This window comes from Burkholderia sp. JPY481, from assembly GCF_038900515.1.
Lineage (GTDB): Bacteria > Pseudomonadota > Gammaproteobacteria > Burkholderiales > Burkholderiaceae > Paraburkholderia > Paraburkholderia youngii.
The window spans coordinates 55762-112836 of sequence record NZ_JAYMRT010000015.1; the positions used below are offsets into that span (position 1 = coordinate 55762).

General features: G+C 64.7%; 49 protein-coding genes and 1 pseudogene (1 of these 50 only partly in view). 24 read left to right on the forward strand and 26 right to left on the reverse strand.

Features of this window, described 5'->3' with window-relative positions; all coding sequences use genetic code 11:
- Positions 1-256 precede the first annotated feature (256 nt).
- On the forward strand, positions 257-2842 hold the full coding sequence (locus VSR82_RS29075) for an adenosylcobalamin-dependent ribonucleoside-diphosphate reductase (protein WP_429457618.1): 2586 nt from the start codon (positions 257-259) through the stop codon (positions 2840-2842).
- Positions 2843-2899: 57 nt separating this feature from the next.
- Here the strand turns inward: VSR82_RS29075 and VSR82_RS29080 are convergent, their stop codons facing one another.
- The 7 genes from VSR82_RS29080 to VSR82_RS29110 all read right to left on the reverse strand — a co-directional run bounded on the left by VSR82_RS29080 (position 2900) and on the right by VSR82_RS29110 (position 12110).
- Complete coding sequence (locus VSR82_RS29080) at positions 2900-3856, reverse strand: dimethyl sulfoxide reductase anchor subunit family protein (RefSeq protein WP_498858282.1); 957 nt, start codon at positions 3854-3856, stop codon at positions 2900-2902.
- A 19-nt stretch (positions 3857-3875) separates the two neighbouring features.
- The gene (locus tag VSR82_RS29085) at positions 3876-4646 is read right to left on the reverse strand and encodes a 4Fe-4S dicluster domain-containing protein (protein ID WP_429457614.1); all 771 of its coding nucleotides are present in this window, start codon (positions 4644-4646) and stop codon (positions 3876-3878) included.
- 21 nt (positions 4647-4667) lie between these two features.
- Positions 4668-7619 (reverse strand): molybdopterin-dependent oxidoreductase, encoded by a 2952-nt coding sequence (locus tag VSR82_RS29090; protein ID WP_429457612.1) that lies wholly within the window; start codon positions 7617-7619, stop codon positions 4668-4670.
- 218 nt (positions 7620-7837) lie between these two features.
- Entirely contained in the window at positions 7838-8836 is a 999-nt protein-coding gene (locus tag VSR82_RS29095) for an Ldh family oxidoreductase (RefSeq protein WP_429457610.1), read from the reverse strand.
- 118 nt (positions 8837-8954) lie between these two features.
- On the reverse strand, positions 8955-10313 hold the full coding sequence (gene dctA, locus VSR82_RS29100) for a C4-dicarboxylate transporter DctA (protein WP_429457608.1): 1359 nt from the start codon (positions 10311-10313) through the stop codon (positions 8955-8957).
- A gap of 171 nt (positions 10314-10484) precedes the next feature.
- The gene (locus VSR82_RS29105) at positions 10485-11660 is read right to left on the reverse strand and encodes a UxaA family hydrolase (RefSeq protein ID WP_429457606.1); all 1176 of its coding nucleotides are present in this window, start codon (positions 11658-11660) and stop codon (positions 10485-10487) included.
- A gap of 108 nt (positions 11661-11768) precedes the next feature.
- Entirely contained in the window at positions 11769-12110 is a 342-nt protein-coding gene (locus VSR82_RS29110) for a UxaA family hydrolase (RefSeq protein ID WP_217709839.1), read from the reverse strand.
- Positions 12111-12375: 265 nt separating this feature from the next.
- Here VSR82_RS29110 and VSR82_RS29115 point away from each other — a divergent pair, with 265 nt between their 5' ends.
- A complete protein-coding gene (locus VSR82_RS29115) occupies positions 12376-13134 on the forward strand; it encodes a GntR family transcriptional regulator (protein WP_429457604.1) in 759 nt (252 codons plus the stop codon).
- A gap of 115 nt (positions 13135-13249) precedes the next feature.
- The gene (locus tag VSR82_RS29120; protein WP_429457602.1) at positions 13250-14728 is read left to right on the forward strand and encodes a sensor domain-containing diguanylate cyclase; all 1479 of its coding nucleotides are present in this window, start codon (positions 13250-13252) and stop codon (positions 14726-14728) included.
- Between the two features lie 67 nt (positions 14729-14795).
- Here VSR82_RS29120 and VSR82_RS29125 read toward each other — a convergent pair whose 3' ends face one another.
- From VSR82_RS29125 to VSR82_RS29135, 3 genes are all read right to left on the reverse strand, one after another.
- Positions 14796-15098 (reverse strand): putative quinol monooxygenase, encoded by a 303-nt coding sequence (locus VSR82_RS29125; RefSeq protein ID WP_368585359.1) that lies wholly within the window; start codon positions 15096-15098, stop codon positions 14796-14798.
- A 104-nt stretch (positions 15099-15202) separates the two neighbouring features.
- A complete protein-coding gene (locus VSR82_RS29130) occupies positions 15203-16603 on the reverse strand; it encodes a heavy metal sensor histidine kinase (protein WP_429457600.1) in 1401 nt (466 codons plus the stop codon).
- Positions 16600-17271 carry a heavy metal response regulator transcription factor gene (locus tag VSR82_RS29135; protein ID WP_429457598.1) on the reverse strand — a complete coding sequence of 224 codons (672 nt, stop codon included), beginning with the start codon at positions 17269-17271 and terminating at the stop codon, positions 16600-16602. Before VSR82_RS29135 ends, VSR82_RS29130 begins: the two co-directional genes overlap by 4 nt.
- 247 nt (positions 17272-17518) lie before the next feature.
- On the opposite strand from VSR82_RS29135, the gene VSR82_RS29140 reads away from it, so the two are divergent.
- Genes VSR82_RS29140 through VSR82_RS29150 form a run of 3 tightly spaced genes read left to right on the forward strand, consistent with a single transcriptional unit; the run spans position 17519 to position 19645 of the window.
- The gene (locus tag VSR82_RS29140) at positions 17519-18148 is read left to right on the forward strand and encodes a hypothetical protein (RefSeq protein WP_429457596.1); all 630 of its coding nucleotides are present in this window, start codon (positions 17519-17521) and stop codon (positions 18146-18148) included.
- A 43-nt stretch (positions 18149-18191) separates the two neighbouring features.
- A complete protein-coding gene (locus VSR82_RS29145; RefSeq protein WP_368585356.1) occupies positions 18192-18842 on the forward strand; it encodes a cytochrome b/b6 domain-containing protein in 651 nt (216 codons plus the stop codon).
- Positions 18839-19645: a molybdopterin-dependent oxidoreductase gene (locus tag VSR82_RS29150; protein ID WP_429457594.1), complete on the forward strand. Its 807-nt coding sequence runs from the start codon at positions 18839-18841 to the stop codon at positions 19643-19645. The genes VSR82_RS29145 and VSR82_RS29150 overlap by 4 nt, the downstream gene beginning before the upstream one ends.
- On the opposite strand, the gene VSR82_RS29155 is transcribed toward VSR82_RS29150, so the two are convergent.
- Entirely contained in the window at positions 19642-20610 is a 969-nt protein-coding gene (locus tag VSR82_RS29155; RefSeq protein WP_368585354.1) for an AraC family transcriptional regulator, read from the reverse strand. The two genes, VSR82_RS29150 and VSR82_RS29155, sit on opposite strands and share 4 nt — an antisense overlap.
- A 337-nt stretch (positions 20611-20947) precedes the next feature.
- Between VSR82_RS29155 and VSR82_RS29160 the strand changes: the two genes are divergently transcribed.
- Together VSR82_RS29160 and VSR82_RS29165 are read left to right on the forward strand one after the other, a co-directional pair.
- A complete protein-coding gene (locus VSR82_RS29160; protein WP_368585353.1) occupies positions 20948-22000 on the forward strand; it encodes an NAD(P)-dependent alcohol dehydrogenase in 1053 nt (350 codons plus the stop codon).
- 751 nt (positions 22001-22751) lie between these two features.
- Positions 22752-23708, forward strand: coding sequence for a LysR family transcriptional regulator (locus tag VSR82_RS29165; RefSeq protein WP_368585352.1), 957 nt, complete (start codon positions 22752-22754; stop codon positions 23706-23708).
- 33 nt (positions 23709-23741) lie between these two features.
- On the opposite strand, the gene VSR82_RS29170 is transcribed toward VSR82_RS29165, so the two are convergent.
- The 6 genes from VSR82_RS29170 to VSR82_RS29195 all read right to left on the reverse strand — a co-directional run bounded on the left by VSR82_RS29170 (position 23742) and on the right by VSR82_RS29195 (position 30183).
- Positions 23742-24887, reverse strand: a complete 1146-nt coding sequence (locus tag VSR82_RS29170) for a nucleoside hydrolase (protein WP_498858283.1) — start codon at positions 24885-24887, stop codon at positions 23742-23744.
- Between the two features lie 170 nt (positions 24888-25057).
- On the reverse strand, positions 25058-26539 hold the full coding sequence (gene zwf / locus VSR82_RS29175) for a glucose-6-phosphate dehydrogenase (RefSeq protein ID WP_429457589.1): 1482 nt from the start codon (positions 26537-26539) through the stop codon (positions 25058-25060).
- Positions 26540-26773: 234 nt separating this feature from the next.
- On the reverse strand, positions 26774-27706 hold the full coding sequence (lhpI, locus tag VSR82_RS29180) for a bifunctional Delta(1)-pyrroline-2-carboxylate/Delta(1)-piperideine-2-carboxylate reductase (RefSeq protein WP_429457587.1): 933 nt from the start codon (positions 27704-27706) through the stop codon (positions 26774-26776).
- Between the two features lie 83 nt (positions 27707-27789).
- The gene (locus tag VSR82_RS29185; RefSeq protein WP_368585348.1) at positions 27790-28068 is read right to left on the reverse strand and encodes a hypothetical protein; all 279 of its coding nucleotides are present in this window, start codon (positions 28066-28068) and stop codon (positions 27790-27792) included.
- An 89-nt stretch (positions 28069-28157) separates the two neighbouring features.
- Entirely contained in the window at positions 28158-28790 is a 633-nt protein-coding gene (locus VSR82_RS29190) for a cysteine peptidase family C39 domain-containing protein (RefSeq protein WP_368585347.1), read from the reverse strand.
- 52 nt (positions 28791-28842) lie between these two features.
- A complete protein-coding gene (locus VSR82_RS29195; protein ID WP_429457584.1) occupies positions 28843-30183 on the reverse strand; it encodes an NAD(P)/FAD-dependent oxidoreductase in 1341 nt (446 codons plus the stop codon).
- 231 nt (positions 30184-30414) lie between these two features.
- On the opposite strand from VSR82_RS29195, the gene VSR82_RS29200 reads away from it, so the two are divergent.
- The 3 genes from VSR82_RS29200 (at position 30415) to VSR82_RS29210 (ending at position 33178) form a co-directional block, all read left to right on the forward strand.
- A complete protein-coding gene (locus tag VSR82_RS29200) occupies positions 30415-30669 on the forward strand; it encodes a helix-turn-helix domain-containing protein (RefSeq protein WP_410849916.1) in 255 nt (84 codons plus the stop codon).
- A 1-nt stretch (position 30670) separates the two neighbouring features.
- Entirely contained in the window at positions 30671-32011 is a 1341-nt protein-coding gene (locus tag VSR82_RS29205) for a type II toxin-antitoxin system HipA family toxin (RefSeq protein ID WP_368585344.1), read from the forward strand.
- 312 nt (positions 32012-32323) lie between these two features.
- Positions 32324-33178, forward strand: coding sequence for a helix-turn-helix domain-containing protein (locus VSR82_RS29210; RefSeq protein WP_152853852.1), 855 nt, complete (start codon positions 32324-32326; stop codon positions 33176-33178).
- A 28-nt stretch (positions 33179-33206) separates the two neighbouring features.
- Here VSR82_RS29210 and VSR82_RS29215 read toward each other — a convergent pair whose 3' ends face one another.
- Entirely contained in the window at positions 33207-35054 is a 1848-nt protein-coding gene (locus VSR82_RS29215; protein ID WP_498858284.1) for an ATP-binding response regulator, read from the reverse strand.
- Entirely contained in the window at positions 35024-35593 is a 570-nt protein-coding gene (locus tag VSR82_RS29220; protein WP_429457579.1) for a putative pterin-binding protein, read from the reverse strand. The genes VSR82_RS29215 and VSR82_RS29220 overlap by 31 nt, the downstream gene beginning before the upstream one ends.
- A 267-nt stretch (positions 35594-35860) precedes the next feature.
- Between VSR82_RS29220 and VSR82_RS29225 the strand changes: the two genes are divergently transcribed.
- Positions 35861-36808: a phosphoribosyltransferase family protein gene (locus tag VSR82_RS29225; RefSeq protein WP_368585341.1), complete on the forward strand. Its 948-nt coding sequence runs from the start codon at positions 35861-35863 to the stop codon at positions 36806-36808.
- 27 nt (positions 36809-36835) lie between these two features.
- On the opposite strand, the gene VSR82_RS29230 is transcribed toward VSR82_RS29225, so the two are convergent.
- A complete protein-coding gene (locus tag VSR82_RS29230; protein ID WP_429457575.1) occupies positions 36836-38503 on the reverse strand; it encodes an ATP-binding domain-containing protein in 1668 nt (555 codons plus the stop codon).
- A gap of 237 nt (positions 38504-38740) precedes the next feature.
- Here VSR82_RS29230 and VSR82_RS29235 point away from each other — a divergent pair, with 237 nt between their 5' ends.
- Together VSR82_RS29235 and VSR82_RS29240 are read left to right on the forward strand one after the other, a co-directional pair.
- Positions 38741-39367: a glutathione S-transferase family protein gene (locus VSR82_RS29235; protein WP_498858285.1), complete on the forward strand. Its 627-nt coding sequence runs from the start codon at positions 38741-38743 to the stop codon at positions 39365-39367.
- 105 nt (positions 39368-39472) lie between these two features.
- Positions 39473-40054 (forward strand): Fur family transcriptional regulator, encoded by a 582-nt coding sequence (locus VSR82_RS29240; RefSeq protein WP_410849922.1) that lies wholly within the window; start codon positions 39473-39475, stop codon positions 40052-40054.
- Positions 40055-40210: 156 nt separating this feature from the next.
- Here the strand turns inward: VSR82_RS29240 and VSR82_RS29245 are convergent, their stop codons facing one another.
- A complete protein-coding gene (locus VSR82_RS29245) occupies positions 40211-40723 on the reverse strand; it encodes a response regulator (RefSeq protein WP_176105726.1) in 513 nt (170 codons plus the stop codon).
- Between the two features lie 547 nt (positions 40724-41270).
- Between VSR82_RS29245 and VSR82_RS29250 the strand changes: the two genes are divergently transcribed.
- Positions 41271-42002: a ribonuclease activity regulator RraA gene (locus VSR82_RS29250; RefSeq protein WP_429457570.1), complete on the forward strand. Its 732-nt coding sequence runs from the start codon at positions 41271-41273 to the stop codon at positions 42000-42002.
- 48 nt (positions 42003-42050) lie between these two features.
- Here VSR82_RS29250 and VSR82_RS29255 read toward each other — a convergent pair whose 3' ends face one another.
- On the reverse strand, positions 42051-42863 hold the full coding sequence (locus VSR82_RS29255) for a TetR/AcrR family transcriptional regulator (protein ID WP_429457568.1): 813 nt from the start codon (positions 42861-42863) through the stop codon (positions 42051-42053).
- Positions 42864-42938: 75 nt separating this feature from the next.
- On the opposite strand from VSR82_RS29255, the gene VSR82_RS29260 reads away from it, so the two are divergent.
- From VSR82_RS29260 to VSR82_RS29270, 3 genes are all read left to right on the forward strand, one after another.
- On the forward strand, positions 42939-44486 hold the full coding sequence (locus VSR82_RS29260; protein WP_368585335.1) for an MDR family MFS transporter: 1548 nt from the start codon (positions 42939-42941) through the stop codon (positions 44484-44486).
- Positions 44487-44906: 420 nt separating this feature from the next.
- Positions 44907-46049 (forward strand): hypothetical protein, encoded by a 1143-nt coding sequence (locus VSR82_RS29265; RefSeq protein WP_429457566.1) that lies wholly within the window; start codon positions 44907-44909, stop codon positions 46047-46049.
- A 256-nt stretch (positions 46050-46305) separates the two neighbouring features.
- Positions 46306-47379 (forward strand): TAXI family TRAP transporter solute-binding subunit, encoded by a 1074-nt coding sequence (locus tag VSR82_RS29270; protein WP_429457564.1) that lies wholly within the window; start codon positions 46306-46308, stop codon positions 47377-47379.
- 44 nt (positions 47380-47423) lie between these two features.
- Here VSR82_RS29270 and VSR82_RS29275 read toward each other — a convergent pair whose 3' ends face one another.
- A complete protein-coding gene (locus tag VSR82_RS29275; protein WP_429457562.1) occupies positions 47424-48863 on the reverse strand; it encodes an aminotransferase-like domain-containing protein in 1440 nt (479 codons plus the stop codon).
- 110 nt (positions 48864-48973) lie between these two features.
- Here VSR82_RS29275 and VSR82_RS29280 point away from each other — a divergent pair, with 110 nt between their 5' ends.
- From VSR82_RS29280 to VSR82_RS29290, 3 genes are all read left to right on the forward strand, one after another.
- On the forward strand, positions 48974-49861 hold the full coding sequence (locus VSR82_RS29280) for a DMT family transporter (RefSeq protein WP_429457560.1): 888 nt from the start codon (positions 48974-48976) through the stop codon (positions 49859-49861).
- Positions 49862-49980: 119 nt separating this feature from the next.
- The gene (gene sapR, locus VSR82_RS29285) at positions 49981-50889 is read left to right on the forward strand and encodes a sap1 transcriptional regulator SapR (protein WP_429457558.1); all 909 of its coding nucleotides are present in this window, start codon (positions 49981-49983) and stop codon (positions 50887-50889) included.
- A gap of 76 nt (positions 50890-50965) precedes the next feature.
- Positions 50966-51547, forward strand: coding sequence for a GNAT family N-acetyltransferase (locus tag VSR82_RS29290; protein ID WP_429457556.1), 582 nt, complete (start codon positions 50966-50968; stop codon positions 51545-51547).
- A 48-nt stretch (positions 51548-51595) separates the two neighbouring features.
- On the opposite strand, the gene VSR82_RS29295 is transcribed toward VSR82_RS29290, so the two are convergent.
- Complete coding sequence (locus VSR82_RS29295; protein WP_410849932.1) at positions 51596-52150, reverse strand: putative glycolipid-binding domain-containing protein; 555 nt, start codon at positions 52148-52150, stop codon at positions 51596-51598.
- A gap of 187 nt (positions 52151-52337) precedes the next feature.
- Between VSR82_RS29295 and VSR82_RS29300 the strand changes: the two are divergent.
- The 3 genes and pseudogenes from VSR82_RS29300 (at position 52338) to VSR82_RS29310 (ending at position 54401) form a co-directional block, all read left to right on the forward strand.
- Positions 52338-53209: pseudogene (locus tag VSR82_RS29300) on the forward strand (urea transporter).
- Positions 53210-53380: 171 nt separating this feature from the next.
- A complete protein-coding gene (locus VSR82_RS29305) occupies positions 53381-54157 on the forward strand; it encodes a class II aldolase/adducin family protein (protein WP_429457554.1) in 777 nt (258 codons plus the stop codon).
- Positions 54075-54401 (forward strand): 4-oxalocrotonate tautomerase, encoded by a 327-nt coding sequence (locus VSR82_RS29310; protein ID WP_429457552.1) that lies wholly within the window; start codon positions 54075-54077, stop codon positions 54399-54401. The genes VSR82_RS29305 and VSR82_RS29310 overlap by 83 nt, the downstream gene beginning before the upstream one ends.
- A gap of 164 nt (positions 54402-54565) precedes the next feature.
- Here VSR82_RS29310 and VSR82_RS29315 read toward each other — a convergent pair whose 3' ends face one another.
- Together VSR82_RS29315 and VSR82_RS29320 are read right to left on the reverse strand one after the other, a co-directional pair.
- A complete protein-coding gene (locus VSR82_RS29315; protein ID WP_368585325.1) occupies positions 54566-55777 on the reverse strand; it encodes a porin in 1212 nt (403 codons plus the stop codon).
- Positions 55778-55855: 78 nt separating this feature from the next.
- Positions 55856-57075: the 3' portion of a TRAP transporter large permease gene (locus VSR82_RS29320; RefSeq protein WP_368585324.1), read on the reverse strand. 133 nt of this gene lie beyond the right edge of the window; the window shows 1220 of its 1353 coding nt (coding positions 134-1353); its start codon lies beyond the right edge, outside the window; it ends in the stop codon at positions 55856-55858.

Consider the following 57075-nt stretch of genomic DNA (forward strand, 5'->3'; position numbering starts at 1 on the left):
CGGAGCGCGAGTTTCAACCCGTTGCCCTCGCGGTCGATCTCGCTACGGCCCACGCGCCCTCAACGACAGTGTGCCCGGCCGGCGCGGCATCGCATGATGCGCCGCCGCGCCGGCACCGCCCCCGGTTGCCGCCCCGCGCCTCGTGCGTTAAGGTGGATTCGTTGCGCTCGCCCGACCGCCGGCTCGCTATCCGGCGTCGGCTGCGCGCCTTCCACCACCGCGCCGCGCCCGCCGCGACGCCGTTTGAGGGCCGATCATGGCAGAAGACACGCCGCAAACCCGCGCGGCCACCGCCGCTTCCACGCCTCCCGCTTCCTCCGCTGCTCCCGCTTCGCTGATCCCGCCGCAGCAATTCTCGCTCGACGTGCTGCTCGAAAAGTATGCGAAAGGCGATGAGCAATCCGCCGACGACGTGTATCGACGCGTCGCGCGCGGCGTTGCCGAGGCCGAGCCGCCCGAGTTGCGCGCGTCGGTCGAGGAACAGTTCGTCGACAACATGCGCCACGGCGCGCTCGGCGCGGGCCGCATCATGAGCGCGGCGGGCAGCGGCATCGCCGCGACGCTGATCAACTGCTTCGTGCAGCCGGTCGGCGATTCGATCCAGGGCGTCGACGAACAGGGTTTGCCGGGCATCTACGTGGCCCTGCTCCAGGCGGCCGAAACGATGCGCCGCGGCGGCGGCGTCGGCTACAACTTCTCCGCGATCCGGCCGAAGGGCGCGCGGGTTCACACGACCAGCTCGGCCGCCTCGGGTCCGTGCAGCTACATGGACGTGTTCGACGCATCGTGCCGCACCGTCGAAAGCGCGGGCTCGCGACGCGGCGCGCAGATGGCGGTGCTCGACTGCAACCATCCGGACCTGCTCGAATTCATCGAAGCCAAGCATTCGAAGGGACGTTGGAACAACTTCAACGTGTCGGTCGGCGTCACCGACGAATTCATGCGCGCGGTCGAGAACGACGAGCCATGGCAACTGGTCCATCGCGCCGAGCCGTCACCGGCGCTGCGCGCGGCCGGCGACGTGCGGCAGCGCGAAGACGGCCTGTGGGTCTATAGCGAACATCCGGCGCACGCGATCTGGGACCGCATCATGCGCTCGACGTACGACGTCGCCGAACCCGGCATCGTGTTCATCTCGCGGATGAACGAGGACAACAATCTGCGCGCGGTCGAAACGATCCGCGCGACCAATCCGTGCGGCGAGCAGCCGCTGCCCGCCTACGGCTGCTGCAACCTCGGGCCGCTCAATCTGACGCGCTTCGTCGTCGATCCGTTCGCGCAGATGCAGGGGCGCCAGCCGTCGTTCGACTGGGACGGCCTCGCGCGCCGCACCCGCACGCAGGTGCGCTTTCTCGACGACGTGCTCGACGTCACGCTGTGGCCGCTGCCTGAGCAATACGCCGAATCGCGCGCGAAGCGGCGCATCGGCGTCGGCTTCACCGGCCTCGGCGATACGCTGGTGATGATGGGCCTGCGCTACAACTCGCAGGAAGGCCGCGATTTCGCGGTGCGCATCGCGCGGTTGATGCGCGACGAAGCATATCGCGCGTCGGTCGAACTTGCGAAAGAGCGCGGCGCGTTCGAGCTGTTCGACGCCGCGCGCTATCTGGAAGCCGGCACCTTCGCGTCGCGTCTGCCCGACGACATCAAGCAGGCGATCCGCCGCGACGGCATCCGCAACAGCCATCTGCTGTCGATCGCGCCGACCGGCACCGTGAGCCTCGCGTTCGCGGACAACGCGTCGAACGGCATCGAGCCGGCGTTTTCGTGGACTTATACGCGCATGAAGGTGATGGCCGACGGCGGCCGCGAATCGTTCGACGTCGAGGACTACGCGTACCGGCTTTATCGCGAGCTGGGCGGCGATGTGACCAGGCTACCGGACTATTTCGTCAGCGCTCTGCAGATGTCCGCGCGCGACCATCTCGACATGATGGCGGCCGTGCAGCCGTACGTCGACACGTCGATCTCAAAGACCGTCAACGTGCCCGCCGACTATCCGTTCGACGCTTTCGAAAGCCTCTACTTCGATGCATGGAAAAGCGGGCTGAAGGGCCTTGCGACCTATCGCCCGAACGACACGCTCGGCGCGGTGCTGAGCGTGTCGTCCGCGCAGGCCGACGACACGCTCGCCGAGATGGATCAGGACCCGCTGCGTATCGCGATCGATCATCGGCCCAGGGGCGAATTGCCGGCGATCATCGAGAAGGTCGAGTATCTGACTCAGGCGGGCAAGAAGTCGCTATATGTCGCGGTGTCGTTCATTGAGGTGACGGGGCGGCTCGGCGGCGAGGACGTCACCATCGAGCGGCCTATCGAGTTCTTCATTCCGGTCGGTCAGCGCGACGAGTCGCAGCAATGGATCACTGCGACGATGCGTTCGCTGTCGCTGGCCGCGCGCGGCGGCTTCGTCGCGCGCAATCTGCAGGACATGCGCAAGGTGTCGTGGGATCGCGGCCAGGTGCGGCTTGGTGACGTGCAGCGGCTCGACGGTCATCGTGCGCCACGCTGGCACGATTCTGAAGTGGCCGCGCTCGCGTTCGCGATCCAGCAGATCCTGTATCGACGCGGCTTTCTCGACGCCGAGGGCAATCAGGTCGCATCGCGCATGCTCGCGCGTTTGCCGCGCGGGCAAATGAAAACCGATCTGGCGCTGTCCGCCGATTTCGGCCTCCGTGCGAATCCCGCGGATAGCGCCGACGCGTTGCTGCAGCCCAACGGCACGCAAGGACTGCACACGATGCTCGGACGCAAATGCGCTTCGTGCGGCGCGAATGCGGTGATTCGCAAGGACGGTTGCGATTTTTGTACCGCGTGCGGGGAGGTGGGGGCGTGCGGGTAGTGTGAGGTTGGGAGCGCGGTGGCCTCGCGGCCAGACGCGCTCATCGGGGGCTATGCTTCACCCCACTCTCGCGTAATAAAGATTCTGCGGATGCTTCGCCTCCGCGAAGAAAAACCAGCGCTCCGCCACGAGCCCCGCATACTGCACGAGACAAGCCGCGGCCAGCAAGCCGAACGACGCGCCAAGCGAGCGCAGCCCCGCGCCGAGCGCGATCAACACGACCGGCACGATGAACGCACCCGCGAGAAAGCCCCATTTGACGCCACGCAACGTGCGCGCCGATTTGCCGTGAAAGAACTCGCGCAGATTGAACGCGCCGGCCGTGAAGCCCCGTGACACCTGCACGAGCTTCGGATTGCGAATGCCCGTCGCGCTCTGCACCGTCGATTTCGGCCGCAAGCGTGCATTGCGCAGCAGCGACGCCGTGCGGCTCGCGCAGCCGGCGAGCGTCAGCACGCACGCGCAGATCGCCAGTCCCAACGTCAACTCGGGCGCGAACCATGCGCTCAATGCGGTCGCGAGCGTCGAGCCCGATGCGCAGCCGAGCAGCACGAAGTTCACGAGCGTCAGCGGCGTCGCCCACTCCTGGAGAAAACGCAGGCACGCATAGATCATCGCGGTGCAGACGAAAAGCGCGGCGCTAGCGAGCACGCCGAGCCAGCCGAGCGCGAGCGACCATGACGAGCCGAGCCAGTGCGCGACGCCATACAGGAACGCGCACGCGAGAAACGCCGGCAAGCACAAACACTCACGCGACAGCCACGACGTGCGCCACATCGCGATCGCGCGCCACGCGCGTTCCGGATGGCCGAGATGGAAGAACGACGCGATCAGACCAAGACCGCCCAGCAGCACCGCGAGCGCCGCGCCGCTCACATAGAACGCGGTAGCGGCGGCCGGTTGCGCAACGACGCCCAACCATGCCGCACTCTCGACGCCGACGAGCGCGATCAACAGCCCCTGCGCCGCGCCGCTCAGCGTCGTCAGGAAGACTACGGAAAAAGCCGGATTCATCGTGTGGCCTAGTTGTCGTTCAGATGCGCGTCGCGATCGACGCGAGATGCACTTCGCCACGCGCGAGTTGCGCCTCGAGTTGCGAGTCGGGCGAGCCCGACATGTGCGTCGCATCGTCTGTGGTCGTTCCCGACGATTTGCACGAGCATGCGTCGCTGCCGCAACCCGCGGCGGTGGTCGGCACGCGCGGCAAATAGTGATTGGCGGGACGCGTGCCCCACTCCGGCATCAACTGATAGCCGCCACGCTCGCGGATCGCCTGCGACACCACCGACTCCGGATCGTGTATGTCGCCGAACAGCCGCGCCGATGTCGGGCACGCGAGCACGCAGGCCGGCTTGCGATCGCGCTCGGACAGATGCTCGTCATGAATGCGATCGACGCACAGCGTGCACTTGGTCATCTCCTTGCGCGCTTCGTCGAGTTCGCGCGCGCCATACGGGCACGCCCACGCGCAATACTTGCAGCCGATACAGCGATCGAAATCGACCAGCACGAGACCGTCTTCCTTGCGCTTGTAGCTCGCGCCGGTCGGACATACCGGCACGCAGGGCGGGTCCTCGCAATGCAGGCACGACTTCGGAAAATGGATCATCTCCGTGTCGGGGAAGCTGCCCGCTTCGAAACTCTGCACGCGGTTGAAGAACGTGCCGGACGGGTCCGCGTCGTACGGATTGAAATCGGCGAGGCTGCCCGATTCTCCCGACGTGTTCCACTCCTTGCAGCTCGTCACGCACGCCTGGCATCCGACGCATACGTTCAGATCGATCACCAGCGCCATCTGGGTCATTGCAGGCTCCTTGCCATGGCTTCAACGATCGTCGCCGTCAGGTTCGGCGCGTCGCAACGTCCCGCGCAGGCGCGCCGCGAATTCGCCGCGTCCCGCGAAATAGGTCTGGACGATGCGCGACACCACACTCTTCTGTGCAACCGCACCGGGCAATCCGGGCATCGCATCGAACTGCGGCAGCGTGTGCCGCGCGTCGGCTTCGGCCGGATAGATGCGTACGCGCACGTCGTACCAGGCGGCCTGGCCCGTCACAGGATCGGAGTTCGACATGCGCGCGGGCGCGTCGTCGCGGCCCGGCAATTCGTCGGTGATCAGGTGATTGAGCAGGAAGCCGCGCTGCGATTCGTTCGCGTCCGGGCCGAGATTCCATGCGCCCGCCGCTTTGCCGATCGCGTTCCACGTCCATACGGTGCCCGGTTCGACGGTCTCGCTGTAGCGCGCCATGCAGCGCACGCGGCCCCATTGCGATTCGACGTAAATCCAGCCGCCATCCGCGATACCGTTTCCGGCCGCCGTGCGCGGATTCACATACAGATAGTTCTCACCATGGATCTGCCGCAGCCACGCGTTCTGCGAATCCCACGAGTGGTACATCGCCATTGGCCGTTGTGTAACAGCGGCGAGCGGGAATTGCGCGAGATCCGTCGCCGCGCTTTCGAGCGGCGCGTACCAGAACGGCAGCGGATCGAAGTACCGTTCGACGCGCGCTCGCAGATGCTCGGGCGGCTGTCGCCCGCTGGTGCGTCCTTGCGCGGCGAGCCTGAACTTCTGCATCACGTCCGAGTAAAGCTGGATCAGGATCGGCTCGCTGAACTTGCGGAAGCCGTTTTTGACCGCCCAGTCGAGATACGGTCCGTTGCAGTTGCGCATGTACTGCAAGGTCTCGGGCAAGCGGTAATGGAACACGCAGTTGTTGTTCGCGTACTGCTCCCACTGCTTCGGATTCGGTTCGCCGACCAGTGCCTTGTCGCCATCCTTGCCGCGCCAGCCGATCAGAAAGCCGACGCCGGAACCGGGCGACGTCGTGTGATTGACGATGAAGTCCGGGTAGTCGCGAAAGCGCCGGCCGCCATCGGTATTGGTGAACGCGGGAAACTTCAGGCGCGACGCCAGTTCGATCAGCACTTCCTGGAACGGCTTGCATTCGCCGGTCGGCGGCACGACCGGCACACGCACGGAATCAACGGGGCCGTCGAACTCGGAGATCGGCCGGTCGAGCATCGACATCGCGTCGTGACGTTCGAGGTAAGTCGTGTCCGGCAGGATCAGATCGGCGAATGCGGTCATCTCCGACTGGAACGCGTCGCATACGACGAGAAACGGGATCTTGTACTCGCCGTTCGCGTCTTTGTCGGCGAGCATCTCGCGCACCTTCATCGTGTTCATCGACGAATTCCACGCCATGTTGGCCATGAAAATCATCAGCGTGTCGATCGGATAAGGATCGCCGCGCCACGCGTTGGTGATCACGCTGTGCATGACGCCATGCACCGCGAGCGGATATTCCCACGAGAACGCCTTGTCGATACGCACGGGGCCGCCGTGTTCGTCGACGAACAGATCCTCCGGCGCGGCAGGCCAGCCGAGCGGGCCCGTCGCGAGCGGTGTATTGGGTTTCACCGCGTCAGGGCTGTTCGGCGGTTTCGCCGATGGCGGTACCGCACGCGGAAACGGCGACTTGTGGCGAAAGCCGCCGGGGCGGTCGATCGTGCCGAGCAGCGACATCAGCACGGCAAGCGCGCGGATCGACTGAAAGCCGTTAGAATGCGCGGCCAGCCCGCGCATCGCGTGAAAGGCGACCGGGTTGCCCGCTACCGTGTCGTGCGTTTCGCCCCACGCGTCGGTCCAGCGGATCGGCAGCGTGATGCGGTGCCGGCGGCCGGTTTCGATCATTTCGTCGGCGAGGCGGCGGATTGTATCGGCGGGGATGCCGGTGATCTCCGCCGCCCATTCGGGCGTGCAAGCGGCGACTCGCTCGCGCAGCAAGGCGAACGACGGCGTGACCGGCTTGCCGTTGGCGAGCGTGTAACGGCCGTCGAGCGCGGGCGTCACGCCGCTCGTGTGATGCGGCACCGCGCGCTGGCTGGCCGGGTCCCACCACAGATGATTCTGCGGAAACAGCGGATTGCCTTCGGCCCGTTCGGGATCGCGCACGAACAAACCGAAGTTTTCGCTCGCTTCGTCGATATCGACCAACTCCGCCGCGTTCGTGTAACGCTGCACGAACTCGTGATCCCACGTGTCGGCGGCGATCAGTTCGTGCAGGAACGCCATGAACAGCGCACCGTCGGTGCCGGGTTTGATCGGCACCCATTCGTCCGCGATCGCCGCGTAGCCGGTGCGGATCGGATTGATCGCGATGAAGCGGCCGCCCGCGCGCTTGAACTTCGAGATCGCGATCTTAAGCGGATTCGAATGATGATCTTCCGCGGTGCCGATCATGAAGAACAGCTTCGCGCTGTCGAGATCCGGTCCGCCGAATTCCCAGAACGAACCGCCGATCGTATAGATCATGCCGGCCGCCATGTTCGACGAGCAGAAGCCGCCGTGCGCCGCATAGTTGGGCGTACCGAACTGCCTCGCGAACAGGCCGGTCAGCGCCTGCATCTGGTCGCGGCCCGTGAATAGAGCGAACTTCTTCGGATCGGTCGAGCGGATCGCGGCGAGACGTTTTTCGAGCACCTCGAACGCGGTGTCCCACGAGACCGGTTCGAACTGCGCGCTGCCGCGCTGCGCGCCGGCCTTGCGCATCAACGGCTGCGTGAGGCGCGCGGGCGAGTACTGCTTCATGATGCCGGACGCACCCTTCGCGCAAATGACGCCCTGATTCAGCGGATGCTCCGGATTGCCGTCGATATAGCGCACCTCGCCGTCGCGCAGATGCACGCGGATGCCGCAGCGGCACGCGCACATGTAGCAGGTGGTGGTCTTGATATCGAGCCGTTCGTTCTGCGTGCGGGCGTGGTGCTCCATGGCCATCTCCATCGCTGCTTCTGGTGGGCCGAAGCGCGGGTCATTCGCGCTGCCCATACGATATCGATCATCGTATTCGCGCCTGCCTCACAAGGGAAATCGCGATTTGCGACTAAAACTATCCGACGCACCGATAGTTTCGGTCTCGCTTTCAGCTATGCGCTTCTTTCTTCCGCGTGTCCAGTTGCATCAGGCCGGTTGGGTACGCCAAGACTTGTTCAAGCGCGGCCCTCCAGTTGCGCGATCAGCGCATCCGGAATGTCGACGCCGTCTTCGTATGCCGCTTGCGCAAGCTGCTCTCTTCGATAACCGGGCAAGCGCACCTCGTCGTCCATCAGCATCATCTCGATCAGCGCCTCGACACGCGACAGATATGCGTCGTCGCCGGCCAATGCGCCCGGGTCGATCGCCCAGAACAGATGGCCGATGCGCGAGCGCTCGCCCTCCTCGGTCAGGAACGAGCCCGCTTCGTAGCCGAAGTTCGCGCCGGTCAGCGCGGCGGCCAGCAACTCGACCACCAGCGCCAGCATCGCGCCTTTCGCGCCGCCGAACGGCAGCATCATGCCGTCGAGCGCGGCGCGCGCATCGGTGGTCGGCAGACCGTCTCGCGTGGTCGCCCAGCCTTCGGGGATCGGCTTGCCGTCGCGCGCGGCCAGCGCGATCTTGCCGCGCGCGATCTGCGACAGCGCGAGGTCGATGACGAGCGGCGCGCCGTTGCGGCGCGGAAACACGGCCGCGATCGGGTTGGTGCCGAAGAGCGCGCGGCGGCCGCCCCAGGCGGGCATCGCGGCTGGCGAATTGCTGAACGCGAGCGCGACCATGCCGGCTTCGCCGAGCGCGGCCAGATGCGCCGCGCCAACGCCGAAATGATGGCTGCGGCAGATGCCCGCGACTGCGCTGCCGTACTGCCGGGCGCGTTCGGCGAGCGTCGCGACCGCCAGATCGCAGGCCGGATATGCGAGGCCGTCAGCGCCGTCGATCAACACGGCCGCGCCGCGATCCGCGACGATGACGGCTTGCGCGGCCGGATCGACGCGGCCGTTGCGCAACTGCGCGCAGTACATCGGCAGACGCGATACACCGTGCGAAGACAGGCCGCGCACGTCGGCATAGACGAGCGCGCGCGCCGTCGATTCGGCGGTCGCTGGCAACGCGTCCGCGCGGCGCAACGCGCGAATCGCAAGCGCAGTGAGCGCGTCGGGAAACAGTCGGGCCATCGGGTATTCCTTTCCTTGGTTCTATTGTGGGCAGCGCATCACTTTGTCATTGCCGAGGTGAAGCATCAAGTCCGGCACTGCTATCGATGCCGCTGCGACGCGATGCTCACTTCGCGGCCTATTCGTACAACCCCGTTGCACGAGGCCGACTGGCTTCTTCCTCGCGCGCCTGCTGCGCTTGCGCGGCCTGCGGCTTGCGCACCGGCTGCGCCAATGCCTGCGCCTGCACCTCGCGCGGTGCGGCCAGGAATTCGCGTGCGGCGCTTGCATCGAATGCGCGCTCCCAGCGCGCGACCACCAGCGTCGCGACGACGTTGCCGATCATATTGGTCAGCGCGCGGATCTCGTTGAGCACGCGGTCGACGCCGAGAATCAGCGTGATGCCCGCGACCGGAATGATGTTGTGCGTCGACAGCGTCGCGGTCAACGCGACCAGCGCCGCGCCCGCCACGCCCGCTCCGCCCTTCGACGTCAGCATCAGAACCGCCAGCAAGCCGAGCTGCTGCATCAGCGTCAGATGCGTGTTGGTGGCCTGCGCGATGAACAGCGACGTCATCGTCAGATAGATCGCGGCGCCGTCCAGATTGAACGAGTAGCCGGTCGGCAACACGAGCCCGACGATCGCGCGCGGACAACCCAGGCGCTCGAGCTTTTCCATCAGACGCGGCAGCACGGACTCCGTGGTCGACGTGCCGAGCACGATCAACAGTTCCTCGCGGAAGTACTTCAGCAGCGGCCACAGGCCCACGCCGGCCCAGCGCGCGGCCGCGCCGAGCACGATCGCAATGAACAGGATGCTCGTGATGTAGAAGCACAGAATCAGCAGTCCGAGTTGCTGCAGCGTGCCGATGCCGTATTTGCCGACCGTGAACGCGATCGCGCCGAACGCGCCGAGCGGCGCGAGCCGCATGATCATTTCGACGATGCGCATCAAGGTGTCGCCGAATTGCTCGATGCCGCGCATCAGCAGCCGGCTGCGCTGCGACATGATCGACAGCGCGATGCCGAACAGCACCGAAAACAGCAGCACCTGCAGCAGATCGCCGCGCGCGAACGCGCCGACCACCGAGTTCGGCACGATCATGTCGATCAAGCTCGACGAGACCGAGTGCGCATCGGCGACGTAATGCGTGAGCGCATGAGGATCGAGCGATGCGGGATCGATATTGAGTCCCGCACCCGGACGCAACAGGTTCGCGACCACGAGGCCGAGCACCAGCGCGATGCTGGTGACGACCTCGAAGTACAGCAGCGTCTTGAAGCCGACGCGGCCCACCTGCTTCAGGCTTTCCATGCGCGCGATGCCCACGGAAACCGTGCAGAAGATCACCAGCGTAATCAGCATCTTGATGAGGCGAATGAAGGTGTCGCCGAGCGGTTTCATCTGCACGCCGAACATGGGCGCGAATTGACCGACGAGAATGCCAGCCGCAAGTCCGATCAGGACCTGCACGTAGAGATGTTTGAGCACGCGCAAGATGGTGTCTCCTCCACTCGCTGCTGCCAGATGTCGAGCCGGCGCCACTGCCGCATGAGCTGCCGGTCACGGGGGCATGCCTGGCCGCTTCTCCGTGCCGGCATGCGCCGAGAAGGTGGGGACCGCGGCGCGCGAGCCGTGCGGCTCGCTGCGGCGGCCGGGCCGCCCGCGTCAGGCGCTTTCGAACAGACGCGTCAACACGAACTCGCGATGACCGAGCGCTTCGGCCGCGGTGAAACGGCCGTTGATCGTGGCCATCATGCACTGGAGCAGTTTGTCGCCGCTCTCGTCGAGGTTCTGCTCGCGCTGCAGAATGCCGGTCACATCCACGTCGATATGCTCGCCCATCGTGCGGACCGTGCGCGGATTCGCGCAGATCTTGATGACCGGCACGATCGGATTGCCGATCACGTTGCCCTGCCCCGTCGGGAAGAAATGCACGACGAAGCCCGATGCCGCGCACAAGGTCACCATCTCGGCCGCGGCCGACGACGAGTCCATGAACCACAGTCCGGAATGCGTCGGCTCCTCGGCTTTGTCGAGCACGCCGTCGACCATGCACTTCTTGCCGATCTTCTGGATGTTGCCGAGCGCCTTTTCCTCGATCGTCGTCAGGCCGCCCGCGATATTGCCCTTGGTCGGCTGCGACTCGGATAGGTCGTCGGTTTTCCAGCGGTTGATCATGTCCTGGTAGCGGTCGAACATGAACTGGAAGCGGTCACGCACACCGTCGTTTGCGCAGCGCGCGGCGACGATCTGCTCGCCGCCCGTGAGCTCCGAGGTCTCGCCGAACACCAGCGTGGTGCCGAGGCCGTAGAGTTTGTCGAACGCATTGCCGACGGTCGGGTTCGAGCCGCAGCCCGACGTGGTGTCCGACTCGCCGCACTTGGTCGACACCCATAGCTCCGAGATCGGGCACGCCTCGCGATCGAGCGACGTCGCATACTGCACCATTTCCTTCGCGGCCTTCGACGCGCGCATGATCGTGTCGTGATCGCCATGCAGTTCGATGCCGAAGCCCATCACCGGCTTGCCGGTTTTCGCAATACCGTCGACGACACGCTTGGTCCAGCCCTCCTCGATACCGATCACGACCACCGCCGCGACGTTCGGATTGCTGCCCGCGCCGATCAGCGTGCGGAAATGCAGTTCGAGGTCGGCGCCGAATTGCAGCCGCCCATACGGATGCGGCAGCGCCATGGTCCCCTTGATATTGTGTTCGACCGCCTGTGCCGCGGCATTGGACAGATCGTCGACCGGCAGGATGATCACGTGGTTGCGTACACCCACGCGGCCGTTGTCGCGACGATAGCCGCGGAAAGTGGTATCCAGGTCAATCACGCTCATGGTGTCTCTCTCGTGTTCGGGTTGATGCCAGTGAGGGCGGCTCGATGCCGCGAAGCGGGATGCCGCCCAGCGGTATGCGTTAAAGCAGGCAGCAATTGCGCGCGTTGCTCACCAGCGCTTCGTCTTGATGTTGTGCACGTGCGCGTGCTCGCCGGCCTTGATCGGCGCGACCACCTTGCCGATATCGACGCCGTACTTGAACACCGTGTCGCCGACGGCCATGTCCTTCAGCGCGACCTTGTGACCGATCGGAATGTCCTGCTTCGCCGGCACGGTGACGATTGCGTCGTCATCCATGATCCATGCGTTGAGCTGCATGCCCGCCTTGATGCCCTCGACCACCGCCACGCCGACCGTGTCTTTCGCCTCGTGCAGCACGATGTGAATCGTTCTACGTGGCGCCGACGCGCCCGCTGCGGTGTCGTTGATGTCTGCCGTGGGATTGCTCATGAGCGTCTCCATTCGTAGTTTGAATGCGGTGAGGGTGCCGCCGGGCAGCGCAGCCACGTGCGCCGCGGTGAATCGATACTAGGCGCCCACCTACTCAATGTCAACTAGGTCATATAGATGTGTTAGAAGACTGGGAGGTGACCGGTCGCTGTCGCGAATCGCCGACAACATACGATTCATCCAGATGTTTCAGATGACCTGGTCGTTTAGAATCAGGGCAGGTCCAACGCAGGCGAGCTACGACTCGCGTATTCCGGAGGTTTTCATGAGCACGCTCGCGATCAATGCGCCCGCCGTGGGCGCCACACGGTACAAGGAGGTCAAGAGCGCGATTCTCGCGGCGCTCGCGGCCGGCGAATGGAAAGGCGGCGAATGCATTCCTTCGGAAAAGCGCCTCGCCGAACGCTTCGGCGTGTCGATCGGCACACTGCGCAAAGCCATCGACGAACTGTGCGCCGAGAACATTCTGATCCGTCATCAGGGGCTCGGCACCTTCGTGGCGATGCATCAGCGCGACCGGCACTTTTTCCGCTTCTTTCGCATCGTGCGGCGCGACGGCGACAAGGCCTACCCGGTCGTCACGCTGATCGGGTTCAAGAAGGCGCGAGCATCGCGCGAGGCGGCCGTCGCGCTTGGTATCGAGACCGGTGCGCGCGTGCTGCAGTTCGTCAACGGGCTCGCGCTGCATGGCAAGACCGTGCTGATCGAACATATCACCGTGCCCGAAGCGCTCTTTCCCGGCTTGACCGAAAGCAAGCTGCGCAACCGGCCGAACACGCTGTACAACTTCTATCAGGACGGTTTCGGCATCAACGTGGTCGAGACCGATGAGCGTGTGAGCGTTGCGCTCGCCAATGAGCTCGAAAGCGCGCAGCTTGGCGTCGATGTCGGCGCGCCGTTGCTCGAGATTCGACGCATCGCGTACTCGTATCATCGCAGCGCGGTGGAACTGCGCATTTCGCGGCTCAATACCGAGGAATACGAGTACATCGGCACGCGCGCGGCACGCGACGATCAGAAATAGCGGACCACGGTCACTCGCCAGGCACGTCTGCGCAAAAACGACAGGCCAATCGTCTTTCATTTTCGACCGGCGCCAGCCTGTCTAAAATAGCCGCACTTCCGATCCCGAGAACCTCATGCTGGATACCCTCACGAGCGGCTCCGCGCCCATCAACGACGACTCCGGGATGTTCGAACTCGCGCCGGTGTCGCTGTGGCTCGAAGATTTCAGCGGCGTGCGCGCGTTGTTCGATGAATGGCGAGCCGCGGGCGTGACCGATCTGCGCGCCCATTTCGCCGAAGCCCCGCAGCGCGTCGCCGAATGCGCTCACCGCATCCGCGTGATCAAGGTCAATCGCCAGACGCTCGCGCAATTCGAGGCCGCCGATTTCGACACGCTGACGAGCAACCTCGCGTCGGTGTTCCGCGATGACATGCTGAAAACGCACCTCGAAGAGCTGTGCCAGCTCTGGGCCGGACAATCGAACTTCACGAGCCACACGGTCAACTACACGCTCGGCGGACGGCGCCTCGACGTGCTGCTCAAGGGCGCGGTGCTGCCCGGTCACGAGGACCGTTGGGACCGCGTGCTGGTGTCGACCGAAGACATCACCGAGCTCGAAGGCGCGCGGCGCCGTGTCGCGGAGGCGGAAGAATACGCGCGCGGGCTCTTCGAACATTCGCCGGTGTCGCTGTGGGTCGAGGATTTCAGCGCGGTCAAACGCCTGCTCGACGGCGCGCGCGCGGCCGGCATCAACGATTTCCGCGTGTTTACCGACGTCCATCCCGAGTTCGTCGAACGCTGCATGGCGGAAATCCATGTGCTCGACGTCAACCACCACACGCTCGGGATGTTCGGCGCGAAGGACAAGAAGACGCTGCTCGCGCGCCTCGCCGACGTGTTCCGCGACGACATGCGCCCGCATTTCCGCGAACAGTTGATCGACCTGTGGGACAACAAGCTGTTCCAGCAGCGCGAGGTGCTCAACTATTCACTCGACGGCAACGAGGTTCACGTCCACCTGCAATTCTCGGTGCTGCCCGGCCACGAGCGGGACTGGGACCTCGTGCTCGTCGCGCTGACCGACATCACCGCGCGCAAGAAAGCCGAGGCCTACCTCGAATTTCTCGGCAAGCACGACGTGCTGACCAAGCTGCGCAACCGCTCGTTCTATGTGGACGAACTCAACCGGCTGGAACGCAAGGGACCGTGGCCCGTCACGATCATCATGGCCGACCTGAACGGCCTGAAGCGCGTGAACGATCAGCTCGGCCACGCGGCCGGCGACGCGCTGCTGCGGCGTGCCGGCGAAGTGCTCGCGAAGGCGATGGAGTCGCCGTTCCACGCGGCGCGGATCGGCGGCGACGAATTTGCGATCCTGATGCCCGATACCGACGAGCGCGGCGGCGCGGCGATGATCGACGCGATCCGCCAGCTGGTCGAGATGAACAACCAGTTCTATCCGGGCTCGCCGCTGAGCTTCTCGATGGGCGCGGCGACCTGCCAGCGCGGCGACCGGCTGGAAGCGGGCGTGCAGCGCGCCGACCTGCTGATGTACGAGGAAAAGCGCGCGCACTACGACGCGCAGCCGGGCGTGGAGGCGGCGGCGAAGTAACGGCCGAGGGCGTCAGGCGTTCGCCACGCCGGCGCAACGCTCGACGCTCAACCTCGCTCAACCTCGCTCAGCCCGGCAGCTTGGCCGCCAGCACATCCAGCTTGACGATGCCCGGCGGCGACGCGAATAGCTCGCCCGCCTTCTCCATCAACGCGGCCGCGACCTTGCCGTTCAGATGTGCGTTGCGACCGGCTTCGTCGTCGAACGCATCGAAAATGGCGTAGGTCGACGGACCGAGCTTCAGACCGAACCACGCGGCGGTGGCCGGTTCCTGCTCGACGAGCGGCAGGCCGCCGAGCAGAAACGCCTCGACTTCCTTTTCCTTGCCGGGCCTGGCTTCCAGACGGACATACAAAGCGAGCTTGACCATGATGCGACTCCTGGTGAGTTCGGCAGCGAACGGTCCTTTCAAAGCGCTTTGAAAAGTATAGGCGGCGTCGGCTGAAGCGACGCCGGACCTCATGCGCGAGCAAGTCACGCGCCCGGAAAGCGCAGCTCGAAACGCACGACGCCCGGCTGCGGACACACCACACGCGCGCTGCCGCCATGCAGATGCATGATCGCCTTCACGATCGCGAGCCCGAGTCCGTTCGATTCCGTGAACGCGCTGCGCGCCGCGTCGCCGCGATAGAAGCGATCGAACAGCCGGTCGAGTTGCGCGGCCGGAATCGGCTGGCCCTCGTTTTCGACCGTCACCAGCGCGCCCGCCTGGTCCTGCGCGCCGCGCAGGCGCACGATCGTGTCGCCCGCGCCATAACGCACCGCATTGACGACCAGATTGTTGATCGCGCGGCGGCACAGCATCGGATTGGCCGATGCGATGCCTGCCGCGTCGACTTCGAAACGCATGCCGCGTTCGTCGGCCAGGCCTTCGAAATAGTCGGCGATTCTGACGAGCTCGCCATGCAGATCGACCGGCTGCCGCTCGATCGACAGCGCCGCATGATCCGCATGCGCGAGAAACAGAATGTTCTCCGCGATATGGCTCAGGCGATTCAGCTCCTCCAGATTCGATTCGAGCAGTTGCTGATACTCGTCGGGTTCGCGCGGCTGCGCGAGCGCCACCTGGGTCTGGCCGACCAGCGCGCCGACCGGCGTGCGGATTTCGTGCGCGAGATCGGCGGAAAACTGCTGCAGACGTTGATAGCCGTCGGCGAGACGATCGAGCATCGCGTTGAACGCATGCGTGAGTTGACGCAGTTCCAGCGGCGCCGCTCGATCGTCGAGCCGCACCGCCAGATTCGTCGGGGTGATTTGCGCGGCGCGGGTGGCGATCTCGCGCACCGGGCGCAGCGCGCGGCGCAGCACGCAGTAAGCGAGCAGCGTCGCCGCCAGCATGCCGGTCAGCGTCGCCAGCACGATGCGGTTGCGGTACTCGGCCAGCATGCGCATTTCATGTGTCATCGGATGGCCGGCGATCACCTCGACTTCGGTGCCATCCTCGCGCGCTGTCGCGGTTGCAATCGCCCAATGCACCGGCACGCCGTCGGGAAGGTGCGTCCGACGCACGTCGGTGGCGCGCGGCGGATCGCCTGCCGGGGCGGCCGGCAGATCAGGCACCGCGAGTCCGCCCGGATTCACGTCGACGAACGGCGCTTCGCCGGGCCGGCGGAAGATCAGCACGTCCTCCTCCGCGCCGAGCATCGTCTCGAACAGCAGCGGACGCTTTTTCAATTCGCTGACCGAGTAAAGGTCGTGCACGATGCGGCTGAAATGCTCGACGCGGCCGCTCAGCACGACATCGGCGCGGCGTTGCAGCGCGACTTCAGCGGAATGATAGAAATACGCGCCGAGCGAACCGATCACCGCGCAGGCGATCAGCGCGAACAGGAACGTGGTGCGCGCGATCAGCGAGCGTTCGGTCCAGAGTCTCATGCGCCGTCGCCGAACGTGTAGCCGATGCTGCGCACCGTGTGAATCAGCTTCCTCTCGAACGGGTGATCGACCTTCGCGCGCAAGCGCTTGATCGCCACGTCGACCACATTGGTGTCGCTATCGAAGTTCATGTCCCACACTTCCGATGCAATCTGCGAACGCGACAGCGCTTCGCCCTCGCGGCGCACCAGCAGATGCAGCAGCATGAACTCCTTGTTGGTCAGCGGAATGTCGACGCCTTCGCGCGTGACCCGGCGGCGCAACACGTCGAGCTTCAAGTCGGCGACTTCGAACACGTCGCTTTCGCGGATCACGCCACGGCGCAATAACGTGCGAATGCGCAGCACCAGCTCGGTAAACGAGAACGGCTTGACCAGATAGTCGTCGGCGCCGAGTTCGAGACCGCGAATGCGGTCGCTGACCTGATCGCGCGCGGTCAGGAAAATCACCCGCAAATCGCGTCGCGCGCGCAACGCCCGCATGATTTCCCAACCGTCGATGCCGGGCAGCATCACGTCGAGCACGACGAGTTCGTAGTCGTGCCCGAGCGCCAGGTGCAGGCCGTCCGTGCCGGTGCGCGCGAGGTCGACCGCGTAGCCGTTCTCGCGCAGGCCCTTCTTCAGATAGTCGCCGGTTTTCGGATCGTCTTCGATGACCAGAATGCTCATGATGCTCGCCGCTCCTGCGCACGATTCGGCCCGCAAGGCCGCGCTCGCGCGCGCAATAAACGCCTGACGGGAGCGCTCGAGAAAACCTGCGGCGCTCCCCCGGCGGCCATTCTACGTGGCCGCCTTCGGCCATTGATGACGTTTTTGTCATCCTCCCGTCACCTTGATGAGCCGATGCGGCGGCTAGTCTGATCGCACCATCCACCACGCTGCATCCCCTTCCTGGAGTTGCCTGATGAAGACCCGCATGAACACTGTCCGCGCACGCACGCTGCGCGCCCTCGCCGTCCCCGCCCTCGCCGCCGCGCTGTTCGCAACGTCGTTCGCGGCTTCGGCCCAGACTGCCGCGCCGACCGGCGTGCGCGGCACGGTCACGTCGCTGTCGGGCGATCTGCTCAAAGTCCATACGCGCGACGGCCAGGACGTCGACGTGAAGCTTGCCGCCGACACGCCGATTCGCGGCGTCACGCTCGCCAACGTCGCCGACATCAAACCGGACAGCTATGTCGGCACCGCCGCGATTCCGCAGGCCGACGGCACGCTGAAAGCGCTCGAAGTGCATGTGTTCCCGCCGAGCATGCGCGGCTCGGGCGAAGGTCATCGACCGTGGGATCTCGGCGCGAACAGCACGATGACGAACGGCACGGTCGGCTCGCTGGTGGTCAGCAACGGCCGCACGATTACCGTCAAGTACAAGGACGGCGAGAAGAAGATCGTGATTCCGCAGGACGTGCCCATCGTCAGTCTGGAGCCTGGCAGCCGCGCGCTGCTGACGCCCGGCGCGAAGGTCGTGCTGTTTGCGCACAAGGAGGCGGACGGCTCGATGGCGGCGAACTTCATTTCGGCCGGCGAGCATGGCGTGACGCCGCCGATGTAACGCGGCACTTCGTTCGTCTTCCTCCCTCTCGTCTTTGAAGCCAATGCCCGACTCGCAAGCATCTCTGATCGTTCATCCTCTCTTCGTTCGCGTGACGCACTGGATCAACGCGTTCGCGATGGTCTGCATGGTGATGAGCGGCTGGGCGATCTATAACGCGTCGCCGATCTTTCCGTTCCGGTTTCCCGTATGGGCGACGGTCGGCGGATGGCTCGGCGGCTCGATCGCATGGCACTTCGCGGCGATGTGGCTGCTCTGCGTGAACGGGCTGCTGTATCTCGCGTACGGCGTCGCGAGCGGTCATTTGCGTCGCAAGCTGCTGCCGGTGCGTGCCCGCGACGTCGCGCGCGATGCGGCGCTTGCGTTGCGCTTCAGACTGCCGCACGAGACCGGCAGGTACAACGCCGTGCAGCGCGCGTTGTATCTGCTGGTGCTGCTGCTCGGCGTGCTGCTCGTCGCATCCGGACTGTCGATCTGGAAGCCGGTGCAATTCTCGTGGCTGACCGCGCTGTTCGGCGGCTTCGATTTTGCGCGGCGCGTGCATTTCGTCGCGATGGCCGGCGTGGTCGGCTTCGTCGTCGTGCATCTGCTGCTGGTGCTGCTGGTGCCGCGCACGTTGCCGCCGATGTTCACCGGACGCGCCCAGCACGGCACGCCTCGCATCGATCAAGCCCCCCAGAGGACTCGCGCATGAGCGCCCCGCAACGAACCGACACGGCGAACGATACGCACGCCAATACAGACGGCGCGCGCCGCTCACGCATCGTGCTTGCCGAGCACCGGCCGCAAATCGAGCAATTGCAGCGCCGTCTATTTCTGCGCTCGTCGCTATCGATCGGCGCGCTCGCGATGCTGTCCGGCTGCAACCTGCAGGACAACGATTCCGTCGACAAGGTGCTGTGGGCGATGTCGCGCTGGAACGATCGCGTGCAGGCGTGGCTGTTCGATCGCAACAAACTCGCGCCGACCTATGCGGCGCGCGATATCACCGATCCGTTTCCGTTCAACGCTTTCTATCCCGAGTTCGATGCGCCCAATATCGACGGCTCGAGCTTTCGGCTCGAAGTGTCCGGGCTCGTCGCGGACAAGCGAAGCTGGAGTCTCGAGCAGCTGCGCAAGTTGCCGCAGGTTTCGCAGATCACGCGCCACGTGTGCATCGAGGGATGGAGCGCGATCGGACAATGGAGCGGCGTACCGTTTCGCACGTTTCTCCAACTGATCGGCGCCGATTTGAGCGCGCGCTACGTGGGCTTCAAATGCGCGGACCGCTATTACTCGAGCCTCGACATGGCGACCGCGCTGCATCCGCAAACACAATTGACGCTCGATTTCCGCAACGCGCCGCTGCCGGCCAAATACGGTTATCCGCTGAAGCTGCGTGTGCCGACCAAGCTCGGCTTCAAGAACCCGAAGCATATCGCCGCGATCTTCGTGACCAACACGAATCCCGGCGGCTACTGGGAAGATCAGGGCTACAACTGGTTCAGCGGGCTTTAGACCGCGGTCACGTAACGCGGCACCGGCTTGTGCGCGCGCGGCAGCGGCGCATCGTGAGCGGCGCGCATGCGCTTGACTTCGTCGCCGGGACTCAGGCCGAATAGCCGCTTGAACTCGCGGCTGAACTGTGACGCGCTTTCATAGCCGACCCGCGCGGCGGCTGCGCCCGCATTCAGGCCATCCTGCACCATCAACAGACGCGCATGATGCAGACGCGTGGTCTTCACGTACTGCATCGGCGACGTCGCGGTGACCGCCTTGAACTGCGCATGAAACACCGCGAGGCTCATGCCGGCCTCGGCCGCGAGCGTATCGACATCGAGCGAGCCGTGGTAGTCCGCATGGATGCGCCGCAGCGCCTTGGCGATGCGGCCAAAGTGATTCTGATGCGTGAGCGCCGCGCGAATCGCGCCGCCCTGCTCGCCGGTCAACACGCGATAACAGATTTCCCGCACGATGCCAGGGGCGAGGATGCGCGCATCGAGCGGCGATGCGAGTGCTTCCATCAGACGCTTCACTGCGCCGCTCAGCGCGGAATCGAGCGGCGTCGAGTAGATGCCGGCCGGTTCGTGCTGCGCGACACCCTGAGTCTCGTTGAGCGCCATCAGCAACTCGGCGACCATCGTCAGATCGACGCGCACGGAAATGCCGAGAAAAGGCTCCTGTTCGCTTGCTTCGGTCTCGCATTCGAACGGCAACGGCACCGACAGCACCAGGTACTGCTGCGCGTCGTACTGGAACACCTGATCGCCGATAAAGCCGCGCTTGCGTCCCTGGCAGACGATTACGATACTCGGCTCGTACATCACCGGCCTGCGCGCCATCGGCTGATTCGCGCGCAGCAGGTCGACGCCTTCGAGGCTCGAACGCGTGATGCCGGCATTCGGCGCGAGCAGATTGAACAGTTCGAGCACGCGGCGCTGCGCCGCATCGTTCGTAACGGAATCGACAGCTTGAGTGGACATGACGATATGGTGACAGCCAGGAGAATAATGCCTGGAATTTAGCACCAAACAGTGTATCGCGCTGTTCCTCCAGAGTTTTAGGCAAACCTTCAAGACAATCAGGTATTCCACGACGGGTGTCGGACTCCTAAGATGGGAACCCTGCCGGATCGCCCTTTTTGCCGCGCGCAGCGTGCGCGGTCATTGGCCACCATCAATTTGCTCGACGCGGATGTTGGCCACCGATGCACGCTCCCCGATTCCGGTTCATGCTGCGGTCCGCCGCATCCGCAACCCCCTGTTGCGCATCGCCGGCGCGTCGTATGTTGCGCCATCACCCTCTTTGCTGGAGCTACCCATGAGCACGACGTATGCCTATGCAGCGACCGACGCCACCACGCCGCTCGCCCCGTTTGAATTACAGCGCCGCGCACCGCGCGCCCATGACGTGCAGATGGAAGTGCTGTACTGCGGCGTGTGCCATTCCGACCTGCATCAGGCGCGCAACGAATGGAAGAACACGATCTACCCGGTCGTGCCGGGCCACGAAATCGTCGGCCGCGTGACCGCGGTCGGTCCGAATGTGACGAAGTACAAGGTCGGAGAACTGGTCGCGGTCGGCTGTCTGGTCGATTCGTGCCGCACCTGTTCGAGCTGCGCGGAAGGTCTCGAGCAGTATTGCGAGAACGGCTGGGTGGGCACGTACAACGGTGTCGATCGCGTCGACGGACAGATCACGTACGGTGGCTATTCGACGCAACTGGTCGTCGACGAGGCTTTTACGCTGCGCGTGCCGCAGAATCTCGACCCCGCGGGTGTCGCGCCGCTGCTGTGCGCGGGCATCACCACGTATTCGCCGCTGCGCACGTGGGGCGTGGGCCCGGGCAAGAAGGTCGGAATTGTCGGCCTCGGCGGACTCGGCCATATGGGTGTGAAGCTGGCTCGTGCGATGGGCGCGCATGTCGTGCTGTTTACGACGTCGCCGTCGAAGATCGAGGATGCGAAGCGGCTTGGCGCGCATGAAGTCGTTGTTTCGAAGAATCCGCAGGAGATGGAAGCGCACGTGAATAGCTTCGATTTCATTCTCAATACGGTGGCGGCGCAGCACGATCTGAATCCGTTTTTGAATCTGCTGAAGCGCGATGCGACGATGACCCTGGTCGGTGCGCCGGAGCACGATCATCCGTCGCCGCAGGTGTTCAATCTGATTCTCAAGCGGCGGCGCCTTGCCGGTTCGCTGATTGGCGGTATTGCCGAGACGCAGGAGATGCTCGATTTCTGCGGGGAGCATGGCATTACTTCGGATATTGAAATGATTCCGATGCAGAAGATCAATGAGGCTTATGAGCGGATGCTCAAGAGCGATGTGAAGTATCGGTTTGTGATTGATATGGATTCGTTGCGGAAGTAATAGCTGCTTGTTTGCCGCGCAGCGGGTGGCTTTTTTTGCGCCCGCGGCGCGGGGCTCTGTTTTGTTTTGTTTTGTTGTTGTGTTTTCTTTGCCTTCGCGCTTTTTCTTTGTTCTTAGGGTGTTGGCCTTTCCTTGATTTCTTGTCGGTCTATTAGCGTTGCCCCTGTGCGGGGCGGCACCTACTTTCTTTGCTGCTGCAAAGAAAGTAGGCAAAGAAGACAGCTCAAACCGCCAGCTCATAAGCGGGGCCCTCGGTCCGCGTGAGGTAGTGGTGCATCTGGAATCTGTCATCTCGCGCATTCCGCGTTAGTGACAAGGCAGTCATACCTCCGGCGGCGCTGCGCGCGCCGAAGCACTGTTCTCAAACCATTGGTCGGTTTGGCGTGTCGCCGAGACGCAGCCGATGGCCCCACTAACACAAAAAACACACTGGTTTCCCCTGCATACCGGTCCGCGACGCACGTAGTGCGGAGTGGGATGGATGACGGCTTTGTCACTGCCGTCGAATGTGCGGGGGCACGGATTCCAGATGCACCACTGCCGCTCGTGGGGCACGGTGCCCGCTTAAGAATTAGCGGTTTGAGCTGTCTTCTTTGCCTACTTTCTTTGCAGCAGCAAAGAAAGTAGGTGCCGCCCCGCACAGGGGCAACGCCAATAGACCGACAAGAAATCAAGGAAAGGCCAACACCGCAGGAACAACGACAAAAGAACCGCCGCAGGCAAAAAAAGAAACCTCATTTGGAGCATCCCAGTGATCGACAGAATAACTGCAATGCGCACATTCATCCGAATCGTGGACACCAACAGCTTCACCCGCGCAGCGGAGTCATTGAACATTCCGCGTGCAACGGCGACGACGATCGTCCAGAACCTGGAAGCCCTGCTCGGAACAGCGCTATTAGTCCGCACGACGCGCCGCCTGAGCATCACGCCAGAAGGCGCCGCCTACTACGAACGCTGCGCGCAAATACTGGCCGACATCGACGAAATGGAAGCCAGCATCCGCAATTCGACCGACAACCTGACCGGCCGCCTGCGCATAGAAATGCCGAGCGCAGTAGCAAGCGCAATCGTGCTCCCATCGCTAGACGAGTTCCACGCCCTCTACCCGAACCTCGATCTCGCGATCGGCGTCAGCAACCGCACCGTCGATATGGTTTCCGAAGCAATCGACTGCAGCATCCAGCTCGGTGAATTGCCCGATTCCAATCTCGTCGCGCGGCAACTCGGCACCCTCGATCAGGTCACCTGCGCGAGTCCAGCCTATCTGGCTCGCCACGGCACGCCCGTCGATCTCGACGAGCTGCGCGCGCATGTCGCGGTCAACTGCGTGTCGCCGCATAGCGGCCGCGAATGCGACTTCGATTTCGAAGTGGACGGCGAAGCGCGCAAGGTCAAGCTCAATGGCTTCGTGCAGGTCAGCGACGAACAGGCGTACCTCACCTGCGGACTGCAAGGCCTCGGCATGATCCAGCCCGCGCGCATCGCCGCGCAGCCTTACCTCGATTCGGGCTTGCTGCATGAAGTGCTGCCGCAATGGAAACCCGTGCCGATGCCGGTCTCGGTCGCGTACGTGAAAAACCGCCGCGTGTCGCCGCGCGTGCGCGCATTCGTCGATTGGCTCGCCGAGCTGTTCGAGAAGGCCGGCCACGTCGAGCAGGATCTGTCGCGCGTGCGTCAGTTGCTGCGCGGCCTGCATCCCGCGTAAAGCGGGTGCGGGCGCGCGGCGCTCGCGCGTTGATTAGTTCATTGGCCGCACCGGCACCGGCCGCGTCAGCAGATCGACATAGAAATTGAAAAACGCCGGATTATCGAATCGCTTGACGACCGTCATCTTCTGTAAACCCGGCGGCGGCGAACTCGTGTAGCCCGTTGCCTTGCCATCGTTGGCGCCGATGCCCGTATCCACATCCACCCACTCCTCGACGGTCTGCGTCGCGAACGACGGATGCATCAGATACGCGAGCGTCAGCGTGTCCCAGATGTTCGTCGTGTAGTTCGGATTGGTCTCGAAGCCGTTCTTGCCGTCGTAGCCGTAACCGTTCAGCGTCTTGAACAGTTGCGTGATGATGGTCTGCTTCGCCGGATCGTGCGCAATGCGATCGTAAAGCGTCTTGTCCATTTGCACGGTATTCGTTACGTCGAGCGGAATCACCGTCTGTTTGATCGGCAGACGCAGCACCGTTTTCGCCGCTTCGGGATCGAACCACCAGTTGAATTCGGCGGTGGGCGTGGTATTGCCCGGCACGTCGATCGCGCCGCCCATGTAAATGATCTGCTTGATCAGCGGCACGATCTCGGGGTGCTCGCGGGTGGCCAACGCGATGTTGGTCAGCGGGCCGATTGCGAGAATCGTTACCTCGCCCGCAAAGCGTTTCACCGATTCGACGATGAAGTCGATCGCGCTCTGGCTTCGCACCTTCGTGTGCGTCGCGAAGCCGTCTGGCGGCGCGACCAGTTCACTAGCCGATTTCGGCTCCGGCTTGCTCCATGCGCCGATGTAACCGTCGCCGCCCGGGAATTCTTTCAGTTCACGCTGGATCGTCGTGAAGTCGTGCGACAACGCGTAATTGGCGCCCGCATACACGCCGATCTGCTGTTCGACGCCGAGCCGCTCGACCGATTTCAACGCATCGGCAACGCCCTGCTTCAGCCACTGATTGCCGGACACCACGGTAATGCCGAGCACTTTCAGCGAACCCTGCGCCTGCAGTTGCGCTGCCATCACGCCGAGCTGGCCATCGTCGCCGAGCGTGTTGTAGTCGCTGTCGATGATCACCTTCGGCGGATCGCTGCGGGCATTGACACCGTTGCTTGCGTAAGCCGTGAGATTGAGTGTGGTTGCCACGCTTGCCGCCCAGATCAATGCCACGAGAATTCGCCTCATCGATGCCTCGTTTGGAGTGCCGCTGAGTGACGCGGACAAGGAAATCATCATAGGCGCAAGCCCTATGAATGACGAACAATCAACGCGCCAGCGACAGTGCAAGCAAAAGCGGCTCGCGACGCCACTGCAACGTCGCGAGCCGCCTCGTATAGCGTGCTGTCAAAAGCCTGTTACTGCGATTCCTCCGCCCACACGGCGTTCTCCCGCGTCATCAGCGAGGTCGATGCCGCCGGTCCGAACGTGCCCGCCGAATACGAGCGCGGCCGCTCGCCCGACTTCGCCCAGCCGTCGAGAATCGGCTCGGCCCACGCCCATGCCGCTTCGAGTTCGTCGCGGCGCATGAAGTGCGTCAGCCGTCCGCGGATCACGTCGATCAGCAGCCGCTCATAGGCTTCCGCGCGACGCTCGGTGAACGCCTGCTGCAGGTCCAGGTTCAGGTTCACCGGCACCATGTGCATGCCGCTGCCGGGTTCTTTCGCGAGCACCTGCAGCTGGATCGACTCTTCGGGCTGCAACTGGATCACCAGACGATTGCCGTAGGTGCGTCCATTGCTCGGAATGATCGAGAACGGCAGCTCGGAGAATTCGATGACGATCTCCGACAGCTTCTTCTGCATCCGCTTGCCGGTGCGCAGGAAGAACGGCACGTTGGCCCAGCGCCAGTTGTTGATCCGCGCGCGCAATGCGACGAAGGTTTCGGCGCGGCTGCCCGGCGGCACGTTTTCTTCCTCGAGGTAGCCCTTGACCGCCTCCCCATCGACCGCGCCCGCCGTGTACTGGCCGCGCACCGTGTCGCGCGCGATGTCCTCGGGCGTCATCGGCCGCAGCGAGCGCAGCACCTTCAGCTTTTCGTCGCGCACCGCGTCGGGATCGAGCGACACCGGCGGCTCCATCGCGACGATGCACAGCAGTTGCAGCAGGTGGTTCTGCACCATGTCGCGCAGCGCGCCGGTCTTGTCGTAGAACCCCGCGCGAGTGCCCACGCCGACCGTTTCGGCCACCGTGATCTGCACGCTCTTGATGTACGGCGCCTGCCACAGCGGCCCGAAAATCGGATTGCCGAAGCGCAGCACCATCAGGTTCTGCACGGTTTCCTTGCCGAGGTAGTGGTCGATCCGGTAGATCTGCGATTCTTCGAAATGCCTGCCGACCGCGTTGTTGATTTCCTGCGCGGACGCGAGATCGTGGCCGAGCGGCTTTTCGAGCACCACGCGCGAATGGCTGTCGACGAGCCCGGCCGCCGACAGGTTGTCGCAGATATTGGTGAACAGATCCGGCGACGTCGCCAGATAGAACACACGGTTCACGCCGTCGCGCGACGCTTCCTTCAGGCGCAGGTAGTCCTCGCGCGAATCGACGTCCATCCGCACGTATTCGAAAATCGCGAGAAATTTGTCCCACGCGGATGCATCGAACGCCTTCTTGTCGATGAAGGGCTTGGCCTTCTGCTCCATGAATTCGCTGATGTATTCCTCGCGCGACCAGGGCTTGCGCCCGATCGTCAGAATGCGGGTGTCCGGCGGCAGATTGCAGTGCAGATGCGCCATATACAGCGCGGGCAGCAGCTTGCGGAACGACAGGTCGCCGGTGCCGCCGAAGATGATCATGTCGAGCGGCAGGTCGGGTGTGGCAGGAGCTTGTTGGGTCGTCATGGCACGGTCGCAGCGTCTAGGGGGAAGGCGTCGATCAGGAATCGGCGGCGGGCGGACGGGCTAAAGCTCACGTCCGGTATGGCGCTTTTTCCGGCAAACATCTATGGTGCAACGTTTTGAGATAGTTTGCACGGCAACATCTGCCGCAGGTTAGCGCAAGTTGCCAAGCTTGCGCGCCACATGGTTGTTTTTTCGGGATATTTTGCGTGATTTTGGCGGGTGGACCGCTAACGATCAGCCGCGCGCCAGCGCCTCTCGCGCGACCCGGCACGCGGCCAGATCCCACGCCGCGCAGCCGACGCTCTTGAACACCACGGGTCCCGCCGGCACCGGCTGCGTCTCACCGAGCACCGCGGCGATCGCGCCCACCCGCGCCCAGTCAACGCCGGCCTGAATGAAATCGCCGGCCTCGTGCTTGGCGCCGGCCTCGTCGTCGACGTACAGCGCGCTGCCCGCGATCGTCGTCGCGCCGATCTCGACCATCTGCGGCGTGAAAGCGCCGACGCCGATCACGAGCCGCTCCGCGCGCGCCGTCTCGTCGTAGACCGGCTGTTTGCTGGTGGTCAACGCAATCACGACCTCGACCGAAGCCGGAATCGTCGCGCCGCCTTCCGCGAGCGGCCGCAACTCACGCACCTTGCCGCGCTGCGCCGCGCAGAACGCCTCGGCGCGCGCGGGCGCGCTGCCCTTGACCCACACGAGCGCGTCCGGAAACAGTTCGCCGATCGCTTGCAGATGATTGAGCGCCTGCGTGCCGGTGCCTATCAGCAGGAATTCGCGCGGCGTGCTCGCGGCGAACGTCGCGATGCCGAGCATCGACATCGCCGCGGTCCGGCGGCCCGTCACGGTCGGACCGTCGAGGACGAACAGCGTCTCGCCGGTATCGGCATCGAAGGCCATGACCTGGCCGTGGATCGTCGGCAGATCGCGCGCGCCGTTGGTCGCGCACACGTTGACGAGCTTGTGGATCGCCAGATCGGGCGCGGTGGCGGGCATCGACAGCATGATGCCGCCGGCATTCAGCGGCACGACGAGCCGCTCGGGGCTCACGATGCGTCGTTGCGCGTAGTCGATGCTTGCGCGCCGTAATGCGTCGACAAGCGCTGCAAAAGGCATCAGCCGCGCGGTGGCGGCGGCGTCGAAGATCTGCGTGGTCGGGCGGGTCATGGGCGGGACGGTCCAATGCTGGATCAAGTGGGCATGGCGTCACCGTAACCGAGCGCAGAAAAATTGACTAGTCGTGTGGGCGTCTACTTGCCGCCGTTACCGTCGCGGTTCTGGTCGCGGTTCTGATCTCCGTTCTTGCCGTTGCCGTTGCCGAACATCGCCCGACACGCGGGGCTCAGTTCGTCGAGGTGCCGCTTCATGCAGGCGATGATCTTCGCCCGGTGCGGAATCTCCGAAGCGCAAAAATGGAACGCATCGTGACGGCACGCATGGGCCTGTTCTTCGCGGGTCGCGGCATGCGCGGCGCCGGCAGCGTCGAGCACGACGAGGCCGGCAGCAAGCAGACGGAAAGCTCGATTCATGGAAGATCCGATCGGTCGCACGTCGAAGATGCTGCATTAGCAGGAAACAGACCCGAATCGCGAACGCCGCGTCATGCCCGGCGCGCCAGCTAGCTCGTGCTGCGGCCGAGCGTCATCCCACGCCCTGCATAGAAACGCGACATCGTCGTGAACGGCAGGTACACGTCGGACTGGTGCGGCGCGACGCCCGACGGGTTATGGAACCACACGCCGTCGCGATCCCGCCCGTGCAGCAGGATCAGATGACCGCCCCGCTGCCGGTTCGGCCGCTCCGGATAGCGGATCTCGGGGCTCACCGACACGATCGCGAGCGTATCGGCGTCGAGCCGCGCCGCGATCTCCTCGAGCGACGCCTGCGGCAGCACGTCGATGTCGAGGCCGAAGGCCGGGCCCGCCCAGTCGGCGAACGGCCGGTAGATCAGACCGTCGACGCCGCCATCGTCGCGCAGCCGATACACGCCGTGCCGCAGCGCGTCGTCGAGCAATGCGGCGCGCGGCGCGTGATCGATGCCCCAGTAGTCGAGCGCCGATTCGAGGCACGTCAGCCCGCACAGGCGTTGCGCCCAGAAACGATAGCGCTCGGGGTCGGCGAAACCGCTGCGCTGCCAGTGCGGGTCTTCGCACGGATCGCGCTGCCGTTCGACGATGTCGCGCACCCACTCGGGGCTGCCCCATTGCGTGTAGTACGGAACATCGGCGTGGCGGAGAACGGGTTCGGTCATCGGTGGTATCGGTCGGGTTGAGTTGGGTTGGGTTGGGTCGCGTTGCGCGCGGTTACAGCATGCTGCGCGGCCGCTTCATCGTGCCGTCGAAGAAACGCTGCAAACGGAACGCCGACAGATCGAGCGACGCGTTGCCGCCATCGTTGAGTTCAGCGAGCAGCTTGCCGACGATCGGCCCCATCGCGAACCCATGTCCGCAGAAGCCGGTCGCGATCGTCAGGCCTGGGACCTGCGGCGGCGCATCGATGACCGGAATGCCATCGGGCAACACGTCGATCAGCCCGGCCCACGCCTCCACCACCTGGGCGTCGCGCAACGCCGGAAACAGCGCGCGCAGCTTTTCCAGCGCGCGCGGCGCGTGGCTCGGATTCGGCTGCGGATGCGGGTCGCGCGGATAAATCCCACGTTCGGCGTCGGGCACGCCGCCGGGCAGACGCTCGCGCAGATCGCGCAGACAGGCGCCGTTCAGATGGAAGCTGAACTTCTCGCGCTGGGTCCACAGCTCGGGCAGAAACCATTTGAGCGCGCGGAAATGGCCGAGCGTCATGTCGACGTCGACCTGCATGTCGTCGGCGAGGTTGATCGCGCCGTTCGCGCGCTGACGGATGCCGAGGCCGTGGCCCCAGAACGTCGACGCCGTGATCGGCGGCAGCGGATTGGTGCGCATGCAGGTACCGCGCACCGCCTGCTGCGGCAGTTCGAGACCGAGCGTCCTGAGGAGCCGCCAGCTGCTCGCGCCGGCCGCGCAGATGAGACGCGAGGTACGAATCGTGCCGCGCTCGGTGACCACACCGGCGATCGCGCCGCCCGCGCGTTCGACGCCCACCACGCCGCAGCCCTCGAAAAACAGCGCGCCGGCTTCGGCCGCGCGGGCGGCGAACGCCGCGGCGGCACGGCGCGGTTCGGCCTGGCCGTCGCTCGGCGTGTACAGGCCGCCGAGCGCGGGGCCCTGCATGCCGCTGACGACGGCGTCGATCTGCCCGCGGTCGAGCGTGCGGGTGTCGAGGCCATACTGACGCGCGACTTCGAGCCATTGCTGGAACGAAGTCCAGTCTTCGTCATTGGTCGCGACGTACAGGCAACCGCCCTGGCGCCATTCGAGATCGAAATTCAGCTCACGCTCGAGTTCTTTCCACAATGGAATGCTCGCCATCATCAGCGGCACCTCGGCGGCCTCGCGACCCTGCTGACGCACGAAGCCCCACGCGCGCGACGACTGCTGCCCGGCGATCCGCGACTTGTCGAGCACCACCGCCGACAGGCCGCGCCGCGCCAGGTAATAAGCGGCCGCGCAGCCCATGATGCCGGCACCGGCGATCACGACGTCGGCGCGGCTGGGAAACGGTTGGTCGGCGGGCGTGAAGGTCGAGTGCAGCGGGTAAGTCGTGGTCATTGGTTGGGCGGGTTGGAGACGTGGGCGTCATCTTCGCAGTGGCGGCCATTGTCCGCAATGCCGCGTGAGTTCGGCACCGCTGCAGGTCGCAGCCGGGACGGCACGCCGGCTCCTGGCGGAATCCCGAGTTATCCGTTAAACGGATATTCGTCGATTATCTGTCACGCAAATATTTGACAAATATTCGTGTAACGCATAAATTGCGTTTATTCGTCTCTCAGATAATCCGCCATGCTCCATCTGATCACCACGTCGGACCAGCTCGCGCAGCTGCTGGCGGCCAGCCGCCGCCAGGCCGGCTTCACGCAGACCGAGGCGGCCGCGCGCGTCGGCGTGAGCCAAAGCCGCATTTCCGCGCTCGAAACCGATGCGAGCGGGCTCACGCTCACCCAGCTGCTCGCGCTGTGCGGCGTCTACGGCCTGCAACTGCAGTTGCGCGACAAAAATCAGCCGGGCGCCGAGCCGGCGCCGAACGTCGAGTGGTGAGATGGCCCGGCAAACCGCCTCGAAGGCATTGTCGGTGTGGGCCAACGGCGAGCGCGTCGGCGTCTGGCGCCTGCCCGCGCGCGGCCCGATGGAGTTCGCCTACGACGCCGCCTGGATCGCGTCGCCCGCGGGTCGTCCGCTGTCGCTGTCGCTGCCGTTCACACCCGGCAACATGACGCACAAAGGGCCGCGGGTGCTCAACTACTTCGACAACCTGCTGCCCGACAGCGACGCTATCCGCAAACGCATCGCGCAGCGCTACCGGACCGAAACGCTCGACGCGTTCGACCTGCTGCGGGCCATCGGCCGCGACTGCGTCGGCGCGGTCCAGCTGCTCGGCGAAGACGACGCGCCGGCCGGGGTTCAGCGCATCGAAGGCACGCCGCTTTCCGACGACGACATCGAGGCGCTGCTCGCGCAAACGGTGGGCAAACCGACGCTCGGCGCGCCCGACGAACCCGACGACTTCCGCATCTCGCTCGCCGGCGCGCAGGAGAAAACCGCGCTGCTGTGGCACGACGGCCAGTGGCAGCGGCCGCACGGCGCGACCCCGACCACGCATATCTTCAAGCTGCCGTTGGGGCTGGTCGGCAACCGGCTCGCCGATCTGAGCACGTCGGTCGAAAACGAGTGGCTGTGCATGCGGATTCTGCGCGCGTTCGGCCTGCCGGTCGCGAACACCGAGGTGCTCAGCTTTGGCCGGCAGCGCGTGCTCGCCGTCGAACGCTTCGACCGGCAGATGCATTCGAGCGGCACCTGGCTATTGCGTTTGCCGCAGGAAGACTTCTGCCAGGTGTACGGCGTGCCGTCGCATCGCAAGTACGAGAACGAGGGCGGCCCCGGCGTGCTCGACCTCGCGCGGATTCTGCAGCAGTCGGTCGACGCGCGGCAGGACCTCGAGACCCTGCTCGCGAGCCAGATCCTGTTCTGGATGCTGGCCGCGCCGGACGGCCACGCGAAGAACTTCAGCATCCGTCTGCTCGCGGGCGGCCAGTACCGTCTGACGCCGCTTTACGACGTAATGTCGATCTGGCCGGTCGAAGGCAATGGCCCGAACCAGTGGTCGTGGTACAAGGCACGGCTCGCGATGGGTCTGTGGTCGCGCAGCAAGCACGATGCGTTTCGCGATGTGCAGCGGCGTCATTTCAACGCGATGGCGTTGAAGTGTTCGTACGGCGCCAACGCCGAACCGCTGATCCAGCGTCTGATCGAACAGACGCCCGGCGTGATCGAGCGGGTGTCGGCGGAATTGCCCGAGCGCTTTCCGGGCAAGGTCGCCGAGCGGATTTTTAAAGGACTTCAAAACTCGGCGGCCCGGCTCGACACGATGCCGGCAAGCTGAACGCTTCGCGGCCGGAAGCCGGAACCGTTGGCTTGCGCACAACTCATTCGTGGATTCCCTACGGTTTCGTCATCGTTTCACCGGTAGAATGCTTTTTAATGCTCAATGCATCAAAAGTCACCCGCGCGACGGCTGCGTCGCTTGCATTAGCGGCCTCGGCGACGGTCTGACAAAATCATAAACAGTGAATTTTTTTACGGTACATTTGCTGTCCCCGCGTGGCCGATTCATGCGCATTGCATGCGCAAGGTCGGTTTGCGCCTGTCGACCGCGTACCACTTGTACCTTTTAACTCGCGGATTTTCACGCCGTATGGCCAACGAAACACACTCACCGGACTCCATCGCGGTTGCCGAGCGCGTGCGCGAGTTGATGAGCCGGCATGGAATCGGCAAGCGCCAGCAAACCACGGAGCTATGCCGCATCCTCGATCTGAGTTTTTCTCAGGGGCACCGCAAACTGCGCGGCAATAGCCCATGGACGCTGTCGCAGATCAAGAAAGTCGCCGAGGTATTCGACGAACCGGCGGCGCAGCTGTTCGGCGCGCAGTCGCTCGATCCGGGCGTGGTCGGCGCGATCGCCCAGGAGGCGGTGTTCTGCATCGGCGCGACCGAAATCGCCTGTACCGCGTGGGTCGGCGCCGCGCTGGAACCGGGCAGCCGTCCGGAGTTCGTCGCCTATTCGCGGCTCGGTCAATGGCGTGTCTCGCGTCATGATGGCGCGCTGTATCAGAGCGCCTATGAAGTCCACAAGATCGAGATCTACCCGCGCCGCGCCGAAACCGACAAGCCTGCGATCGCGGTCGTCGACGACGATTGCGCGAGCGCCGATAACCTGCGCGACTATCTGGAGCGCAGCGGCTTCACGGCGGTCGCGATCTATGGGCTCGCCGCCTTCAGCGAGCAGTTGCAAACGCAGGTGTTCGACGGCGTGATCATCGACTGGCTGTTCGGCTCGCAGACCTCGGCGGCCGCGATTCGCGCGGTGCGCGCGTCGGAGAACCCGGACGCGCCGATCTTCGTGCTGACCGGCGAGCTGCTGACCGGCAAGGCCAGCGAATCGGAGATCAGCGAGGTGATCCGCGATTACGACGTCGCGTGCTATGAGAAGCCCGCGCGCATGGCGATCCTCGTCGCCGATCTGTCGAAACGGCTGAACCGCCCCTGAACCGCGCGCGGCCCCCCCCCTCGCGCCCTCACGCCTGATGCCGCGCCGCCAGCGCGTGCTGCAGCGCGTGGTTCAGATCCTCGTAATGGACCGGCTTTAAGAGCGCCTCGAACACCCACGGCACGCCCGTTACGCCACCTTCCTCATCCCGCACGACCTCCGGTGCGTACGCGCTGACCACGATCACCGGCACGCCCGCCGACGGTCCGCCGCGCGCCGCGAAGTCCTCGAGAAACGTGTAGCCGTCGCGCTCCGGCATATGCAGATCGAGCAGCACCACTTCGCAGCGGTGTGTATCGAGCCACGCGAGCGCGTCGTTGGCATTGCCGAGTGCGAGCGAGTCGTAGCCCATATGCGCGACCATCTCGCTGAGTGACTCGCGGATCAGGCGGTTATCGTCGATGATCAGCACGCACGGTTGCGCGCCGTCCGGCTCGGCTTGCGCCGCGACGTCGGCCGGCTCGATGGTGGCGACCGGCACGACCGGAATCGTCACGGTGAAGCGGGTGCCCTCGCCGACCGTGCTCGCGACATCCACGGTGCCGCCGAACAGCTTGACGAGCCCTTGCACGATCGTGAGCCCCATGCCGGCGCCTTCGAAACGGCGCGTGCGCTTCGCGTCGAGCTGAGTGAACTCCTCGAAGATCAATGGGATTTGCTCGGACGGCACGCCCGGTCCCGTATCGCTGACGACGAAAACCAGCAGCGCCGGCTGCTGGCGCAGCTCGATGCGCACCGTGCCGGTCTCGGTGTAGCGGATCGCGTTGGTGACGAGGTTGTTGACGATCTGCCGGATGCGGTGCGGGTCCGACTCGACCAGCCCGCGCGCGCCGCTCGCCTCGCTTTCGAGCTTCAGGCCGCGCGCCTTGGCGGACATCGTGTGTTCATCGACGATCGACGCCAGCAGCTCGCGCGGCTCGAAATGCTGGTGCCGCAGTTCGAGCTTGCCGGCGCCGAGGCGCGCGTAGTCGGTCAGGTCCTTCATCTGCGCTTCGAGATGGCGCGCCGCGGTTTCGAGCCGCTGGATCACCTTGCGGTCGGCCTCCGAGTGATAGTGGAAGCCGAGCAGTTCCACCGACGACACGATCGCATGCAACGGCGTGCGCAGCTCATGGCTGATCATGCCGAGAAACGCATCCTTCGCGAGGCTCGCCTCGCGCGCCGCGCGGCTCGCCTGATGCTCGGCTTCCAGCGCCGCGCGCTGCTGGCGCATGAGCCGCGTGCGGCGCCGGCCGTTGAGCACGAGCAGCAGCGTCGCCGCCGCCGACAGCAACAGCAGCACCAGACCGCCCGCGAACAGGATGCGGCGCTTGTCGATGAAATCGCGATTCATCGCCTCGCGGTCGGCGACATCGGCGAAACGGCGCGACAGCGCGAGATCGTTGACCTCGCTCCAGTGCTGGCGCAGCTGCGCGCCGATCCGCGCGGCATGGGTGCGGTCGCGCGGCAGTACGTCGATCTCGGGCTGGATGTCGTCGAGCATATCCTCGAGCGTCTTGATTTCGTCGATCTGCCGTTGCAACAGAGCGAGCTGCGTGGAGAGCCGCTGCGTCGAACCGGCCATCACGCGCAGCTTCGATTGCAGCAGCTGAAAGCGCAGCAGCAGCCGCTGATAGTCGTCGTCGGCGCCGGACTGATACAGCAGCAGCTGATTCTCGAAGCGGGCGTAGGCGATCTGCAGCTGTGCGGCGTCCCAGTAGAAACCGTCGTAGGTGCCGGTCAACTGCTCGGTCGCGCGCGGGTTCAACAGGTTCGCATACAGCAGATAGCCGATCGCGCCGACGGGCGCGGCGAGCGCCATCAGCCAGATCAGCACGTACATTGCGCGCCGCCATGGACGGCGCGCTATTTGACGATGAGGGCCTTGATCTGCCATACGAATTTCGAGTCGCCGACCGCGCCAGTCAGTTCATCCGGAAAAGCATCGCGCGGATAGATCAGAAACAGCGGCCCGAAGTCGCTGAGTTTCAGGCGCTGGCCGTTCATGCTGTACGCGACGATCACGCCGTAGCGGTCGCAGTCCGCGACCGGCACGGTGTAGGTGTAATCGTCGTAGGTGTGAAGCTCGATTTCGGTGCCGCGCGCGCCGACGGCCTTCAGGATGTCGGCGAGCCTGGGACCGGCGAACGTCGAGCGCGGTGTCCAGGTGGTCGAAGTCGTGATCGTATGCACGGGCAGCGCGAGCAGTTGAGCCTCGTCGAAGTGATAGCTGCGATGCGCGGCGTCGTTGGTGTTGGCGATCTTGCCCTCGACGTCGAGCGCCAGCGCCGGCGACTGCCGCACGCCCGGCTGCGCATGCGCGCCATAGACAGTAAGCCCGACGATCAGTCCCGCGAGCCCCGTCAGCCAGCGCACCCACCAGCGCACACCAGTTCCGCCGGCTGCATCGCGCAGCGTTGCAATCAGGTTGGCCATTTGCTTTTTTTATCCGTTCTAGTTGATTCGCCGGACCATGGGCGGCGCCACGGTCAGCCGATCTTATGCCACGCGAAGTGTTGCGCGATACCCAGCAGCCAAACGCGTGCCACCCCGACACGCGACCTTTGACCCGCATGCATAATATCGCCAAAATGCGCTGACTCAAAAACGGGGACCCGCGATGTCGCGCCAGTGCGTCAGCGAGCAACGCACGCCTCCCCGCGGACCAATGCCTTCCATCGCGCCAACGGCGCCTCGATAGTCATGAACAAGCCGGTCTTGCCTCTGACGTACGAACAGCTCGATCACTGGATCGAATCGCTGCAACCCGCGTTGCTCGCCGAGCGTTTCACGATGGCGCTCGGCATTCTGCGCGGCGGCGCGCCGCTCGCGCTGATGGTGTCGCACGCGGTCGGCGCGTCGGTCGCGTTCCTGCGCTACGACCGCCAGACGCGCGCGGTCGCATGGGATTCGACGCTGCCGATCCCGCCCGCCGGCTCGAAAGTGCTGCTGTGCGAGGACATCGCCGGACGCGGTTTTACGCTCGCCGATTGCATCGCGTTCCTGCAGTCGCACGGGCTCGAAGTCAAAACGCTGACCGCCGCGGTCGATGAACTGAGCCGCGTGCAGCCCGACTACGCGATCGACGCGCGCGGCTACTTCGCCCTCTTTCCATGGGAGCGCCAGGCGTACACCGAGCGCTATCGCGACGACTGGGCGCGCGTCGAAGCCGGCGCGGCGCCGGCGATGGCCAACGACCACGAATACGCGGCGTACGCGATCGACCTCGACGGCATCCTGCTGCCCGACGTACCGCTCGCGCGCTACGACGAAGACCTCGCCGGCGCGCTCGCCGAGCGCGACGCGCTGCTGCCGTTCGAGGTGCTGCCAGGCATCGACCTGCAGCACGTGCGCACGATCATCACGGGTCGACCGGAGATGGATCGCGCGCGCACCGAAGCGTGGCTCGCGCGACACGGCTTCGCTCACATGCAACTGGTGATGCGCGCGACCGGCCTGCACGACGACAGCCCGTCCGGGGCGGCCGCGCACAAGGCGAGCGCGGCGCTGCGCGCGGGTGTCACGCACTTCGTCGAAAGCGATCCGGTGCAGGCGCTGCTGATCGCGCAGCAAGCGCCTTTGTTGCGCGTGATCTGGTGGGATGCGCTGACGCGCACGGGGATGCTGGTGAGCGCAAGGGCGTGGAGCTGAGTTGAGTTGATCTGAGCTCAGCGTTCTCTACTTGTCCTTCCCCTCGCGCAACTGCAAATGCCTTGCGGCCCGCTGCGACGCGACGACGATCAGCTTCATCGTCGCGCGCGTCGCGCCGACGAACAGCTTGCGCGCGACGCGTTCGTCGAACGCGTCGAAGTCGATCTCGGTGAAGATCACGCACGGCGCCGCCTGCCCCTTGAAGCGGTAGATCGACTCGAACAGCACGTCGCCGTCGCGATACTCCGGGTTGCCGAACAGATCATATTTGCCGGTGAAGCTGCGCAGCCGATGCGGTCCGAGATGATCGAGCGCGCTCATCGCCGAACCGTCCCTGCCGCGGAACGACAGCACCACGATGTCCTGCTTGCGAAAGCCGAGCCCGAGCGCGTGGGTGATCGCGCGCTTGGTCGCGTCGATGCTGCTTTCGGCGGCCTGCGCTTCGTCGTAGACCGACACCGAAACGTCGGAGCCGTCGAACGGACTGCCCGACGCGAGCGCCGCGGCAAGCGGCACCGACGAGCCGATCACGTCGCGCAGATAGTCGAGGATGTCACGCGGACTGCGGTAATTGGTGGTCTCCTTCAGCGTGGCCCAGCCGGGTAACGACACCGGCTCGCGCATGTACAGATTCTGCAGCGGGTCTTCGAGCCACCACCATGCGCCGCCCGGCCGCAGCAGCCGCTCGAGCGAGGTAATCCACGACTGCTGGAAATCCTGCCCTTCATCGACGATCAGCACGTCGAACTGCCAGCGCGGTTCGATCGGCGTGCGGGCGAATCCGGCCTCCAGCTGATCGAACACCTGCGCGGATTCGAAATCGGGCGCGCGGCCCGCGTCGCGCATGATCCAGTCGCACAGCTGGTGATAGTTCGCGACCTTCGCCTCCGGCGGCGCAACCCGCGCGATGTGATCGGCGAGCGGCCGGTTGAAGCACACGTACAACGGCCGCTCGCCGCGCGCGACCGCGTCCTTCATCACCTGCACCGCGAGTTGCGTCTTGCCGGAGCCTGCCGTGCCGACCACGCGCAAACGGAACGGCGCGAATTCGAGCCGCCGGGCCCACGTGGCGAGTCCGCCCGACAGGCGCGTGACGAGCGTGCCCGCCTGGCCGACGAGCGCGCTCGTGTCGGGTGCCAGCGCGAGTTCGTCGGCAAGAAAGTGATGGATTTTCGATGCACTGGGAAGCCGCGGCTCATCGGCCGGCAGCGCTTCGCGGATGATCGCCGCGAGCCGTTCGCGCCGCGTCGCGTCGACGATGCGCGCGGGATTCACGCCGGCGATCGCCGCATCCTTGACGATGTGATCGGGACAGTACAGCAGTTCCTCGATGAAATACGTGCCCGCGCCGAACGCCGCGGTAAAACGCCGGTGCAGACTCTCGATCGTATGCGCGAGCGCAATCGCGACGTTGCGCTCGGTCTGCAGATACACCTTGACGAGCCCCTTCGGCGTTTCACGCAGAAAGCCGGTCTTCTGCTCGATGATCATCAGACGCCCGGCGGGACTCACGATCACGAAGTCGGCCTCGCCGAATACCGAGAAGTTCTGGTTCAGGCGAGTCCAATGCACACCGTGATAGACGGTGTAATCGTCGGGCAGTGCGTGTTCGAGCAGCGCGAGCGTTTCGCGTTCGCGCGCCGCCGCGCCGGTCGCTTCGAGGCTCTTCCAGTCGTCGGGAACAATGCGGGCCATGCGGTGCCTTATTGGGTTGGATGCGTGAGTCCACGCATGTCGGCTCAGTGCGCAATTCGGGGTGCGGTCATTGTACGCAACGCGGTGACGGGCGTCGCAGCCGCGACACTGCGTGCCGCCTCGCGCGGAGGGCGCCTTTCGGATGCCGCGCAAAGCTTCGCGCATCGTGTATCGTAACTGGCTGAACGCCGCGCGCGAGGCGCGGCTTGCCAACCGTAACAGAAAAGGATTTACCGGATGATTACGATCTGGGGACGTACCAATTCAGTCAACGTCCAGAAAGTTTTGTGGTGCTGCGACGAACTCGTACTGCCATTCGACCGCATCGACGCGGGCCTGCAATTCGGCCGCAACAACGAACCCGACTATCTAGCGATGAATCCGACCGGCAAGATCCCGACGCTGGTCGACGACGACTTCGTGCTGTGGGAATCCAACTCGATCCTGCGCTATCTGGCGATGCAATACGGCGAATCGAGCCTGCTGTATCCGGCCGAGCCGAAACTGCGCGCGAGCATCGACCGCTGGCTGGACTGGTCGCTGTCGACGCTGCAGCCGGTGGAACGTCCGGTGTTCTGGTCGCTCGTGCGCACGCCGGAGGCCGAGCGCGACACCGCCAAACTCGCGGCCGACGTGCCGGCGGTCACCGTGCTGTGGCGCCTGCTCGACACGCATCTGCAGGGCCGCTTCTTTCTCGAAGGCGACAAGTTCACGCTCGCCGATATCGTGATCGGCGCGTACGCGAAGCGCTGGTTCGGCCTCGACGGTTTGCAGCGGCCGCCGCTGCCGAGTCTGGAGCGCTGGTATTCGCGTCTAACCACGCGCACCGGGTTCAAGAAGTACGTGGATTTTCCGTTGACCTGAACGGCCGGTTCATCGGCGACTCCGTGATCGCCGCCCGCGCGCCTGTGCCGCGCCGATCCCGCGACCGGCGCGGCGGCCCACCGCGCATGCCTCTATAATCGACGCATGAAAACCGCCAAGCCCGCCGCAACCGGCCATCCGGTCACTCCCGCGCCTGCCGCCACCGCCGCCGATGCGCACGATCATCATGTGCATCACGACGTGCATCAGCCGTCGCAGGAAGCGGCTCTCGCACTGGCCGAGGAATATTGCCGCGAGCGCGGCGAAAAACTCACGCCGATCCGGCGCAAGGTGCTCGAACTCCTGCTGAACTCGGGACGCGCGACCAAGGCCTATTCGCTGCTCGACGAAATGCGCCAGATTCACCCGGGCTCGGCGCCGCCAACCGTCTATCGCGCGTTGGATTTTTTGCTGTCGGCGGGACTCGTGCATCGAATCGAGTCGATCAATGCGTTCACCGTCTGCCATGATCTGACGCAATGCCAGCACGGCATTCTCGTCGTATGCCAGCAATGCGGCAGCGTCACCGAGCTGCATCAACCGAAGCTGCGCCAGGCGCTCATCGCGCAGATCGAAGACGCGGGCTATCGGCTCGCGAGCGACGAAATAGAGTTGAAGGGTCTCTGTGCGGCCTGTCAGGCGGCCGCAATGGCTGGCGAAGCCGCGCCGGTGGCCGCGGCCAAATAGCGGCGCGCTACGCGTCGGGTGCGCAACGCGGTGTGATGCGCCGCGAAGCGTCGATGGCCGTGCGCTGCTCCGCGAAACGACGTCTTCCCGCCGCGCGCCGGCCTGCTACTACTCACTTCCACGAAAGCCCGCTGCGAGCCCGTTGCGAAGCGGCGATCACCCCGCCGCGCGGGCGTCGATCGCGTCGCGCAGCAACGTCACGAGCGCTTCGGGTAACGCGGGTTTGGTCATGAAATGCTGGAAGCCTTCGCCGATGCTGCGCAGGCGGTAGGCGTCGTCGGTGTGGCCGGTCAGCGCCACCGCCACCGCGGGCGAATGGCCGCCGCAAATCTCGTGGTCGCGAAGCCGCTGGATCAGATAGAAGCCATCCATGGTCGGCAAGTCGAGGTCGCAGACGACCGCGTCGGGAAGCAACTCCATCGCCGCCACGACACCCTCTTCCGCATCGGCGACCGCGCATACCTTCGCGCCTTCCGCCTCGAGTAGCAAGGTCAACGATTCCCGGCTGTCGGGGTCGTCCTCTACAAGCACGATCGTGGCCTGATCGAGCCTCATTGCTGCATTCATCGTATGTTGTTGCTCTGGAAAACCGGTTAGGCCATCGGAAGTGGCCAATGTTTCACTCTGCTGATTGCCGCCGATTTGCGCGGCCGAGGTGTTGCTGTCCATGGTTCCGACTCGATTTCGCACGCCGAGTTGCAGACAGGTCCGCGATTGTAAAACATTGCTGAGCACCTTCCCGAGTACAACGCGTGCGCACGGTAACGCGCCAAAATTGCACGTCGATGAAAAAACGGCGCTCGACGCATGCCGCGATTTAGCTGCTGAGTGTCCGCAGTTTTTCCGCGGCTCGCCGATTGCCGGCACCCGATGTTCCGGCGCGGTTCGCACGAACCCCGTTCGTACGGCCTTCTCCGCCCGGTATCGATTCTGTCCTTCGTATTGTTTGCGCGACGCGGCGCTGTCGTTCGTGTTGCGCCGCTCGCACCCGACGACTCTGCAAGCATGTCGCGTGCCTCGCTGCAGCGGTTCGCGTCACGTGAAGAGGGGCCGGTCGCGCGTGCCGATGACACAAAGATGTATTGGCGCTTACCCGCTAACCGTTGGCGCCGCGGCGCTATCATCGTGGGCGCGCATGCGCGGCATGCTGCGGTTCGCGGCTGCCCGCACGCATCTATTGATGTCTCTTCATCTCAACCCGAGGTCACCCGACACCATGTCCGCCACATCGCCCGCGCTTTGCACCGCGACGCTCGAGATCCTTCGTCACGTCAGCACCGCCACGCTGACCACGCAGTTGTTCAAGCGCGGTCTGCGCAATACCTTCATGCAGGGCGTCGCACCGCTCGCTCCGCGCCGCGGCGCGAATCTGGTTGGGCCGGCGTTCACGCTGCGCAATATCCCATCGCGCGAAGACATCGACGTGCTGGAGCTATTCGCGGACCCTGACTACGCGCAACGCAAATGCGTCGAGACCATTCCGCCGGGCCATGTGCTCGTGCAGGATTGCCGCGGCGAGCGCGGCAGCGCGTCGTTCGGATCGATTCTGTCGCTGCGTTTGCAGGTGCGCGGCGTGGCCGGCATGGTGTCCGACGGCCCGGTGCGCGACAGCGCGACGATCGCCGCGCTCGACATGCCGGTGTTTTGCGCCGGCGCGAGCGCGCCGCCCAATCTGATCCGCCATCACGCGGTCGACATCAACGTGCCGATCGGCTGTGGCGGCGTCGCGGTGTTTCCAGGTGACGTGATCGTCGGCGATGGGGACGGGGTCGTCGTGATTCCGCTGAAGACGGCCGACGAGGTCGCGCAGGCCGCGGCCGAGCAGGAACGGCTCGAAGCGTTTCTAACCGAAAGGATTCGCGCCGGCGCCGTGCTGCCCGGCACCTATCCGCCGAACGACGAGACGAAGGCGGCGTTCGACGAGTGGAAGAAAAACCGCAAAATCTAGCGCCTTTTCAACCGACACGGCGACCGATGTGTCACACCGGCCGCCGGTTCAAGCGCCCTTGCCGGGTCCGATGCCCTGTACCAGCAACGCCACCGCGTGCCGTGCGATCTCCGCGCCGCCGATATTGCGGCGCAATGGATCATTACGCCACAGCTTCGAAGTGGCGAGCGGCAGAATCGTCATGCCGAGCAGCGTGACGAACACGAGCGCGGGTTCGAGCGACGCATTCAGGCGGCCCTCCTTCTGCCAGCGCGCGATCGCCAGCAGCGACTCCTTCTGATGCGCGAAACCGAAACGCTCATGCATGCGCTGGCGCAGCAGTCCGCCGTCGCTGATCACTTCGCGAATCCATAGCGATGCGAACCAGGGGTTATCGCTGGCGATCTGCACGAGCCGCTCGGTGAGCTGCGTGATCGCCGCGACAGGATCGTCGGGATGTTCCTGGAACGGCAGACCGAGGCTCGCGCGCAACGGCGCGAAACACTCGTCGATCAGTACGTCGAGCAGCTGATCGCGTGTCTTGAAGTAGTAGTGCACCATCGCGGGCGTGAAGCCGGCCTCGCGGGCGATCTCACCGAGCGATGTCTCGACGATGCCCTGCCTTGCGAACAGCGTCAGCGCAGCGTCGAGCAAGCGCGCGCGCTGCTCGGGGCCGCGCGCGGCGCCCGTCGGCCGGCCGGGGCGGCGGGCGGGCGTCCCGCTTGGCGCGACACTTGCGGGATTCGCGGCTTGCGTATCCGCTTGTGTCCCCTCGAGTTTGGACTTCGACGCGCCCCGCTCTTTCGCGGCAATCCGCGCGGATGGCCCCGCATCTGTCACGGCGTGGTCCGCCGCGGCGTCATCAGATGAGATCCTTGTCATTGCATTGAATTTGACGTGAGAGGCGATGTCGCATATATTAATCTTTCGGTTAATTAATTTCAACGCGTTGCCACCATGGAACAACCTGCTACGACCCTGTCCGCCGACTCCGCGCCCGAGGAATCCCGCCCAGCCGCAGCCTCGGCCGCAGGCGCAGCCGATCATCCGCCGATCCGGCTGCTGTTTCCGGCGCTGCTGCTGGTCATGCTGCTCGCCGCGCTCGACCAGACGATCGTGTCGACCGCGCTGCCCACCATCGTCGGCGATCTGGGCGGGCTCAATAACCTGTCCTGGGTCGTGACCGCCTACCTGCTCAGCTCGACGATCGTCGTGCCGCTGTACGGCAAGTTCGGCGACCTGTTCGGCCGCAAGATCGTTCTACAGACGGCGATCGTCATCTTTCTCGTTGGCTCGGCGCTGTGCGGCATCGCGCAAAACATGAGCCAACTGATCGTGCTGCGCGCGCTGCAAGGCCTTGGCGGCGGCGGCCTGCTCGTCGTGACGATGGCGGCGATCGCGGACGTGATTCCGCCCGCTGAGCGTGGCCGCTATCAGGGCGTGTTCGGCGGCATCTTCGGTCTCGCGACCGTCATCGGTCCGCTGCTCGGCGGTTTTCTGGTCGAGCATCTGACCTGGCGCTGGATCTTCTACATCAACCTGCCGCTCGGCATCCTGTCGCTGATCGTGATCGGCGCGGTGTTCAAGCCGCACGTGCGCCACGTCAAGCACACGATCGACTACATGGGCGCCGCGTTTCTCGCCGGCGCGCTGACCTGCATCATCCTGTTCACGAGCCAGGGCGGCACGATTCTGCCGTGGACCTCGCCGCAACTATGGTTCACGCTCGGCATGGGCCTCGTAGCGATCTGGGGCTTCATTCACGAAGAGCGCAGCGCGGTCGAACCGATCATGCCGCTCGGACTGTTCAAGCAACGCACGTTTCTGATCAGCAGCCTCGTGAGCTTCATCATCGGCGTATCGCTGTTCGGCTCCGTGACGTTCATTCCGCTCTATCTGCAGGTGGTGAAGGGCTCCACGCCGTCGCAAGCCGGCATGCAGATGCTGCCGATGATGGGCGGCCTGTTCATCCTGTCGATGGTGACGGGCCGCCTGATCAGCAAGATCGGCAAGTATCGGCTGTTCCCGATCATGGGCACGTTCCTCGTCTCGGTGGCGATGCTGCTGCTCGCGCGTCTGCAGATCGATACGCCGATTCATGTGATGTATCTGTACATGGGTCTGCTCGGCTGCGGCCTCGGCATGGTGATGCAGGTGCTGGTCCTCGCGGTCCAGAACACCGTCGAGTTCAAGCATATGGGGGTGGCGACGTCCGGCGTCACGCTGTTTCGCTCGATCGGCGGCTCGATCGGCGTGGCCGGTTTCGGCGCGGTGTTTTCGAACGGACTCGCCGCACGCCTCGAAAAGTTGATCCCGCCCGATACCGAACTTCCGCAGGCCCTGGGTCCCGCCGCGATTCATCAGCTACCCGAAGCATTGCGCAACGACTATCTGCATGCGTTCGCTGGCGCGTTGCATACCGTGTATCTGTCGGCCGCCTGCGTCGTGGTGCTCGCGTTCGCGCTGGCGTGGCTGCTGAAGGATCATCCGTTGCGCAAGCACTGAGCGTTCTTCTACGCCTGATCCGGATGCTGATGCAAACGCTTACCGGCAAGTATCCAATAGCCGGGTGATCACGAGGCCGCACGCGCAACGCGTCGGCCTCGTTGTTTTTTTGTCGCGCTCACTACGTGTGGCGCGCAGCGTGCATTTGTCGTGAAACAACAGACACATATATGCGTTTCGAGCGTATCGCCGAAGTTTCTTCATACCTCCGAATGAGCGGTAGCGCACACAATCCAGGGGCCTACCGCGTTGACGTCCCCCGTGAAACATCACATATTGGAAACCGTGGAAACGCAGGCGCGGCCTACGTCTCCGCGACCTCCGGCGCATGTGGATCGTGATTCCGCGGACAAGGCTCCTGCCTCAACACGATCCGGAGCATGCCTTTACGGCATCGTTTTCCAAAGGTGGGTCCACGGCATGTCCACCCAGACAGCAACCGGCCAAAGTTTCCCCACGCCCTGCAAACGCTGCGGTGGCGCACTGTACCGACAAGTCGACGCCTGCCCCTACTGTGGCGCTGCGCATCCGTTCGAGCAGGACGATCCGCACATCCGCACCGGTATTCCAGGTAGCCGCGCGAGCGCCACGCACAAGCCGCTGCCTCGCTTCGACGACGAGCTCGGCACACGGGATGAGCCCGTCATCGCCTCTGCCGCGATGGCGTCCGAATCTCTGTTGCAGAGCGAGCCGATCATGCACACGGCGCTCGTGTCGACCGACACCGCTATCCCGCCTTACGAAGATCCGATGTACGCGCCAAGCAACACCGCGCAGACGATCTGGCGCGTGCTATATGTGATCGGCGCGGTCATCGCGATCGGCCTGGCGTATATCGCTTATACGTTATTCAGCGACGGTGGCGAGTCGGAAGATAAAGGCGTCGAGCAGATTACTCAGGATGCCCGCACAACGACGACCGGCATGATCGCGCCGCTTGCGTCCGCACCGGTGATTGCTCAAGCACAGACCGCGCACGCGCCGGCCGCGACCAGGCCGGCGCCACCGCCCGTGACCGAACTGGCGGCGAAGCCCGCGCCCGTCGTGCCCGCGGTTCCCGTCATTCCAGCGACACCGGCTGCGCCACCTGTCACGCCGCCGCTGGCCGCGACGCCCGTGCGGCCCGCGACGCAATTGCACGACGCCGCTCAGGCGCTGCAGGTCGCGAGGACCGCGTTCCGCGCCAACGACCTGTCCGCCGCGCAGGCCGCTCTCGCTGCCGCGCAAACGTTTCAACCGGGAAACAGCGACGTGCAGGTTCTGGCCGATCAGATGCGGCCGCTGGTCCAGCGTCGCGATACTGCGCTGCAGGCCGCGCAGGTCTGCGTCGCGCAGCAGTCGTGGCCGTGCGCGCGTCAGCACGCGAACGAGGCGCTCGCGATCGACAGCAGCAACGACGCGGCGAAAGTGATCCTCGAGCGCGTGATCCGCGAGACCGGCTGGGCGCCGCTGACTCCGCCGCATGCGGCGACGGACGCCGCGCCGGGCGCGCCGCTCGCGCAGGCGCAACTGCAGGTACCGCTGCCCGCCGGCATGCTGCAGGCGACGTCGCGGAGCAACTAGCGCTCACGCGCGACGCGACCCTCCGCTCAGGGTCGCGGAGACGCAAGCGACTGCGCCGTCGCGCGAAAGCATTGCTTCGCATACCAGATCAGATGGTCGCCGTCTGTGCCGATTCGCACATAATCGTGCGCTCTCTGAGCGGCAACAGACGGAGCGGCCCTGGCAGCAGTTTGAACATGACATGGCAACCGGATCACTGGTGCTTCCACGCGCCACGCGTGAAGCGGGATCAACCTGACCGATAGGTAGAAAGACCATGCTGAAGAGACTTCTCGCAGGCTGGCTGGGGCTGGTGGTACTGGTCGTATGTTCGCTGGCCGGCGCCGAACCCGCGCACTACAAAATCGTCACCGGACCGGAGCGCGGCACCTATATCCAGATCGGCAACGACCTGTCGAAATGGGTGGCCCAGCCGGTCGGTATCGACCTCGAAGTGGTGGCGTCGAAAGGCTCGGCCGAAAACGTGCAGCGCATGCGTTTCGAGCCCGGCGTGAAGCTCGCGCTCGTGCAGTCCGACGTGTACCAGGCGTTCATCGATATGGCCAACACGGGCAACCCCGATGCGGGCACGACGATCCGGCCGCTGCGACTGATCATGCCGCTCTACGACGAGGAAATTAATGTCGTCGTGCGGGCGGATTCGCCGCTGAAGACGCTCGCCGACATCAAGGACAAGACCATCAGCGTCGGTCTGCTAGGCAGCGGCACTGCGCAGTCGGCGACGACGCTCTACCGCCTGATGTTCGGCCAGCCGATTCCCGAGCAGAACGTCGTGCATCTGAGCAACGAGGACGCGCTCGCCGCGCTGATCGTGAAGAAGATCGACGTCGCGATCATCGTGGTCGGGCAGCCGGCAAATCTGTTCACCAGCATGAAGCCCGACCTGCTGTCGCAACTGCGTCTGTTGCCCGCCGATCCCAACGCGCCGGAGACGAACCGCGCAAAACAAACCTACTTTCCGACGACGATCCGTCAGAGCAGCTACCCAGGCTGGTTGAAGGAAGACGTGCCGGGCCTCACGGTCAAAGCGTTTCTGGTCACCTACGACTATGGCTTGCGCGACACCGTCAGCAATCTGAATCATTTCGCCGACTCGTTGTGCGCGAACTTCGACAATCTGCAGGAGCACGGCCATCCGAAATGGAAACAGGTGAAGCTCGAATTGCCGACGCTCGTACGCGGATGGAAGTATTACGGTCCGGTCGAGAAGCACCTGCGCGCGTGTCTCGCGAACCGCAGCGCGGCGATGAGCGCGGCGGCCGCGCAACCCGCGCCGAAACCGCACACGCCCTGCTCGGAACAGGAGCGGATGCTTCTGCTGTGCAAATAACGCTGTAGCAAGGACTGCGAGCGCCCGATTCGATCCGGTTCGTCTCAGACGCGCTCGCGCCCCGCGTCGGCCGACAGCGCGCACGCATCCATCGCCCGTTGCAATGCCTCGTACACCTTCGGTCGATTGCATTGCGACACGTTGAAACGCAGAAAACCCGCCGCCGCTTGCGACGCGCTGAACACATTGCCCGGCGCGAGCACGACGCCCGCCGTCAACGCATGACGGGCGATGTCGGCGGCATCGAGCGCCCCGGGCAAGCGCGCCCACACGAACAGGCCCGCACGCGGCCGTGTCCAGATATCGAGGCCCGCATAGCCGAGACGCCTGACGGTCTCTCCCATCGCATCGGCCAGCTTCGCGCGCATCGCCTCGAGATGACGCCGATAGGTACCGTCGACGAGCATCCGATGCACGACGCTCGCCGCGAGCTGACCATTGCCGAACGAGGTCGCGAGCTTCAGATCGATCAGCGGTTCGACCCATTCGGCCCGCGCGGCGATATAGCCGCAGCGCACCGCCGCCGATAGCGTCTTCGAAAAGCTGCCGATCGACACGACGCGGGAGAGCCCGTCGAACGCGGCGAGGCGCGGCGCAGGTTCGTCTTCGAAGTCCGCGAAGATGTCGTCCTCGACGATCAGCAGATCGTGCTCGCCCGCGAGCTTCAGCAGCCGATGCGCGACGGCCGGCGCGAGCGTCGCGCCGGTCGGATTGTGGATCGCCGAGTTCGTCACGTAAAGCCGCGGACGCTGCTCGATCAGAACGCGCTCGAACGCCGCGAGATCCGGCCCCTGCGGCGTGTACGGCACGCTCGCGATCCGCACGCGATGCGCGCGCAGCAACGCCTGAAAATTGAAGTAGCACGGATCGTCGATCAACACCGTGTCGCCGGGTTCGAGCAGGAAGCGGCACACGAGATCGAGCGCATGAGTGCCGCCGTCGGTCAGCAGGATCTGCTCGGGCGGCGCATCGACGCCGTGCGCAGACAGCCGCCACGCAAGCTGCTGACGCAGCGCGGGCAAGCCGGCCGGGCTCGCGTAGTCGGCGAGCAGTGACTGCGGATCACGGGCGAGCGCACGCAGCGCGCGCCGCACGCCATCTTCCGGCAGCCACGAAGCCGGCATCCAGCCGCAGCCTGGCTTCAGCGCTTTCGAGCCGGTTTCCAGCGACTGCCGCGTGAGCCACAGCGGGTCGACCTCGCGATCGAGTCGCGGTCCCAGATCGGCGAGCGCGAGCGGCGGCGCATGGCCCGACACGAAGAAGCCGGAGCCGCGCCGCGCGACGATCACGCCTTCCGCGACGAGACGGTCGTAGGCTTCCACCACGGTCGACTTCGACACGCCGAGCGTGTCGGTCATCGCGCGAATCGACGGCACGCGCGCGCCCGGCATCAGCGAGCGGCTCGCGATGCGCTCGCGCAGATTGTCCATCACGAGGCCGACGCGCGTGCCCGGCACCGTCTCGTTGTTGTCGCTTTGCGCCATCTGTACTGCTCCATGTTCAGTACAGTTCGTGCAAACTGTACTGATCTGTAGCTTAACGTTTACGGCCGCGGCGCGCATCATGTGACTTTTTCAGCGCAGGGATGTTCGCAATGGACAAGACCACCAACGGCTGGCTCAGCGGTTTCGCGGGCGTGCTGATTTTCAGCGGCTCGCTGCCGGCCACGCGGCTGGCCGTGCAGGGACTCGATCCGGTCTTTCTGACCGTGGCGCGCGCGACGATCGCGGGCGTTCTCGGTCTTCTACTGTTGCTAGTGTTCCGCGAGACGCGGCCGCAGCGCCGCGATCTGCTGCCGCTCGTGGTGGTCGCGCTCGGCGTCGTGGTCGGCTTTCCGTTGCTGACCGCGCTGGCGCTGCGGCATGTGAGCGCCGCGCATGCGGTCGTGTTCATCGGTTTGCTGCCGCTCGCCACCGCGATCTTCGGCGTGCTGCGCGGCGGCGAGCGGCCACAGCCCGCGTTCTGGCTGTTCTCGGCGCTTGGCAGCGCGGCGGTGGCCGCGTTCGCGCTGCGGCACGGCATCGACGCGTCGCCGCTCGGCGACGCGCTGATGCTCGCGGCGATCATCGTGTGCGGGCTCGGTTACGCGGAAGGCGCGCGGCTGTCGCGTCACCTCGGCGGCTGGCAGGTGATTTCGTGGGCGCTCGTGCTGTCGCTGCCATTGATGCTGCCGCTCGCCTGGTGGACGCGGCCCGTGTCGTTCGACGGTGTCGGCGCCGCCGCGCTGTGGGGACTCGCGTACGTGTCGCTATTCAGCATGCTGATCGGCTTCGTGTTCTGGTATCGAGGACTCGCGCTCGGCGGGATCGCGGCGGTCGGACAACTGCAGTTGCTGCAACCGTTTTTCGGGCTGCTGCTCGCCGGCGTGCTGCTGCACGAACAGGTCCCGCCGTCGATGATCATCGTCACCGTGATCGTGGTCGCCTGCGTGGCCGGCGCTCGGCATTTTTCGCGCGCGGCGCCGGCGCGGCGGGCGGTCTGACGCGGCTCGACCAGCGCGCGGCAAACCGTCTTTTTTCAGGATCGAATGACGCGAGTCGTGGGTCGATATGTCATCATTTCGCAGATTGGCACAACCAGCGCCTTGCGCCGCGACTGACGATGACGACCGCTTTTGCCCAAACCGTCGAAGCCCGTTTTTCCGAACTCACGCCGACGTCTAAACGCGTCGCCAGCTATATGCTCGCGAATCTCGACCGGCTCGGCCTCGAGACCGCCGACCAGATCGCGCAGCAGGCCGGCACCAGCGGCATTTCGGTCGGCCGCTTCCTGCGCAGTGTCGGCTATCGCAATCTCGACGATCTGAAACGCGAGCTGCGCGGCACGCAGCAGCGCCCCTGGCTGATCACGGACCGGCTCGACGCGTTCCGCCGTGGCCCGAGCGACAGCGCGCAAACCCGTGAGCCGCATGAACCGGGCGTCGCTAACGGCGCCTCGCCGAGCGACGCGGCGCTCGCCCAATCGCTCGAACTCGAAATCGGTGCGATCCAGCATGTATACGAGCTCGCGCGCTCGCCGGCCTTTGCGCGCGTCGCCGAGCGCATCGCGAACGCCGATGCGGTCTACATCCTCGGCATCCAGTCGACGCGCGGTATCAGCAACGCGTTCTACAGCTACCTCGAATACATCCGCCCGCGCGTGTTCTATTCGGATGGCATGTCGGGTTCCTACGTCGATTCGCTGAACTCGGAATTCAACACACCGTATCTGATCGTCACCGACACGCGCGCCTATTCGACCATCGCACGACGCTATTGCCAGGCGGCCTCGCGACGCGGGCTGCCGTTCGCGCTCGTCACCGATATCTACTGTCCGTGGGCGCGCGATTTCGACGGCGACCTGCTGCAGGTGAAGACCGACGTCGGTCAGTTCTGGGATTCGCTCGCGCCGCTGACGTGTCTGTTCAATCTGCTGATCTCGGCGGTCGTCGAACGGCGCGGACCGGCTATCGACGAACGCGTGGCGCGCAATCGCGAGTTGCAAAGCGAGTTCGATCAATTCGATTTTTGACCCGCTTCAAATCCGCACCGGCGACAGGCATAGTCAAAGCTTCCGTCAAACTGAGCCGGCCACGACCGGACCACGCATGAGTTCAACCCGCCCTGCGCTCGACGTCCCGCTGATCCGCGACGCTACCGAAGCCGACCTTCCCGCGATTCAGGCGATCTATGCGCGTCACGTGCTGACCGGTGTCGCGTCGTTCGAAGAAACCCCGCCGTCCGTCGACGACCTGCGCGCGCGGCTCGCAAGCGTGCGCAGCCACGGACTGCCGTATATCGTCGCGGAGATCGACGGCGACGTCGCCGGCTATTGCTATGCGACGCCGTATCGCCCGCGCGCCGCCTATCGCAACACGATCGAAGACTCGATCTACGTGAACGACGCATATCGCGGACGCGGCATCGGACGCTTGCTGCTACAGGCGCTGATCGATCGTTGCGAGACCGGACCGTGGCGTCAGATGATCGCGGTGATCGCCGATGGCGGCAGCGGCGGCTCGTTGTCGTTACATACGCAGCTTGGCTTCGAGCTGACCGGCACGTTGAAGGCGGTGGGCTACAAGCACGGCCGCTGGCTCGACACGACGCTGATGCAACGCACGCTCGGCCGCGGAGCGTCGACCGGGCCCGACGACGTTTCAAACGCCGCAGGCGGCACGCACGGGTAGGCCGCCGCGCGCACGACGCGGCGTGAGCGCGACAGCGAAAGGCTAAACCTAACGCGCGCGCGGCAAACGCGCGAACAAGGTCGGATAGTCGATCACGAGGCCATCGCTATCCACGCGCATATTGGCGGTGAACTCGCGAAAAATGCCTTCATAGCGGTACTCGCCATTCAACTCGATGCACGTGTATGCCTGCTCGGCGCGCGTAACCTGCAAGTCGGGCGTCGAGATGTACGCGACTTCGATCGGTTGACGTTCGCCCTCGGCCAGTTGCAGCCGGCGGATCGGCAACGTATTCGTGTACGGCGTCGCGGCGATATCGATATCGATACAGCCCTCGATCGCACTCAGCGCGAGGCCGTGCCCGTCGTGCCAATGGCCTTCGCCATCGCCATGCAATTCCAGCTCGCCGCCGCCAACGATCTTCAGGTGCGCGTAGCGCGTGCGCCAGCGCGCGTCGCAGCGCACCGAGTAATGCAGCCCATAGGTTTTGCCGTAGCGCTGCCCGATCACGACGCTTTCCACGGCGAAGCCGTCGTCGCGCGCATCGAATACCAGATGTTCGATGCCGTCGCCCTCTTCCGAGGCCCATCGTAATTCACGCATCGGTGTCTCCTCGCGAAACGGCGCAGTGGGCGCGCCGGCCTTTCATCGTAGCGCGAAAGTCCGCGCGCGAGTCAATCCCGACCCAGGCGCTTACGGCCGGCAAATAGCCAGTATCAACGCGCGAGATGCCTGAGTGTTGGCCGCTCGACTATGCTCGCGGTTTGTCGTGACTCCGAACCCGCCGCCGATGCACGCCGCCGCGACCGATGCGCCCTCTTCCTCGCTCAGCGCCCCGCTGCGCACGCTGCTGCGCAGCTTCGGCCAGATCGTGCTGCAATCGAACGCCGCGACCGGCGCGTGCATGCTCGGCGCGTGGCTGGTGAGCGAGCCGCGTCTCGTGTGCGCCGCGCTGCTCGGCGCGATCGCGGCCAACGTCAGCGCGGTGCTCGCCGGTTCGGCCGACGCCGACCTGCGCGCTGGCCTGCTCCGCTTCAACGGCGCGCTGGCGGGCCTCGCCGCGTTCAGCTTCATCGGCGATCCGGCGCGCGCGTCGGCCGTCGCGATTCTTGCGGCGACGGCCACCGCGTGGCTGCTGCGACCGTGGTGGCATTGTTTGCGCGTGCGTCGGCTCGGCTATCTGTCGAGTCCGTGCCTGATCGTCACGTGGCTATGGTTGCCGCTGATCGCGAGCCGTTCCTTGTCAGCGGGTCCCCATGCCGCTCATCCGCTCGACGTGATGCGGTTCGTCAGCGGCGTGCTCGCGGGCGTTGCGCAGACCGGCTTCGCGGCGGACGCGCCAGCGGGTGTGGTGGTGCTGCTCGGGATTGCCGCCGCCTCGCGAAGACACGCGCTGTATGCGCTGGGCGGCGCGACCTTGGCCAGTGCTGCGCATCTGTTGCTCGGCCGAGCGTTGCCTCATTCGACGCCGGCCTGTCAGGATTCAACGGCGCGCTGACCGCGCTCGCGCTAGCCGACTCAGGCTACGCGGCGATGCTCGGCGGCATCGCGATGTCGGTGCCGTTGCAAGCGGCCGCCCTGCATTGCGGTCGGCTTACGATGAGCGCGCCGTTCGTGCTCGCAACGTGGAGCATCCAGTCGCTGGGGCGCCGCGCCGCGTAACGCAAGGCTGGGTCGTGCGCTGTCGCCAACGGCGCGGGATTGTGCGGTAGCATCCCAAGCCGGTTCGCGCGTCGCACGGCCTCGCATTCAGCAACCTTCTTGCCTTGGCGATCCATCGCATGGCGCCGAAGTCGGTGCTGAAACACTCACTCCAGCCGACAGGAGACAGATATGTCGTTCGCCCACTCACCCGCCGGCCGCATCGCCGAGACCGGTCCGCAGTCGGAAGCGGAACAGCAAACCCGCATCGATCTGGCCGCCGCTTATCGACTCGCCGCGCTCAACGGCTGGGACGATCTGATCTACACACACATTTCCGCGAGCGTGCCCGGCGAACCGGGCCACTTCCTGATCAATCCGTTCGGCCTCGCGTTCGATGAGGTATGCGCGTCGAATCTCGTGAAAATCGACATCGCGGGCAATATCGTCGGCGCCAGCGAACATCCGGTAAATGCCACCGGCTTCGCGCTGCACGCGGCCGTGCATGCCGCGCGCGACGACGCGTTCTGTGTGATGCATCTGCATAACACCGCGGGCGTGGCCGTGTCCGCGCAGCCGGAAGGATTGCTGCCGGCGTCGCAGCACGCGCTGCGCTTCTACGGCCAGCTTGCATATCACGACTACGAAGGCCTCGCGTTCACGCCGGCCGAAGGCGAGCGCCTCGTCGCGCATCTCGCCGATCACCCCGCGATGCTGTTGCGCAATCACGGCACGCTGACGCTCGGACGCACGGTTGCCGAAGCTTATGTGCTGATGGCGACGCTGCTGAAAGCCTGTGAAATCCAGATCCAGGCGCAAACCTGCGGCGCGCCGCTGGTCGTGCCGAGCGACGCGGTCGCCGCGCGCACGGCGGAGCAGCTCTGCGATGGCAGCGCGATCGAAGGCGCGCTCGAATGGCCCGCGCTGCTGCGCAAACTCGATCGACTCGATCGAGGTTATCGCGCCTGAACGCCCGAGCCGGTCCGCTTCATTTCAGTCCCAACCCTCAACCCTACGGAGCAACGTCATGCCCACGTTTCATATCGAACTCTTCGAAGGCCGTACGCTGGAACAGAAACGCCAGTTCGTCGAAGCGATCACGAAAGCCACCTGCGAGTCGCTCGGCGTCGAGCCGAACTCGGTCGATATCATCCTGACCGACGTTAAACGCGAAAACTGGGCAACGGGTGGGCGTTTATGGTCGGAGGCCTGATCGACCCGAAAAGCGCCGGCGAGACCAGCGCTTCGATGCATAAAAAAGAGGCATCGAAAAAAAAGCTGCGCACGTGAGGTGCGCAGCTTTCGAGGCTTACAACGCGAAAAAAATCGCGTCGATGTGGCGGCAAAACAACGTGCCGCCACGTGTTCAGTAACTGTTTAGAACTTGTGGATGATACCAACGCCGACAGCGGTCTGGCTGCGCGACGACGACGGCGAACCGTTTTGGCCGTCACCGATGCTTGCCACTGCGTTGATGATCGACTTGCCGTTGCCCGACAGCGTCTGACCGCTAGCGCGCTGATACGCTTCGAGTGCGTACAGGCCGGTGCGCTTGGACAGCGAGTAGTACTGCGACAGGTTGAACTGGTTGTAGGTAGCCGTGCTCTGAATGCCGTTCGACGACGTTGCACGGGTGTAGCTATAGCCAGCGGCCACATCCAGCACCGAGATCGGCTTCCAGTGCAGCACTGCGCCACCGGTATTCCAGATCTGCGTGTCGTGGAACAGCGAAGCCTGGCCCGCAGTGTATTGAACGTTCGAGTATGCGAACGAAACGTCCCACTGCGAGTTGAACGCATAACCACCCGTCACAGCAACACGCTGCTGCTTCGCGGCGGTCTGGAAGCCGTTGTTGATTGCCGAAACGGACGGCTGAGCGCCGTTGTTCGACGCCGTCGAATTCCACGCCGGGGTGCCAACGGTTGCCGCGTTGTCGATGCGCTGGATACCAGCCGCGATACCGATCGGGCCGTTCAGGTACTGTGCCGCCACGCTCCACGTTTGGCCGGCCGCGAAGCTGCCCGCGTTGCCGCCCAGTGCGTACGAACCGCTAACCGTCAGACCGCCAAAGCTCGGCGACGTATAGACCAGTTGGTTGTTCACGCGGAACGTCGTATCCAGCGAGTCGATATCACCCGGATGCGCGCCGTATGCACCGGTCAGCCACGTGGTCGGGCTGTACGGCGAGAGCAAGGTGTAGTACGAGGTATAACCGCGGCCTGCCGTCAGCGTACCGAACTGCGCGTTCGTCAGACCGACCCATGCCTGGCGGTTGAATGCCAGACCCGATACGGCTTGCGCGCCCGTTGCGCTGTTAAAGCCTTCTTCCAATTGGAAAATGGTCTTCGTGCCGCCACCCAGATCTTCCGAGCCCTTCAAACCGAAACGGCTGCCTGCCCAGATGCCGTTGATCATCTTGACTTGCGAGTTGCCGGGGACGGTCTGCGGTTTCGCTGCCGTGGTCAGCGATGCCGAGCTGTTCTGCCAACCCAGGCCCGTATCGACGATACCGTAAAGCGTCACGCTGCTTTGCGCATGTGCGCCCAGGGCGACCAACCCCAAGGCCGAAGCTAAGAGAGTCTTTTTCATTTCTACTCCGTTGTTAAAAACTTTCAGACGCGGCCCATCCAAGCACCGCCGAGTGTGGGTAAAACGCTTTATTTGGAATCAGAACACCGGATGGCCGTTGATGACGCTCGGCAGCCAGGTCGAGAACCACGGTACATAGGTGACTATATTGATGGCCGAGAAGATAGCGAGGTAATACGGCCAAGCCACCTTGGTAGTTTCCCCTATAGACACATTCCCAATCGCACAACCAATGAACTGCACCGAGCCAATCGGCGGATGCACGAGACCCAATGCGCAGTTCAGCAGGATCATGATGCCGAACTGAACCGGACCCACGCCGTTGTGCATCGCCATCGGCAGGAACAGCGGGGTCGTGATCAGGATGTGCGCCGCCATGTCGACGAACGTACCGAGGAACACCTGAATCACGTTGATGTACAGCAACATCAGCCACGGCAGCGAGGTCGCGCCGTCGAGCATGCGCTCGATCGCGTCCGGGATCTCCAGATAGGCCATCTGGAAGCGCAGCATGTTCGACACACCAATCAGCAGCAGCACCACGCCGGTCGTCTTCGCGGCCTTGCCGAGCGCATGGCCGAGCTTCTTCAGCGTCAACGTGCGGTACACGACGATGGTCAATATCAGCGAGTAAGCCACGGCGATCGCGGCCGCCTCTGTCGCAGTGGCGATACCGCGCGCCACGCAGAACAGAATGATCGCGATGACCATCAGGCCCGGCACCGCGCCGATGAACGTACGCAGCACCGCCATCCAGCCCGGGAAACGCTGCAGTTGGGTCGAACCGTCGGGACGGCGCGGATAGCCGAACTTGACAGCCTGCCAGTATGCGGCGACCAGCACGAGGCCCATCACCCACAATACCGGCAACAGACCGGAGAACAGCAGATCGCCGATCGACACGCCGCTCATCTGCTTGCCGTTCAGCACGCCGCTCACGCCTTGCGCCGCGAACGCGTAGATGATCATGTTGGTCGACGTCGGCATCAGCGCGCCGGCGAGCGACGAGTGCGTGGTCACGTTGACCGCGTATGCGGCGCTATAACCTTCGCGCTTCATCAGCGGGATCACGACGCCGCCCATTGCCGACGTATCCGCGGTCGGCGAACCCGACACGCCGCCAAACAGCGTGCAGGCGACCACGTTGGCCATGCCAAGGCCACCGCGGAAATGGCCGACCGTAGCCTGCGCGAAACGCAGGATGCGGTCAGCGATGCCGCCGTGGAGCATCAGCTCGCCGGAGAAGATGAAGAACGGCACCGCGAGGAACGAGAAACCGTTCATGCCCGAGATCATCG

Coding starts and splice junctions, on each gene's coding strand:
- VSR82_RS29075 (WP_429457618.1), top strand. CDS start 257: ATGGCAGAAGACACGCCGCAAACCCGCGCGGCCACCGCCGCTTCCACG.
- VSR82_RS29080 (WP_498858282.1), bottom strand. CDS start 3,856: ATGAATCCGGCTTTTTCCGTAGTCTTCCTGACGACGCTGAGCGGCGCG.
- VSR82_RS29085 (WP_429457614.1), bottom strand. CDS start 4,646: ATGACCCAGATGGCGCTGGTGATCGATCTGAACGTATGCGTCGGATGC.
- VSR82_RS29090 (WP_429457612.1), bottom strand. CDS start 7,619: ATGGAGCACCACGCCCGCACGCAGAACGAACGGCTCGATATCAAGACC.
- VSR82_RS29095 (WP_429457610.1), bottom strand. CDS start 8,836: ATGGCCCGACTGTTTCCCGACGCGCTCACTGCGCTTGCGATTCGCGCG.
- VSR82_RS29105 (WP_429457606.1), bottom strand. CDS start 11,660: ATGAGCGTGATTGACCTGGATACCACTTTCCGCGGCTATCGTCGCGAC.
- VSR82_RS29110 (WP_217709839.1), bottom strand. CDS start 12,110: ATGAGCAATCCCACGGCAGACATCAACGACACCGCAGCGGGCGCGTCG.
- VSR82_RS29115 (WP_429457604.1), top strand. CDS start 12,376: ATGAGCACGCTCGCGATCAATGCGCCCGCCGTGGGCGCCACACGGTAC.
- VSR82_RS29120 (WP_429457602.1), top strand. CDS start 13,250: ATGCTGGATACCCTCACGAGCGGCTCCGCGCCCATCAACGACGACTCC.
- VSR82_RS29125 (WP_368585359.1), bottom strand. CDS start 15,098: ATGGTCAAGCTCGCTTTGTATGTCCGTCTGGAAGCCAGGCCCGGCAAG.
- VSR82_RS29130 (WP_429457600.1), bottom strand. CDS start 16,603: ATGAGACTCTGGACCGAACGCTCGCTGATCGCGCGCACCACGTTCCTG.
- VSR82_RS29135 (WP_429457598.1), bottom strand. CDS start 17,271: ATGAGCATTCTGGTCATCGAAGACGATCCGAAAACCGGCGACTATCTG.
- VSR82_RS29140 (WP_429457596.1), top strand. CDS start 17,519: ATGAACACTGTCCGCGCACGCACGCTGCGCGCCCTCGCCGTCCCCGCC.
- VSR82_RS29145 (WP_368585356.1), top strand. CDS start 18,192: ATGCCCGACTCGCAAGCATCTCTGATCGTTCATCCTCTCTTCGTTCGC.
- VSR82_RS29150 (WP_429457594.1), top strand. CDS start 18,839: ATGAGCGCCCCGCAACGAACCGACACGGCGAACGATACGCACGCCAAT.
- VSR82_RS29155 (WP_368585354.1), bottom strand. CDS start 20,610: ATGTCCACTCAAGCTGTCGATTCCGTTACGAACGATGCGGCGCAGCGC.
- VSR82_RS29160 (WP_368585353.1), top strand. CDS start 20,948: ATGAGCACGACGTATGCCTATGCAGCGACCGACGCCACCACGCCGCTC.
- VSR82_RS29170 (WP_498858283.1), bottom strand. CDS start 24,887: ATGAGGCGAATTCTCGTGGCATTGATCTGGGCGGCAAGCGTGGCAACC.
- zwf (WP_429457589.1), bottom strand. CDS start 26,539: ATGACGACCCAACAAGCTCCTGCCACACCCGACCTGCCGCTCGACATG.
- lhpI (WP_429457587.1), bottom strand. CDS start 27,706: ATGACCCGCCCGACCACGCAGATCTTCGACGCCGCCGCCACCGCGCGG.
- VSR82_RS29185 (WP_368585348.1), bottom strand. CDS start 28,068: ATGAATCGAGCTTTCCGTCTGCTTGCTGCCGGCCTCGTCGTGCTCGAC.
- VSR82_RS29190 (WP_368585347.1), bottom strand. CDS start 28,790: ATGACCGAACCCGTTCTCCGCCACGCCGATGTTCCGTACTACACGCAA.
- VSR82_RS29195 (WP_429457584.1), bottom strand. CDS start 30,183: ATGACCACGACTTACCCGCTGCACTCGACCTTCACGCCCGCCGACCAA.
- VSR82_RS29200 (WP_410849916.1), top strand. CDS start 30,415: ATGCTCCATCTGATCACCACGTCGGACCAGCTCGCGCAGCTGCTGGCG.
- VSR82_RS29205 (WP_368585344.1), top strand. CDS start 30,671: ATGGCCCGGCAAACCGCCTCGAAGGCATTGTCGGTGTGGGCCAACGGC.
- VSR82_RS29210 (WP_152853852.1), top strand. CDS start 32,324: ATGGCCAACGAAACACACTCACCGGACTCCATCGCGGTTGCCGAGCGC.
- VSR82_RS29215 (WP_498858284.1), bottom strand. CDS start 35,054: ATGGCAGATCAAGGCCCTCATCGTCAAATAGCGCGCCGTCCATGGCGG.
- VSR82_RS29220 (WP_429457579.1), bottom strand. CDS start 35,593: ATGGCCAACCTGATTGCAACGCTGCGCGATGCAGCCGGCGGAACTGGT.
- VSR82_RS29225 (WP_368585341.1), top strand. CDS start 35,861: ATGAACAAGCCGGTCTTGCCTCTGACGTACGAACAGCTCGATCACTGG.
- VSR82_RS29230 (WP_429457575.1), bottom strand. CDS start 38,503: ATGGCCCGCATTGTTCCCGACGACTGGAAGAGCCTCGAAGCGACCGGC.
- VSR82_RS29235 (WP_498858285.1), top strand. CDS start 38,741: ATGATTACGATCTGGGGACGTACCAATTCAGTCAACGTCCAGAAAGTT.
- VSR82_RS29240 (WP_410849922.1), top strand. CDS start 39,473: ATGAAAACCGCCAAGCCCGCCGCAACCGGCCATCCGGTCACTCCCGCG.
- VSR82_RS29245 (WP_176105726.1), bottom strand. CDS start 40,723: ATGGACAGCAACACCTCGGCCGCGCAAATCGGCGGCAATCAGCAGAGT.
- VSR82_RS29250 (WP_429457570.1), top strand. CDS start 41,271: ATGTCCGCCACATCGCCCGCGCTTTGCACCGCGACGCTCGAGATCCTT.
- VSR82_RS29255 (WP_429457568.1), bottom strand. CDS start 42,863: ATGACAAGGATCTCATCTGATGACGCCGCGGCGGACCACGCCGTGACA.
- VSR82_RS29260 (WP_368585335.1), top strand. CDS start 42,939: ATGGAACAACCTGCTACGACCCTGTCCGCCGACTCCGCGCCCGAGGAA.
- VSR82_RS29265 (WP_429457566.1), top strand. CDS start 44,907: ATGTCCACCCAGACAGCAACCGGCCAAAGTTTCCCCACGCCCTGCAAA.
- VSR82_RS29270 (WP_429457564.1), top strand. CDS start 46,306: ATGCTGAAGAGACTTCTCGCAGGCTGGCTGGGGCTGGTGGTACTGGTC.
- VSR82_RS29275 (WP_429457562.1), bottom strand. CDS start 48,863: ATGGCGCAAAGCGACAACAACGAGACGGTGCCGGGCACGCGCGTCGGC.
- VSR82_RS29280 (WP_429457560.1), top strand. CDS start 48,974: ATGGACAAGACCACCAACGGCTGGCTCAGCGGTTTCGCGGGCGTGCTG.
- sapR (WP_429457558.1), top strand. CDS start 49,981: ATGACGACCGCTTTTGCCCAAACCGTCGAAGCCCGTTTTTCCGAACTC.
- VSR82_RS29290 (WP_429457556.1), top strand. CDS start 50,966: ATGAGTTCAACCCGCCCTGCGCTCGACGTCCCGCTGATCCGCGACGCT.
- VSR82_RS29295 (WP_410849932.1), bottom strand. CDS start 52,150: ATGCGTGAATTACGATGGGCCTCGGAAGAGGGCGACGGCATCGAACAT.
- VSR82_RS29305 (WP_429457554.1), top strand. CDS start 53,381: ATGTCGTTCGCCCACTCACCCGCCGGCCGCATCGCCGAGACCGGTCCG.
- VSR82_RS29310 (WP_429457552.1), top strand. CDS start 54,075: ATGGCAGCGCGATCGAAGGCGCGCTCGAATGGCCCGCGCTGCTGCGCA.
- VSR82_RS29315 (WP_368585325.1), bottom strand. CDS start 55,777: ATGAAAAAGACTCTCTTAGCTTCGGCCTTGGGGTTGGTCGCCCTGGGC.